The organism is Pseudoalteromonas sp. Isolate3 (assembly GCF_022398505.1).
GTDB classification, from domain to species: Bacteria; Pseudomonadota; Gammaproteobacteria; order Enterobacterales; family Alteromonadaceae; genus Pseudoalteromonas; species Pseudoalteromonas apostichopi.
The window spans coordinates 1-55,093 of record NZ_JAKEVN010000014.1; the positions used below are offsets into that span (position 1 = coordinate 1).

Consider the following 55,093-nt stretch of genomic DNA (forward strand, 5'->3'; position numbering starts at 1 on the left):
TAATTGTTATTATTTATTGTGCAAAAACAAATATACCAGATTCATTTTTATATTTATAAATTTTTTATGAAGATTAATGAATTTTCTGAATAAACACATATGATTTCAAAATTAGCCTCGATAGGCGGTTGACTTTACATACAAGTGTTTTTACATTAACTCAATGAAACAAATTATCTCTCGCACTTACTTTTCGTTTTTTAGCTTCTTTAAATAGAGGAGGCTTAACTGTTTGCGAGATAAATTCACCGAATAGCTAAAGCCTCCCACTTGGGAGGCTTTTTTGTTTGCGCACTGTTTTGGAATGAGGAAACCAACATGAGCATTGATACATTAAATGCGTTACGACACGATATTAATGAAATAGATTCCGACTTACTTGTCTTACTGGCAAAAAGACGTCGTATCAGCCACAGCGTGGTTGAGTACAAGATAGCCAATAACAAACCAATTCGCGATGAGGCTCGCGAACAAGCATTACTCGAAAAGCTCATTAGTTATGGAAAATCATTAGGCCTTGATGCGTACTACATTAATAACGTGTTCCAAACCATTCTTGAAGATTCTGTTCTAAACCAACAAGCGATGTTGCAAAAAAACCTTAACCCAGAAGCCATGAGCGAAAGTCATCGTGTTGCTTATTTGGGTGGTCAAGGTTCATACAGTCAATTAGCCTGTCATAAATATTTCAGCCGCCGCCCGGGTAAAGTAATTGAAATGGGTTGCTCTAGCTTTGACCAAATCACAGGTAAAGTAGAAAGTGGCCAAGCTGATTTTGGTTTATTACCTATTGAAAACACCAGTTCTGGTAGTATCAATGAAGTATTCGATTTATTACAGCACGCTCAAGTATCAATTGTTGGTGAAGTGACGCACAGCGTTGAACACTGTTTATTAGCGATGCCTGGTACTGAGTTATCTCATATCAATAAAATATTTGCTCACCCACAGCCTTTTGCTCAATGTAGCCGTTTCATTCAGGGCTTAGGTGACATTCAACATGAAACCTGTGATTCAACTTTCCATGCATTGCAATCAGCAGTTGAAACCGCAAACAGTGCCGCTATCGGCTCTGCACAAGCAGGGAAAAACGTCGGTTTAGAAGTGGTTAAATCAGGCTTGGCCAATCAAAGTGAAAACCATAGCCGCTTCATTGTAGTAGCCCGTAAACCTCTTCAAGTGTCGAAACAAATCCCAACCAAAACGAGTTTAATTATGGCCACCAAGCAACAAGCGGGTTCGTTAGCTGACGCCTTAATGATTTTTAAACATCACAAAATTAACCTTGTAAAACTAGAGTCACGTCCAGTACCTGGAAACCCTTGGGAAGAAGTGTTTTATGTAGATCTCGAAGCAAACCTTGATGACTTACATGTTAAACAGGCACTAGAAGAGCTAAAAGAACATACTCAGTACACCCGTGTACTTGGTTGTTATCAAAGTGAGTCTTTGCAAGCTGTAAGTGTTTAACTGACGATCATTACTGATTAATGAAAGGAGCCGCTTGGCTCCTTTTTCGTATAATTTCATCTTAGATACTTGCACCCACAGCCCCGTCTAAGCATAATCTTGAAAACAATTTCAAATTGGATCATTCATGAATTGGTTAGCAGAATTAGCAACTAAAAGAACACCTTGGTTATTATTAGCATTTATTTCACTAGCGTTTGAAGTCACTGCGTTGTTTTTTCAATACAGCATGGGACTTGAACCATGTATTATGTGTATTTATCAACGTACCGCTGTTTTAGGCTTACTTGCAGCAGGTGTGATTGGAGCGATTAACCCGCAAAATATGGTTGTTCGCCTTGTTGCATTTGCTACTTGGGGTATCTCTGCAATCTGGGGTTACTTTATTGCTAAAGAACACATTGCAATGCAAAACAATACCGACCCTTTTGCATTTAGCTGCGCATTTGAGCCTAATTTCCCAAGCTTTATGCCACTGCATGAATGGATCCCTAGCTTTTTTGCAGCCACTGGCGATTGCGGCAATATTGATTGGCAATTTGCATCAATGAGTATGCCTGCATGGATGGAGATTATTTTCGCTGCGTTTTCAATAGTCTTTGTAGCCGTTTTATTTAGCCGTTTAGTAACTAAAAAGTCGTTATAATGATTTATTTTTTTACTAGTCAAATCCCTGCTTTAAAAACTTTTAAAGTAAGGCAGCGCCAGCAAATAATTGCACTTGCTCTGGCTCATTTAAGCCCAAGTAAAAAGGTTATTTTATCGGTGTGTAAGCTTGCCTTTCTTGCGCCATTATTTTTAGGTTTAGCCTACTTTGAAGGCTGGATGCTGTTACCTTGGTTATTATTAGCAGGCTTAAGTTACCCACTTATCACAACACCTATCGAAAATTTGTTCGCACTAGCGCATTTAGACAAAGCTATCAATGAATTTAAACAGGGCGAATAACGCCCTGTTTAGGGCGTGTTGACCTTTGTGGATTAAAGTTTGTTCGCTCTAGGGGCAATTTAATCGCGGCGCGAGATTTGTAACCTAGTGGACTAAGTAAAAATCGAGCAAAGCTACCGCGTTCTGCCCACGCCCTTTAGCTTCATCTATTTAAGTAATAAAAAGATAATCGCCCCTAGGAAGAACCCAAAAGGCAGCGCGTGTTTGGTATGGATGCTGCGTTATCGCCTATTTATGTTGAACAACCACACGACATAGGCTCTGCCTTGCTTAAATACCAAACATACTGCTGCAAAATCAATCACAATAGGTCAACACGCCCTAGTCTTTTAAAGCGTAATTTTCCCCTCAAGTTTAGCAAATACCTTATCGCCTATTCCTTTTACTTCTTTTAATTGCTCTACCGACTTAAACGGACCTTGCTTATTGCGATGCTCAACAATCGCTTTAGCTTTAGACTCACCAATACCCGGTAATTGAGTAAGTTGATCGATGCTAGCTTTGTTAATACTGAGCTTTTGCATTTTAACTTGTGTTGCTTCGGTTGGTTTTACGGCGAATGCCGGTGTTGTAAGCAGTAACGCAATACTCGTGGCAAGTAAAAGACTTGATAGTAATTTCATAATTTCCTCCGTGATGTCCATCTTGGACAGGTAGTTAGCTATTACCCAACACTCACTCCATCGCTTGTGTTTAACTTTGGGTAACAATATAAATAAAGCTAATGCCCCTATTATTGTCAAATTTGTTCCATAAAAAATTTCTTTAGATACTTGCAAAGTAAGGCCCGAAGCATTACTGTATATAAAAACAGTAATCAAAGTGGCGATTTTACGCTGCAAATGCCACGCTTAAATGCAGGAGAAATCATGGCTGTTGTTGTTAAATATGTTGTAGAAAGAAACGGAGTCGAGCGCATGACGTTTACTACTAAGAAAGAAGCTGATGCGTATGACAAAATGCTCGACATTGCTGAGTCATTAGAATTAATGCTTGAAAAAGTTGATGTACCATTAAGCGAGCAACAAATTGAATCACTAGCGCTTGAAATGGCAAAAGAAAAAGACCAATTTATGGCTGTACTTAAAGGTGCAAAAGAGGTTCCTGCGAAGCCTAAAAAAGCAAAATCAGACGATAACGTTGCAGATATAAAAGAAAAAGCTGCAAGCTAAGCATTGGTTATAAAATTAAAAAAGGGCAACAAATGTTGCCCTTTTTTGTGCTTACTCAAAACTAAAGTGATGACTCAACTTCATCAAATAAATCTGTAATTTCTTTTTTCGGCTCAGTCGTCATTAGGCTCACAACAATAATGGCAATCGTTGATAAAATAAAGCCAGGGACAATCTCATAAATAATTGCACTTAGCGATTGGCCATCGATCTTAATTGGCGCGTAAATCCAAAACAGTACTGTTGCAGCACCGACAACCATACCACTGATAGCGCCTTGTAAGTTCATGCGCTTCCAGTAAAGGCTAAGTAGTACTAATGGACCAAATGCAGCACCGAAACCAGCCCATGCATTACTTACTAAATCCAAAATAGAGCTATCGCGGTCATACGCTAGGTAAATAGCAAACAGAGCAACCAAGATAACACTAATACGACCGACTAATACTAGCTCTTTTTGAGAAGCACTTCGGTTTAAATAAATCTTATAGAAGTCTTCTGTTAGAGAGCTTGAACACACTAGTAATTGCGATGAGATGGTACTCATAATCGCAGCTAAAATAGCAGCCAATAAGAAACCTGCAATTAGAGGATGGAAGATAAGTTCAGACAGTACCAAGAAAATAGTTTCTTTATCATCAATTGGCATTTGGTTTTCAAGCATATAAGCAGCACCAAATAAACCTGTTAACACAGCACCAATTGCTGAAAGTGTCATCCACGACATCCCCACACGTCGCATAGTTGGCATATCTTTAACTGAACGCACAGACATAAAACGAACAATAATATGCGGCTGTCCAAAATAACCAAGACCCCATGCCATTGCAGAGATAATAGCAATCGTCGAACCACCAGCAAACCAGTCCATCATATTAAGTGCATGAATTTCAGTTTCTTTTGGTGAGCTTAACAATAAATCATAGCGTGCATTGGCGAGTGTATCCATGAATGGTTGATCAAGCATAGTATATGTCGCAATTGGTACTGCAAGCAGCGAGATAAACATGATACAGCCTTGAACAAAGTCTGTAAGGCTTACTGCTAAGAAGCCACCAAACAAGGTATATAACACTACAACGCCAGTTGTGATATACAGACCCATTTCATAGCTCATATTAAATGAGTTTTCGAATAACTTACCACCCGCGACAACACCTGATGAAGTATACAAGGTGAAGAAAACAATGATTACTATCGCAGAAATAACACGCAGTATATTTTTATTATCATCAAAGCGGTTTGCGAAATAATCTGGAATGGTGATTGAGTCATTCGCTTTCTCAGTATAAACACGTAAACGAGGCGCTACCAAGAAATAGTTAGCCCAAGCACCGAGTACTAGACCTATAGCAATCCAAACTTTGCTTAAGCCGAACAGATACATTGCACCTGGTAAGCCCATTAGCAGCCAACCACTCATATCTGATGCACCTGCTGAAAGCGCAGCAACACTTGGTGATAAATTACGACCACCTAGCATATAACCTGATACATCGTCTGTGGATTGCTTATAAGCGTATAGCCCAATCCCCAACATTACGATGAAGTACAATGCTAACGAAATTATCATTCCTGTTTCCAAATTAGCCTCCAATAATTGTTTAATGTTGGCTTTTAATCCGAATAATGACTCGCAAGTTACTTAATTTTAAGACATTATTGGGGTAAAAACCGATATCACTCATGACTATAACATGCTTCTACCCTACAACTCCAATCAAGCCGTTCAGTGGCAGGTTTACAATTACAACCTTTTCATAACAAAAATGTGATATTTAATCGCTAGTTATAGAATTTCATTACAATTTATCCTAGTCTTAGGATCACAGAAAATCAGTATTTATCCTCAAAAATGAATATTTAATTAATGCTATTTTAGGCACGATGACTTATATTGCTCATGGATAAATGAATTAACCGAAGTGGACTTGCTAGGACTATGTATTTTTACGCTGCACGCCAACCTATTTTAGATAAGGAAAAGAAACTTGTCGGCTACGAACTCTTGTTTAGGGATGGCGTAGATAACGTTTTTCCTGATATTGACGGTGATGAAGCGACATCTCGACTCATTGAAGGTAGTCAGTTCAATTTTGGTTTAGAAGATTTAACGGATAACAAACCAGCCTACATTAATTTCACTTTAGAGACACTCCAAAAAGGCTACCCACTTTTACTGGGTAAAGAGCAAGTAGTTGTCGAAATTCTTGAAACGATTCAACCGGGTAAACGTTTACTAGCAATGGTTCAAGATTTAAAAGAGCGCGGATATACGCTTGCCCTTGATGATTACATACACCAACCTGTTTGGCGCCATTTTTATCCGTATATCGATATTATCAAAATTGACTTTTTAACCTGTGATAAAGAGTCTATTGAATCCGTCGTTGAGGCAATCAAACCTCACCCGCACATCAAGTTACTCGCCGAGAAAGTTGAAACATACGAAAAATACCAACTTGCTTTGGACATGGGGTTTAGCTATTTTCAAGGCTTTTTCTTTTCAAAGCCTGAAATGGTGCAAAGTAAAACTTTACCACCTTCTGAGATGGCTCTTGCCGAGCTTTTATACGAAACCTCAAGTATTGATTTAAATCTCAGAAAAATCACCGAGGTATTTGAACGAGACGTTAACTTATCTTACAAGTTGTTACGCTATTCAAACTCAGCAGCTTTCAAACGCAGAGCTGAAATTAGCACGATAAAACAAGCGCTGATTGTTTTAGGCAGTGAAGAAATCAAACGTTTCTTATCACTTTTATTTGCTGCACAAGTTGCGGCAGATAAACCTGCAGAGCTGATACGTTTATCACTAACCCGCGCCCGTTTTGCTGAGTTATTAGCAATAAGCCATGGCAAGTTACGTGATACGGGTATGGCATTTTTAACCGGTATGATGTCGTTAATGGACGCTATCCTCGATGAAGATATGCCAAGCGTAATGGGTAAACTTCCTCTTACAAATGAAATCAAAGGTGCTTTGCTTCATGGTGAAGGATTACTAGCGACTTATTTACGCTTAGTAAAATTTTATGAACAAGCTGAGTGGGATAAAGCAAAGGATATTCAAGAAGAACTCGGTCTTAAACCCGAAGAAGTACCTGATGCTTACCACGATGCATTAAGCTGGTCTAATGAACAAATGGGTGTATTTGGAGATTAACTTCCCCCATATAAACATAAAAATGCCAGCAATTGCTGGCATTTTTATTGGTTTGATTTTTTAGGTTAGAGATTTTCTAGGAAATCTTCATCAAAATCATCGGGTTCTTTTTCTACTGGTGGATTACCATCATGTAGCTCATATAATTGACGCTGGAAGTAGATATCCTTCATAAAAATGTAAGGGTCTAACGACTCATTTAATAAGCTCTCTTGCGGCATCAACGAGGCACGTGCTTCAACGGCTTTTAGCGCAAATACCAGAATAGTTTGTGGTGTGGTTAGGGTAATTTCAGGTAGAACGAAGTTATCTACCACATCACCAGTTAGATTTCGTGCTGTACTTGGCCCCATACCTGGGATCATTAAATAAGCACCATCACCGACCCCCCATACACCTAGGGTTTGACCAAAATCTTCATCGACAATTTCTAAACCAAGCGATGAGGCTACATCAAATAAGCCAAGTAGACCTACCGTAGAGTTCACTAGAAAGCGCGCTAAACTAATACCCATATTACCTGGTTTACCCTGCAGACCAGCATTGACCATATCTGTCGGCGCTGTAATGTTATCAGTAAAATTAACAATACTGCGTCTAACAGGGGTTGGTGTCACTGTGACATAACCGACGGCTGCTGGACGAAGAATATAGGCATCAAGCACGTCCATATTAAAATCATACATAGGACGGTTAAACGACTGTAATGGGTCTCGCTCATCCACTTTTTCTTCAGGTATCTGTGCGCATCCTGCAAGTACTAAAAAAAAGATAAAAAATATACTGTGCCTAAACATCGGCTATCCTTACGGTATTAACTCATTAATTAGCAGTGAATATTCTTTAACGTTTGCACGCTCTAAGACATCCGACTTGCCTTCCAACTCGCCGCTTGAAGTTACCACAGTTGCATCTTTTGATAAACGCGCAGTTAAAATAATTTTATCGACACTAGATAGATTCAGACCTTCAACCATCGCATTAGTATCACTTAACATCACTGTTAACGGAAAACTATACTCTGTCATTTTAACTACAGCCAATGGCATTTGCGGGCCACTTGCCGCTTTAGCAAAAATAAACAATGTACCGTTTTGCGGCTGTGAATCGGCAAGTGCAGGGTCTAAATCAACTGTGATGCTAATTTCACTGCTTGTAGCCTCTGCTAATTCAGTCTTTTTGACTTGCTGATCATTACTTAAATGGGCATCGATTTCGGCAATACGCTCTGCAATCATGCTATAACGCGGGTCGCTTTGCTGCATACTTGCAAGCAATACTTCAAATGCTGTTTTAGCTTGAAGCCAATCTTTACGCTCATAAGCAATCAATGCTAATAATGAGATTGCATCAATATTAGTTGGCTCTGCTTTTAGCACTCTTGATAACATAGTCGCTGCTCGAGACATATTCGCATCACTGCCTTCCATTAGCAAAACTTGCGAGTAGCTGATCAGCACTTGTTTGTTATCAGGATTCATTTTAAGCACTTTATCAAATGACTGCATTGCCATATCAAATTCATTTAATGACATAGCAACACGGCCTAGTAGCATCCACGCCACTTCATCGTCACCACTTTGATCAAGCTTAGTACGCAGTGCTAAAGCAAAAGCTTGTAGCTCATTCGGTGTTAAAGGCTCACCTTCTTGCATAACGGCACGCTCACCGTATGACTTAAGATTAGCCATCGCGTCATGCCAGCCTTTAATTTGCTGCTGACTACCGGTATAACCATAAAAGATAGCTGTTAAAACAATCAAAAAGCCTGCGCCAGTAAGGGCAAAAATACGGTTATTACCTTTACTGTTCAACGCTTTTTCAGGCGACAACTCATTGAGTAAACGACGTTTTTGTTCGATAACTGACTCATCGTGCATTTGTGCATCAATACGTTGGTTATCGAGTTCAGTTTTAAGTTCATCTAAACGTTGATGATAAATTCGGATTAACTCCGAGTTTGCATTGTGATCAAGACGTTGAATACGCTCACGTTTAAAAAACGGTACGACAACAAATAGCAATGCAATCAGTGTGAGTAAAACAAAAGAAGCCCACATTAATGCCATCTAGCTTTGCTCCTGACGTTGATTTTGTTCAATTAATTTTGCAAGTAATGCTTCGTCTTGCTCTGTCCATGTTTGTTTCACTGATGCCTTGCGTTGGCGTAAAACAATAAAGCCAAAGCCAAGAACCACAATCAATACAGGCAATACCCACAATACCAAGGTTGCTGGTGTGACTGGTGGTTCGTAGTGTACGAAGTAACCATAACGGTCAATCATGTAATCAATGACTTCATCTTTGCTTTTGCCATCTTTTACCAGCGCTAACACCTTATCGCGTAAGTCTTTGGCTACAACCGCGTCTGAGTCAGCTATATTTTGGTTTTGACATTTTGGACAGCGCAGCTCTTTGGTTAGCTCACTAAAGCGAACGGCTTGTTCTTTATCATCAAATTGATACTTGTCTTGCTCTGCAAATGCTGTAAACGTGATAAACAAACTTACTAAAAAGATCACGAGTCTCATTACTGTAACTCCTGCATTAACGGTGCGAATTTAGCACGCCATACACGCGGATTAATATCACCTGTATGGTGCAGCAAAATAGTGCCTTGCTTATCGACTAAGAAGGTTTCTGGCGCACCAGAAACCCCTAAATCAAGAGCTAAAGTGCGCTTTAAATCTAAGATATTAAATTGATACGGGTCGCCGGCACGATTAAGCATGCTAGTTACGTCTTCACGTAGTGCGTTAATATCAAACTGACCATCGAAATCAGGGTCATAGCCTTGTTCATAGTATAAACCAACTATCTTAACGCCCTGCTCTCTAAGCTCAGTCAAGTAACCTAACTCAGCTAAACAAGTCGGACACCAAGTACCCCATACATTAAGTAGGTAAACTTCACCTTTTAAATCGGCGTCAGTCCAACGCTTTGACTCATCCATCAAATCTGGCAAGTTAAAAGTAGGCATAGCCTGCCCAATACGCCCTGTTTGTAACTCACGAGGATTAGCAAACAAACCTTGATATAAAAACACACACAGTAAAACGAACACCAATAAAGGCGCTAGTGAGATGAGTTTACGATTCATACTAAAGCCTCCTGCTTAGTCGACTTCTGGCGATAGCGTTTATCACCAAGCACTAAAAAGCCTGCCAGTGAAATCAAGATACCACCGAGCCACATCCAACGAACATAAGGTTTATGATAAATACGTAACGACCAAGCACCTTGGCTTAATTGCTCACCCAGTGCTAGGTATAAGTCTCGTGTAAAACCGGCATCAACAGCCGCTTCTGTCATAAATTGCATACCAATGTCGTAACGACGCTTTTCAGCATGTAAAACGGTCACTTTTTTATCGTTTTTCAGTACAGTGACGACACCTGCATGACCACTATAGTTTGCGCCACGAATTGTTTTAACACCGTCAAATCGGTACTGGTATTCATTTAAAGTCACGGTTTCGCCAGGCTTCATTGATACATCACGCTCAACTGAGTAAGCAGAAGTTAACGTTACACCTGCAATCACGAATGCTAAACCAATGTGACCTAAAACCATCGCCCAGTAACTTAGCCCTAGTCGTTTAAAGCCTTCGCCTAGAGAGCTATGAATAGTCACTTTTGCAGCTAAATCAACAAGAGTGGTAACAAAAATCCATACCGCCAATGCTGTTGCAATAAAAGTAATTGGCGCAATCACGTCGTAGCTTGAATACAACCATGCCGCCGTTGCAACTAAACTTACTGCTGCCGACAGAACAAGTTTATTCTGCAGCATTGACCATTTGTTTTGTTTCCAACGTAACAGTGGACCCATACCCATTAAAATGGCAAATGGCACTAGTAGAATAGCAAACATCTTGTTGAAGAAAGGCTCACCAATCGAAATACTGCCTAAGCCAAGCTCTTTGTGGATCATTGGCAGTAAAGTACCTAGAAGTACAATCAGCGTTGCCACAACTAAAAATATATTGTTTAACCAAAGGGCAACTTCACGTGAGGCAAACTTATAACGGCCCTCACTTTTCACCTGTGAAACACGCAGTGCATACAGCGATAAACCGCCACCCACAACAATGGCTAAGAAAGCTAAAATGAACATACCGCGATTAGGATCTGACGCAAAGGCATGCACAGATACAATAATGCCCGATCGAACAATAAAAGTACCCAGTAAGCTTAGAGAGAATGCCGCAATAGCCAGTAACACTGTCCATGACTTAAATACACCACGTTTTTCTGTGGTTGAGAGTGAGTGTAATAGCGCTGTTGCCACAAGCCATGGCATTAAAGAAGCGTTTTCAACGGGATCCCAGAACCACCAGCCGCCCCAGCCTAGTTCTGAGTATGCCCACCAACTACCGATGGTAATACCTAAAGTTAAAAACCCCCATGCAGCCATAGTCCAAGGACGAGACCACTTGGCCCAAGTATTATCGAGTTTACCAGTAAGTAGCGCAGCGATTGCGAATGAGAAAGACACTGATAGACCTACGTAACCCATATAAAGCAATGGCGGGTGAATAATCATACCTGGGTCTTGCAGTAATGGATTTAAATCGCGACCTTCAACTGGGAAATACGGCAATAGACGTTCAAATGGGCTCGACATTAACAAGGTATACAGCATAAAGCCGACACCTAAAAAGCCTAACACACCAAGCACTCGGGCACGTAAAACCCAAGGCAATGATTGCGAGCGCATAGCAACAACGGCTGTCCAACCTGCTTGCATCACTAACCAAAGTAAAATTGCTCCTTCATGACCACCCCATGTCGAAGTGATTTTGTAGTACCAAGGTAAGGTGCTACTTGAGTGATAAGCAACGTACGATACGGTAAAGTCGTCGGTTAAACTGGCATAAATAAGTGCTGCAAATGATAAAAGTACAAATACGAACTGCCCAATTGCTAATGATGGAGCTGCGCGCATTAAACGTAAATTGCCGGTATGCGCCCCCCACAAAGGAAAAATACACAGTAAAACACTGAGCACCATAGCCAGTGTTAAAGAAAAATAACCGAGTTCTGGGATCATATTAATTACCGTTCTCTAAGTTATACGTCGGTTTTTCGTGTTTAATACCTTTCACTGCTTCTGCAACTTCTGCTGGCATATACTCTTCATCATGCTTTGCAAGAACTTCAAAGGCATCAATTTCATTCGCTTTTACTAACACGCCCTGCGCCACAATCCCTTGGCCTTCACGAAATAAGTCTGGCAAAATCCCTTGATAATTAATGGTCACCATAGGGCCTTTATCTATTAACTTAAAGCTTACCTTTAAGCTTGATTCATCTCGAACAACGGAGCCTGGCACAACCATGCCACCTATACGTAGCTTCTGACCGATGTGCGGTTTTTCTTTATTTGGTCCTTTACCCTCAACAAGTTCACTTGGGGTATAGAATAGATTGATGTTTTCTTGCAGTGCATAAAGCACTAAACCAATGGTTGCACCCACACCAAAAATAATGGCTACAACAGCTAATAAACGTTTTTTACGTCTTGGATTCATTGCCCTGCCTCTTGCTTCGCTTTCTTAATGCGCTCTTCACGTTGTGCTTGCTGCCTAACTGAAGAGAAAATACGCTTTGTATCGTTTAACGAACTAAATAAAATACCGAGTAAAATCAATGCACAGCTGCCAAAAGACAACCACACATAAAAGCCATAGCCACCCATGGCAATAAAATCTGAAAAAGAATCAAACTGCATGATTAACCTCGCTTAAGCATATCACGCACCCAAGGGCGGTGCTTTTCACGTTGTAAAATTTCGTTTTTAAGGCGGATTAAAGTCACAACCCCAACAAAACCTGCAAACGCAACTATGTTCACCATTAATGGCCAAAACATGCTTGGATCAATGGCTTTAGTATCAAACTTTGTAATGGTTGCACCTTGGTGCAAGGTATTCCACCACTCTACCGAGAAGTGAATAATCGGTAAGTTGATAACTCCAACAATCGCTAAAATACAGGCGGCACGACCCGCTGCTTTTTTATCTTCAAAAGCATGATAAAGCGATAACACACCCAAGTATAAAAATAACAGAATGAGCTCAGAGGTAAGACGCGCATCCCACACCCACCATGCGCCCCACATAGGCTTACCCCATGCTGCGCCGGTAATTAGTGCTATCGCTGTCACACATGCCCCAACTGGTGCAATTGCAATTACAGCAAGTTCAGCATTACGTAATTGCCATACTAGTGCGATCACTGCTGCAATCGCCATAGAAGAATAAGCGCCCATTGATAAAATTGCTGAAGGCACATGGATAAAAATAATTCGGTAGCTATCTTTTTGTTGGTAATCGGCTGGAGCATAAGCAAGCCCCCAGACCCATCCAACAATCATACAGACCACCGTAACGACGGCGAAATAAGGCAGTAAGGTGTTACACAATTGGTAAGCACGATCTGCTTTTGCGTAGGGATGTAACCACTTCCACATATTAACTTACACTCACTTTCAATGCTGACGATATGGCAATTGGCGCCGCTATAATCGCTACGATTAGCATGGCACCAAGAATTGCAAGCTGTCCGCTATAGGCAAGCTCCATAGAGCTGGTATCAATAGCAGAGGTTGCAAAGATTAGTACAGGGATATACAAAGGCAAAACAAGCAAACTCATTAGAATGCCGCCTTTTTGCAGTCCCACAGTAAGTCCAGCGCCAATTGCGCCAATGAAGCTAAGCAATGGTGTCCCCAACAATAACGTGAGAACAGTTGCTAAAAGCGCTGAACTTTCTAAATTCAATAACAAAGCAAATACCGGTGTCATTAACACTAAAGGCAGCCCCGTAATAACCCAATGAGCCGCAACTTTTGCAAGCACTGTCAACGGTAATGGATACGAAGAGGCAATTAATTGCTCTAATGTTCCGTCGTGATAATCATCACGAAATAGTTTATCTAGGCCTAACATTGTCGATAGTAACGCAGCAACCCAAATAATACCCGGAGCCATGCGAGCTAGCAGTCCAGGCTCAGGGCCAATTGCTAACGGAAAAAGTGTAATAACAATAAGAAAAAACAAGATGGGGTTAACGATTTCAGCACGCTGACGAAACGCTAATTTCAGATCTTTAGAAAAAACCGCAGAGAATAATTGCCAATACGAATGCTGCTTTACCATCAGTGGCGATACTCCAAAGTCACTGTTTTTAGGTCACTAAATTGTGTCGTTAAATCTTGGTGGGTGGTTAAAAGAATTGCGCCGCCAGCATTTAAATGCTCAACAAAGCGTTCTTGCAAAAATGCTACACCGCTTTTATCAAGAGCCGTAAATGGCTCATCAAGGATCCATAGCTTGGCACTATTTAACCACAACCTTACTAAGGCTACACGGCGCTGCTGTCCTGCTGACAACATGCGAACAGGCACATCTTCAAGGCCAACTAAACCTATTTTTGCTAGGATCGGATATAAGTCTTGCTTGCAATCATAACCATTAATTTTTAGCCAAAATGCAACATTCTCAAGGGCAGTGAGTTGCGTATTTACACCGGTTTTATGGCCGATGAACATTAGCTCTTGTGCATATTCATCATAGTATTTTGTAATCGAACGCTCTTGGTAAAAAACATCGCCTTCATCTGGCATAGCGAAACCCGCGATAATGCGCAATAATGATGTTTTACCAGCCCCATTCGGACCAGCTAACTGCATAATTTGCCCCGATTTCAAGCTGAAATTAAGATCCGCAAACAAACAACGATCTTGCTTGATGCAGGTGACGGCCTTAATGTGTAACAAGATGACGATTCTCTATACCCAAAATTAGGCGTTAGTCTACCATAATGATAGGGTAATACGAATATTGCTTTAAAACGATTAACTTATATTTGATCTAAAATAATGAATAAACAAAGCCAGTTGACTCTCAGCACTCAGCTTAATCTAGACCCAAAAGCAATAAGCAGTGCATCAGAACACTCACCAAATGATGCCTTAAAAATGCTGGCTGAGCAGAGCCTAACTGCCCGTAATATTGTGATTGGTAAGCACAGCGTGCAAATGGACGTGCTAATCAATAACTCATGGCAAACTTTACGCTTATCAACAGAGCAAGAGAATCTCAAAACTGAGCGCTTTTTAGCGGCCAACATTCAATTAAGTAGTGATGGTAAACAGCTGACTATCACACCATCACCGCTGACGATTACACTTGGCAAAAGCCAGCAGTTACAAGCACTACTGAACTTGCTAACGCAAGGGAGTGCAAATACAAATCTGCCACACCCAGCTCAAATTGCGCCAAGCAAACCTTTACTACAACTACCAACATTAAAAACAGAGTTTACTCTTAACAATAGCCTCGTTGCTCTTTTAAAAGCTGAAGCACCACTTAAAGCCATTTTGCTGCCTGCTACCAATCAACAAAACAGCTTTAACTTAAATATTATTAATCGCTTTGGCGATTCATTGCATCAACAAAGTGTTAACCAACAAAAAGTAGCCGAGTTGGTGGCTAAGCTAACCCCTGAAATGAACTTAAAACTAGCTGGGCAGCAAGTGCAACTGAGTGTTGCTAACAAACAACAAAACGAATTAATTCTACCTCTTTCAAGAATGTCGCCAAAGCAAGCCAAACAGATTCAAGCCCAGTGGCAATTTCACCCGCATGCATTAAAACTAATCCCCCAGCAAGTTAAAAATACTGTTGAACTGATAAATAAAGCACCTGTGCAACAAATACTGTTAAAGAATTCGCTGTCTGAAACATTTAACCAAGCATTAAAAAGCCAAGCTGTTGAACCTAAGAATACGTTGTTAGCACCATCGAGCAGCTCAAATTCACCAATTAGCTCTTGGCTAAAAGACAGTTTTGCTGATTTAAAAACGCGTATTAGTGATGCAGTGCGCTATTTTGAAAAACTGCCTGCTACCACAAAAGCTGCTGTTAACCAGTCAACGCATCAGCTGATTGAAAGCAAAAACATGATTAGCCAGCTAGGCTTTAATGCTAATAAAATCAATATAATAAAGTTTGCCGCTGTTCAACAAACCGCGCCACAACACGCTGCGTTCCAAGTAGCGCAAAAAGCCAGTGGGCCAGTTACAGCTAATACGCCATTACCTACGTCTAAACAGACAGAATCATTAACCGAAAGTCAGTCTGCAAAGCAAGTTAGTTTACCCGTAAGCTATAACAAGGCGGCACCTTTAATACAACTATTGCAGCGAATAAAAGTCAGTTTAGAGCCGCTTGTTAATGCACAAACTCAGGCGAGTCAATCATCAACAAACAGTAGCAAAACACAACCTTCTTTGCTGAGCACAGATAATACTTTGCAAACAGCGCCTACAGACAACAAAGCTGTTAATACACTGAGTTCTGGTAAGCCTGTACCTGAACAGCTTGCTCAAGTTAAAAGTAATCTTGCAAATTCAGTAGTTAAAAATAGCAGTGAGCAGGTTATACAAACTAAACAAGCGACATTAAACTCAGCGACTCGAGCACTTAGTGAGCAAACCGCAGGGTTACAAAAAGTTGCTCAGCAGCAAACTCAATTACACGCCCCTTTTTTAGCTTTGAAAGAACCGAACTTGAGTCAGCCATTATTGCCGATAAGACCGATTGAAGCGGCACTGATTTCGAAACTATTACCGCTTCCTGAAAGCAAGCCTATAGCAAGCATACCTCTACCGGTGCAATTAACAGAAAAACTTGTAGCACTGAGTGAACAAAATACATCATCTTCAGTAGATTTAAATCGACTCGTTAATCAAGCATTTAATCGCATGATCTCGAGTCAAAACATGCACCCTACAACGATTGAACGAGAACTTTTAAGTATCCTCAGGCCAACAGCGCTGCCTAGCCAAACTCAGCAAGCAAGCTTTAGCCAAGGGTTAGAACAATTAGCAGTGGCTACACTTGCCGCACCAATTATTAACCAAGCACCAACCAACCTTAGTTTTAATAATCAGACAGGTCTTGATGCCTTACTGCAAGTGTTAGTGCCCAACTTTAAAGCCGTTAACGGCAGTAAGTTACTAGAACAGCTACAGCAGCCTGCGATGCAAGCTATGGCAGCTGAAGCTTCACAACTAAAAAACACTTTGGCTCAGGTGCAAACAACGCCCATCAATCAGCAACAAGATAACAGTGCTTTGGCGCAGTTTTTCTTGCCGATGAAGTTACCTCCTGATACTGGGCAAACAGAAATCAGCTTAGGGCAGTATAAAAAGCCAAGTAAAAATAAACTCGAAGCTAAGAATGTCTGGTTTGTGCGGTTGAACTTTGATTATGCCCAGCTTGGCAAGTTACAAATTACCGCAGAGGTGATGGATAAAGCAGTTGATTGTCAGTTACTCGCTTCTTCACAAGAAGTAACCGCACTTGCTCATCCGCACTTAGAAACACTGCGTCATAAATTAGCTGGCCATGGCTTAAATGTAGGCGAGCTAAACTTGCAGCAAGGTACATCAAGCCACCAAGCTTTTTATAAATCGCATGCGATTATTAATATTAAGGTGTAATATTTATGAGTGAACAATCGGTGCATAAATCAGCAATTGGCCTACTATATGAAGCAGGCAGCTCACCACGAGTAACCAGTAAAGGCTTTGGTGAATTGGCTGAAGAAATCGTTAAACTTGCTGAGCAAAAAGGTATTTTGATACACCAAGATGCTGACTTAGCACAAACCTTATCGCATCTTGAGTTAGGTGAAGAAATTCCAAAAGAGCTTTACTACGTGATTGCAGAGTTAATTGCTTTTTCATATGTATTACGTGGTAAATTTCCACCGGGTTGGCAAGATTTTCAGGGTAAGCTCAACATTCAAGCTTAGGGTTCAAAAACTCAAATAAAAAAGCGCCTCATTGGGCGCCTTTTTGTTTATGAAGTGACATGAGCAGCTCTGCTTCGGCTCTGGGTAATTCACATTCACGAATTATTTCTTCTAAATCAGCACCTAGCTCAACCATTTTTACCGCTCGCGAATAAATTTTCGCATTCGGATCATCATATTTTTGTGCATCTTGCAGCTGCTCAAGCTCTTTACTTTTCTCTTCAACAGCGACAACTCGTTTGCCAATACTAAGCATTCCGGCACGCATTTCAGCCACTTCGCTACGCAAAATACTCAACTGTTGCTGAGCTTCTTGTAGCTGCTTTTGCTTGGCTTGAATCGCCACCGCTTGCTTATTGTTATTGACAAAAATAAGCCCCAAACACACTAATACAAGCAAGATTGAGGCACCAAACAAAGAGTATAACAGCATATAATTTCCAAACGCTTATAGTGCGCTTAGCTCGTCCCACTCATCGTCATTTAATAATTTATTAAGATCAACCAAGATCAATAACTCACCATCACGGTTTGATACGCCTTGGATAAACTTAGCACTCTCTTCAGTGCCAATATTTGGCGCACTATCAATTTCAGAGCTACGCAGGTAAACCACTTCAGCAACACTGTCGACTAAAATACCGATCACTTGCTTTTCTGCTTCGATGATGACGATACGTGAATTATCAGTTACCTCTGCGCCCATCAGACCAAAACGCGCACGAGTATCAATAACAGTAACAACATTACCGCGTAAGTTGATGATACCTAACACATAAGAAGGCGCACCTGGCACAGGAGCAATTTCTGTATAGCGAAGTACTTCTTGTACTTGCATTACATTAATGCCGTACGTTTCTTCTTCAAGTTTAAAGGTTACCCACTGTAACACTTCATCGTTGCTATCAGCGTTTTTATTTGCTGACAGTAGTCTTTCTTCACTCATGCTATTACTCCGTAAAAATAGTTACTGCTCACGGCTGTCTAAGCCCTGCTCTAGCAATTGATTTAAATTTTCAACGTCAATCAAGGCGCACATTTTCTCTTTGATGACACCTGCAAGCCAAGGCCGCTTACCTGATTTCGCTCGCCATTTTACATCTTCTTTACGAAGCGTAATATTATTTACGAGCTTTTCAGCCAATAATCCCCATTGACTGTCGCCTAAGGTGATTAAATACTGATAATTTAGTGATTGTTCTAATTTTTCATCATATTTTTCTGGCATTACCCAGCGTGCTGTGTCAACAACATTAAGCTTTTCTTCTCGGTTAAGCATTACACCTTTAAACCATTTAGGCTTGCCAAATAATTGATTAACCTCTCCCAGCTGATGAATTCCCCCTAATGCTTTTAAAGGTACAGCAAGAGTTAAACCCGCCACTTCAAAGAACAACGCCTGAAACTCACCATCAAAATAGTCTTCTTGACGATCAGACGAAGTTTTTGCAACCAGTTCAGCTTTAGGTTCTGCAACTATATCTTTGATATTAGCTTGGTTCTCGGTTTTCTCAAGCTCTTTAGTCGGTTCAGGGGTCGGTAAAGCATATTTTGGGGTAGGCTGAACCTCTGTCAGCTTTTCTTCTGTCTTAGTTTCAGGCTCTTTAACCTGCTCTAGTAACTTTGCAACCGGCTCTAGATTTTCTTCAGTAGGCTCATCTTCACACAACAAAGCGCCCAAATATTGGGTCATCACTTTTTCATTGGCAAATAAATGCTTACTCATCTTTAACCCTGTGCAATTAAGTAATCAAGCAGTGCGCGATATGCAAACACGCCACGTGAGCGTGGGCAAAATTGAATCGGCACCTGTTGTGCTAAACTAGCATCTCGAAATTTTGTATCGACGGGCACCACGCCTGACCATACTTTATCTTTGTAATTATCCTGCAGAGTCTTATAAGCTTCAAGTGATGCTTTAGTACGTTTGTCGTACATTGTTGGAATAATCGTATATTGGTACTGTTTTGCTTGCGATGTTTGCATCAGCTCCATCGTACGCATCATACGGTCAAGACCTTTCAAGGCCAAAAACTCTGTTTGTACTGGTACTAATATCCGTTCGCTCGCGGCAAGTGCATTCACCATTAAAACACCTAAAACAGGTGGGCAATCAATAATTGCATAATCGTAATGGTCACTAATTTTAGCTAGTGCTTTTTTAAGTATCAGACCCATACCATTTTTATTGCCCATGCTTCTATCTAGCGTAGCAATTGCCATTGTCGCCGGTAAAATGTCAAGATTCTCTAGCGTAGATGGGCACAGAGCCTGTAAAACTTCTTCACTGGCCATACTATTGCCGCGTGCAAAGATATCATACACGCTGACTTCAAGCTCTTCAGAGTCAATGCCAAAATAATAAGTTAATGATGCGTGCGGATCAGTGTCAATAAGTAACACTCGTTTTCCTTGTAAAGCAAAAATGCCAGCAAGGCTAACAGCTGTTGTTGTTTTCCCTACCCCACCTTTTTGATTCGCTACGGTCCAAACTTTCACATCACACCTTATTATTGTTCATTGCGCGTGGTAATCCTAATGCCACCGTGCGGTAATTGAATCACTTTAATGCTGTTATCATCACTTGGCAACTCAATTTCTGTCGTCTTTTCCGGTTGATTTTGTGATTCTTGTTCAGTACTTTGCGGCTCTTCGGGGGGTAAACCATACTTCGATAACGCTACGACCACTTTACGGTTCTCCGCGCGACCTTGCTCAGTGTCATTACTAGCGAAAGGTGAATATTCACCATAACCTTCAATTGCCATTCGAGCAGGATTAATACCTAAACTCTCAAGTTCAACAAGTATTGATGTTGCACGGGCTACCGATAACTCCCAGTTAGAGCGAAACATTTCATTACGAATACCTTCGTTATCAGTATAACCACGCACGCGGATATAGTTATCAACAGGCGCTATAATATCTCTAACTAAACCTACAACTTCCTTTGCACGTTGCTGTGCAACAGCACTGCCCGAAGAAAACAACATACCTGAGCTTAGTTCAATAATAAGCCAGTCTTGATGAAGCTCTAAACTTGCTTCACCATCACGAATTTCATCAATGAGTGCAGATTGTAGTTTAGTTAGCAAACTATCAAGGGGCTTGCCTAGATGCTTTTTATCAATATTACTCGTTTCACTTTGCCCATCAAGTAATTCAGGCCCTTGCTCATCCTTTCGGATACTTTCACCGTAAAGGATGTCTTTTTCTGGACTGACTCTGTCTGTTAAAATTCCGGTGCCGTTCACTCCGGTTCCAACTTGCTGTTGCTCACGAGCTGATTTCTCGAAAACCTGCTCAAGCGAATCGGAGAGAATTTGAAAGTCTTCATTTTTATTAATTGCTATGGCATACATGACCACAAAAAAAGCAAACATGATAGTCATGTAATCGGCATAAGAAACAAGCCAACGCTCGGTATGTTGGTTTTTTGACGTGTTATGACGCAGACGACGGCGCATCATAATAAATTACTCTTCAACTAAGCTTGGACGCTCAACACGGTACGCCTCAAGTTTTAGTTCTATATTCAGTGGGCTTTCACCTTGCGAGATAGCAATAATGCCTTCAGCAAGTAATTCATGATACAGCATCTTTTGTTCAATTTGCTGCTTTAACTTATTGGCCATAGGTAAGAATAATAAATTAGCTAAACCTACACCGTAGATGGTAGCGATAAAAGCGGTGGCGACACCCGCACCCAATTTTTCAGGATCTGTTATAAATTGCATTGCCTGAATCAAACCAAGTACCGCACCTAAAATACCAATTGTTGGACTATAACCCCCCATCGCTTCATAAACTCGGCTAACCTCTAACAAGCGCTCTCGTTCAAGCATTAAGTCAATTTCAAGGGTATCTCTAAGCTTTTGCTCATCGATACCATCAACGAGTAGACTCAACCCTTTTGCCGCGTATGGGTCTGTATGAGTAAGTGCCTCAGATTCAAGCGCTAAGTAACCTTCTTGGCGTGCTTTGTGCGACCAGCGCTTTACTTGTTCGATAGCTGCATCAATATCATGATATGGCGGAAAGAACACCCAATGACTAATTTTGAGTGTTTTTGCAAAAACACTACCAGGGGTCTGGAGCATAACAGCCCCAAGCGTACCGCCAAGAACAATAATCAGCGCAGGTCCATTGAACAAAGCTGTGACAACGCCGCCTTCTAATGCATAACCAAATGCAATAGCACTAATTGCGATAATTAAGCCGAGAAAAGACAGCTTATCCACAGCCAGTCTCACGCGTTAGGCGGGCTGCAACATCTGTGAGCGCTAAGCTTTCACTAGCCAAACCAGCATTCGCAACGGCTTGTGGCATACCATACACTACACTGGTTTTTTCATCTTGCGCCCAAATGGTTGCACCGACTTGCTTAAGCATACGCGCTCCATCACGACCATCAGCACCCATACCCGTTAACACCACGGCTAGAACATCACCGCCATAGGTTTTTGCTGCACTCGCAAAGGTGACATCAACACTTGGCTTATAAGTAATACGTGGGCTATCATCTTCAAACACACGTAATGTACGAGAGCCGCTGCGCCCTTCAATCAACATTTGTTGACCACCTGGCGCTAAATAGGCTGTACCTGGCATTAAGCGGTCACCATTTTGCGCTTCTTTCACATTGATTCTGCATAAACCATTGAGGCGTGCTGCAAAAGCAGGAGTAAACGCAGCTGGCATATGTTGAATAAGCAAAATAGGATGCGGAAAGTTAGCAGGCAGCTGAGTTAAAATGGTCTGTAGCGCAACCGGCCCACCAGTTGATGTACCAATAGCAACCAACTGATATTGCTTGCCCGAAGCTCGAATTTTACTTGTACTCGATGACGATTCCGCAGGCGAACTAGCAGGAGCTGAACGGCTAAAGCTGCGATCAGGCTGAACAATACCGCTGCTAGTACTTGTAGCGCTACTGCCCCTTGGTGCAGGAGCCGGAGTTGGTCTCGAAATAGGTGCTGGGCGCGAAAAACGAGAGAGGCGACGACGACCAATTTCTTTTACTTTATTTTGTAAAAGCGCGATTGCATCTTCATTATTACGTGCAATGTCTTCGAATTTTTTCGGTAAAAAATCTAAAGCACCAGCATCAAGTGCATCGAGGGTTGCTGTTGCACCATCACGGGTGAGTGATGAGAACATTAAAATAGGAGTCGGTGTTGCTGCCATTATTTCTTTCACAGCACTAATGCCATCAAGAACTGGCATCTCAACATCCATAGTAATTACATCAGGTCTTAATTCACGGGTTTTATCTACCGCCTCACGACCATTAACGGCAAAACCAATTACCTGAATATTGCTGTCTTGCTCTAAAATTTCGCTCACTCTGCGGCGAAAAAAGCTTGAATCATCAACAACTAATACTTTGACTGCCATTGGCACTCTCTTGTTTTATATCATTTAAAGTGCAGCTAAACACTGCACTTTATTATTTATTATTAGCCAACGTAATGTTTAAGCATACTAGGTACATCGAGGATCAATGCAATCCCACCATCAGAAGTAATTGTCGCACCTGCCATTCCTGGCGTGCCTTGTAATAAGGCATCTAAAGGTTTGATAACCACCTCTTCTTGACCAATTAATGAGTCAACAACAAAGCCCACTTGTTTAGTACCTATTTGTACAATCACCACGTGACCTTCTGCTTTACGCTCTTGGCGGTTGGCACCTTTTACTAACCAATGTTGTAAATAGAAAAGCGGAATCGCTTTTTGACGAACTATTATTGTCAGTTGGCCATCAACTACGTTAGTTTTAGTTAAATCAAGGTGGAAAATTTCGCTTACGCCAGCAAGCGGTAGAGCAAAGGTTTGCTCACCTACAACAACCATTAGAGTTGGTAAAATAGCAAGCGTTAATGGCACCTTAATTTCTAGTGCAGTACCTACGCCCAATTCCGACTGGATGTTAACCGAACCATTTAACTGGGTTATTTTAGTTTTAACCACATCCATGCCGACACCGCGCCCTGAAATATCAGAGATCTCTTCTTTCGTTGAGAAACCAGGAGCAAATATTAGGTTGTATGCTTCTGTATCCGACAAACGGCTTGCTTGATCATGATCAATTACACCCTTGCTGATTGCGATTTTTTTCAGCTTATCAGCATCCATACCAGCACCATCATCACGAATGGTAAGCAGAATATGATCACCTTCTTGTGATGCTGAGAGCGTGACTGTACCTGTACGCGGTTTACCTGCAGCTTCACGCACATCTGGCATTTCAATACCATGGTCTACAGAGTTACGCACTAAGTGCACCAATGGATCAGCAAGTGCTTCAACAAGGTTTTTATCTAAATCGGTTTCTTCACCTACTAGCTGCAGATTAATATCTTTTTTCAAGCTACGAGCTAAGTCACGAACTACGCGTGGGAAACGACCAAATACTTTCTTAATTGGCTGCATCCGGGTTTTCATTACCGCACCTTGTAAGTCTGCGGTTACCACGTCTAGGTTCGAGATGGCTTTACCCATTGACTCACTGTTGCTGTTATTCGCAAGACTTACCAAGCGGTTACGAACCAATACAAGCTCACCAACCATGTTCATGATTTCGTCAAGACGTTTGGTATCAACACGAACCGTTGTTTCTGCCTGTGGAGGCGGAGCCTTTTTCGGTGCCGCTGAAGCTGCTGGCGCTTTTGCAGGAGCTGGAGCAGGTTTACTAGCTGCAGCTGCAGGTTTCGGTGCAGGTGCAGGTGCCGGTTTAGAAGCTGCAGGCTGAGCAGGTTTTGCTGGTTCAGCTTTTGGTGGCTCAGGTGCTTTTTCCGCGGTTGAACTTTCCAATGATTGAGGAGCTGTGCCTTTGCCATGTAACTCGTCAAGAAGTGCCTCAAACTCATCATCACTAATTTCATCGTCTGAATCGCTGCTTGCTGCCTCCTCAGTTGGGGTGGCAGAGGCTGGCTCAATAGAACTTGTAGCTTCAGGCTTGGCAGTATTATCTTGTTTTACTTCCCCAAAATTACCAACACCGTGCAATTCATCTAATAAACTATCAAATTCATCATCGGTAATATCATCACTGTCACTGCTATTTGACTCAGGAGCAGATGCTGCTGGTCCTTGGCCTTTTCCATGCAGCTCATCTAACAGGCTTTCGAATTCATCTTCAGTGATTTCGTCAATATTTTGAGACTCAGCGCTGCTATCAGCAAGACCGCCGCCATCAAATAACATATCGAACGCAAATGGGTCATCTTCATCGATGTTGTCTGTTGCTGTATCTGCTGTGACTTCAGGCGTATCAACAACAACCTCTTCAACTGCTGGTTCTTCAGGTGCAACTGCAACGTCCTCTGCTACAGATAAATCTTCACCTGCAAGCTCTTCTGCAGTAGGCGGCTGACTTAATTTATGAAGGACTTCTAATAGGGCTGGATCTGCAGGCTCTGGTTGTTCGCGATTTTGAATCGTGGCGAACATTTCATTAATAGTATCAAGGGCTTGTAATATTACGTCCATTAGCTCAGGCGTAACAGTGCGTACACCTTGGCGTAATAAATCGAAAACATTCTCTGCGCCATGACAAGCATCAACAAGTTCAGTCATACTTAAGAAACCTGCACCACCTTTAACAGTGTGGAAGCCCCTAAAAATGGCGTTTAATAGATCTTTGTCTTCTGGGTTGTTTTCAAGCTCAACTAATTGCTCCGACAATAGCTCTAAGATTTCTCCTGCTTCAACAAGGAAATCCTGTAATATATCTTCATCGACTTCAAAGCTCATGCAGCTACTCTCCTCTTAGAAGCCCAGACTTGATAATAGATCATCGACTTCATCTTGTCCTGAAACAACATCATCGCGAGACTCTTTATCAATAATCGGCCCTTCAGGACCTGCTAGTGTGTCACTTGGTGCAGGTGCTTTTTCTATGGCCTGTTTTTCTTGTTGTTGATGACCATCTTCTTGACTGCCAAACACAGTTAAGAGATTAATTAAACTGTCTTCTACTTCTCGCACTAGTTCAATGACACGACGAATAACTTGTCCAGTTAAATCTTGATAATCCTGCGCCATCAGCACATTGGTCATCAAGCCTTGAAGCTCATCGGTTTTTGTGTGCGAGTTATTCATGAACTTATCTAGGCTATGACATAACGATTTAAATTCACCGAGTTCAATTTCTCGGTTCATTAAACGATCCCAAGTAGGCTTAATTGCAGCAATTTCATCAGCAAGTTGTTGCGCTATCGGTAAACTTGCTTCAACTGCATCCATAGTTTTATTGGCGGCACTTTCTGTCATTTCCATAACATAATTTAAGCGCTGCTTAGCATCTGGGATAGCGTCGGTAGTTAAATCAGCGAGACGAGTATCTAGGTCAAAGTTTTTTAACGCTTCATGAAGTTGACGCGTCAATTTACCGACTTCAGCAAACAACTCTGATTGCTCTTTTGACGCAGCATCAAGAATTAGCTTATCAGCTTTTTCTTGTTCACCATTTTCAAGATACTCAACAAGTTGACGAGCTTGCTCTAAACTTATTTGAGGCGCAGCAAGTGCTGACATAAGCCTCTCCCCTTAGATTAACCTAAACGTTCAAACACTTTTTCCAATTTGGTTTTAAGTGTCGCAGCAGTGAATGGTTTAACGATATAGCCATTAACACCTGCTTGAGCAGCAGCAACAATTTGTTCTTTTTTCGCTTCAGCTGTCACCATTAACACAGGAATATGCTTAAGGCTATCATCAGCACGAATTGCGCGTAACAAATCAATACCTTGCATACCAGGCATGTTCCAATCTGTTACAACAAAATCAAATTCTTGATTTTGTAGCATTGGCAATGCTGTTGAACCGTCGTCAGCTTCCTGCACATTGGTAAAACCTAAATCCCTTAATAGATTTTTAATGATACGTCTCATTGTAGAAAAATCATCAACAACAAGAATTTTCATGTTTTTATCCAAAACATCCTCCGGTGAGGTTTGAACCTTTATTTACTTACTACTAATTAATCCAGTCATTGATTTTTGCTTTGAGCTTAATCATCGCCTGACCATGTATTTGACTCACACGCGACTCGCTAACATCGAGTATGTGTCCTATTTCTTTTAAGTTCATTTCGTCGTTGTAGTACAAAGACAAAACGAGAGCATCTCTTTCTGGTAACGATTGGATAGCCGTTAATAGAGACTGGTTAAACCGCTCATTTTTAACGTTATTAAACGGTTTGTCTAGTCCTAAATCCTGACCTACTGGTGTGATGACATCTTCATCCACGCCTAAGTCTTCAATACCTAATACTTTACTAGAATTTACATCATGTAGAATATGATGGTACTCATCCAGTGTAATATCAAGTTTTTCAGCTACTTCAGTGTCTTTTGGTTCACGATTTAACGTGCTCTCTAATTCGGCAATGGTTTCTGCCACTAGGCGGGCATTTCGGTGAACTGAACGTGGAGCCCAGTCACCTCGGCGAATTTCATCCAGCATAGCACCACGAATACGAATACCTGCGAAGGTTTCAAAACTAGCACCTTTGCTAGCATCAAAGTTTTTTGACGCTTCAATCAGGCCTATCATGCCTGATTGAATTAAATCATCGAGTTGCACACTGGCAGGTAAACGAGCAATTAGATGGCACGCCACTTTTTTCACTAAAGAGGCATGTTTTTCAACAATCGCATTTAAATTTTGTGCTGATTGATATCCCATCGCTTTATTCACCGATGTTGTCATAGTTAGCCGTTTACTAGTTTTTCAATAAAAAATTCTAAATGGCCAGACGGTTGATTAGGGATCGGCCATTTAACTGCTTTTGTTGCTAATGTTTTAAACGCCACCGCTGCTGGTGAATTCGGGAATAATTCAACGATTACTTTTTGACGGCGCGTAGACTTACGCATGTTCTCGTCATAAGGAATGGTTGCTACTAACTCCATCGAAACATCTAAAAAACGATCCGTTACTTTTGAAAGTTTAGCAAATAATTCTTGCCCTTCACGCAAACTGCGCACCATATTGGCAACAATTTTAAATTTATATACGCCATGCTCACGGCTAAGTACTTTTATAAGTGCGTAAGCATCAGTAATTGAGGTGGGTTCATCACATACAACTACAACAACGTCTTGGGCTGCACGAGAAAAGCTTAATACCATGTCTGAAATACCTGCGGCGGTATCAACAATTAAAATATCAAACTCAGTGTTTAACTCGCTAAATGCACGTATAAGACCTGCATGCTCAGATGGCGATAATTCAACCATACTTTGAGAACCAGACGTTGCTGGTACAATTTTGATTCCTGCAGGGCCTTCGACGAGAATTTCATCAAGCTCACACTCGCCCGACAAAACATGAGATAAGTTACGTTCAACACGAAGGCCAAGCATCACGTCACAGTTTGCCAAACCTAAATCGGCATCTAATACTAATACACGATTTCCTTGCTGGCCTAATGCGATTGCGGTGTTGAGTGAGACGTTGGTTTTACCCACTCCACCTTTACCGCCAGTAACAGCGATAACTTTAACGCCACTATTATTATTTTGATTCATTTTGCGCAGGCCGCTTGCTTGATCTAATACTGTGTTAATCATACATCCCTACTGTGTTCGACGCTACTGCTTGACGTCTTGAATGTTGTGCTTTTGCTCGTTTTAAATACAATTGTTCAGCTTTTTTCACTAGTTTTTCAGCATTCGCTACGCGAATATCCTCAGGAACGCGCTGACCGTTAGTAAGATACCCTATTGGCAGACGATTTTGAATCGCTATGCTAATAATCTCACCTAAACTTAAAGATTCATCCAATTTAGTGAAGATACAGCCACTTAGGTGAACCTTTTTAAAGTGTCTTACGGTTTCTTGCAACACATTTATCTGCGCTGTAGCACTTAATACTAAATAACTACGAATATCAACACGCTGATTACGCATTAAGGTGTTTAATTGTTCAGTTAAGCGTAAATCTCGTTGGCTCATACCCGCAGTGTCTATTAATACTAGACGCTTATTACGTAAATGGTATAACACTTCAGCTAATTCATTCGCATCTTTTACTTGCTTTACGCCACAACCAATAATACGACCATAAGTAGCCAATTGTTCGTAGGCACCAATTCTGTATGTATCAGTGGTGATCAGTGCAACTTTATCAGCACCATATTTTTGTGCTCCAAGTGCTGCTAATTTCGCAACTGTGGTTGTTTTACCAACGCCCGTTGGACCAACTAGTGCAAAAACTCCACCTTGGCGTAGGATTTCGTTGTTAGTTGTATGCATTTGGTTTTCAACCATTTGCAGCAGCGCTTGCCATGCTTGTTGGCGAGATACATCATCAGGAATAAAACACGCCATTTGCTCAGCAACATCACGCTCAATCCCCATACCAGCTAAACGATCAATCATACAAGCGCGTGTTGGATCACGGCGCGCCATATCTTGTTGCATTAATCCAGATACTTGGTGTTCAAGTAATTGACGAATCGCATTCATTTCTTCGCGCATAGTCGTCATTTCTGATTGATTAGCTGGGGCTGAGTTTTTATGCTCAGCGGGTGAGTCTAAATCATCAAAACCTGCGTCTAAATCGTCATCAAACCCTAGGCTATGAGCTTGAGTTTGTACACGAGGTGCTGCTTGCTGCTGATAACGAGGAGCTTGCTTATATTCAGGCTGTTGCTGCTCAAAGCTTGGTTCTTTTGGTTGATAATGTTCACTCGTATCAATACCAGATTGACTAAACATTGACGCCAGCTCTGGCGAACGAGGGCGTGGGGCTTGACGCTCAAGTAACGCTTGTAGGCTATCAGCAACTTTCGCTTGCGGCTCAGGTTTAGCACGCATTGGCTCAGGCTTAACAAAATTATGCTGTGGTGCAGGTGCTGATTGTGCCACTGCAGGTTTAGCTTCGGCTTTCGGGGCTGCTTTGTCGTAATCAACAGCTGCAACGATTTCAACGCCGTTAGCAAGCTTTTTGTTCGACATAATAACCGCATCAACACCTAACTCATCTTTCACTTCTTTCAGTGCAGTGCGCATATCTTTAGCAAAAAAACGTTTAATTTTCATGGTTCAACCCCTTTACTATCCTATTGTTGGCCTACTGAGCTGACAATCTTAATCTGTCTTTCGTCTGGTACCTCTTGATAAGACATCACCCTTAAACCTGGGATTGTGTACTTAACAAAGCGAGATAACACAGTACGTAACATTCCTGACGTTAACAGTATCGAAGGTTCACCGGCCATTTCTTGGTTTTGATGCGCTTCATTCAATGATTGTTGAAGTCGCTCTGCAAGGCTTGGCTCTATTCCGGCACCTTCGTCACCTGCATTCTGAAGTGACTGATGCAACATCTGTTCCAACTCAGGCGCCAAGGTAATGACAGGGATCTCAGAAGACATACCAACAGCGTCTTGAACGATAAGTCTGCGAAGTGAAATTCGCACTGCAGCCGTTAGTACATCAGGGTCTTGGCTACGTGGACCATACTCAACAAGGGTTTGAACAATCGAGCGCATATCGCGAATTGCCACCCCTTCATTGAGTAAGTTTTGTAGCACTTTTACGATAGTAGTAAGTGGTAATACGTCAGGAACCAGTCCTTCAACAAGACGTGGATGACTCTTCGCTAACATATCTAATAAGTTTTGTACTTCTTCATGACCAAGTAGTAAAGCAGCACTGTTCGTGAGTAACTGACTAATATGAGTTGCAACTACCGTTGCTGAATCAACGACGGTATAGCCAAGTGATTGTGCTTCATCTTTTTGGTCAGGTTTGATCCAAACCGCATCTAATCCAAATGCAGGGTCTTTTGTGGCAACCCCTTTGATTGGACCAAATACTTGGCCTGGATTAATCGCTAGCTCATCACCATGTTTAAGCTCACCCTCACCGCTTGAAACACCCATCATAGTGATTCTGTATGCATTAGGGTCGAGTTCTAAGTTATCACGAATATGTACAGGAGGTACTAAGAAACCAAGCTCCTGAGAAAGTTTCTTACGTACACCTTTAATACGATTTAGCAGTTCACCACCTTGAGATTGGTCAACAAGTGGAATTAAGCGATAACCCACTTCTAAGCCAATAACATCAACTTGCTGTACGTCATCCCAGCCAAGCTCTTTTTGTTCTTGTTTATTGGCAACACCAGTACCAGGCGCACCACCATTTGCTTCTTGCTCTGCTTTTTCAGCTTCTGCTTTGGCTTTTTGTTGTTGTGTGAAATAAGCAAGGTAACCAAGTAAAGCACCTAAGCTTAAAAACGCGATGTGCGGCATACCTGGTACTAGACCCATGATGATCAGAATACCTGATGCAATATAAAGTGACTTTTCGTTACCTAGCTGTGTCTTAACTTGGTCACCCATATTGTGCGACTCATTCTGACGAGTAACAACGATTGCAGTACCGATAGAAAGTAACAGTGAAGGCAGCTGTGCAACAAGACCATCACCAATAGTCAACAAGGTGTAGACTTCCATCGCACGGCTGAAAGATAAGTCATGTTGGATCATACCGACGAATAAACCACCAACGATATTGATCACTAGAATGACGATACCTGCTATTGCATCGCCTTTTACGAACTTACTAGCACCATCCATTGAACCATAGAAGTCGGCTTCACGGGTGACTTCTTCACGGCGTTCACGGGCTTGCTCTGCACTGATAAAACCTGCGTTTAAGTCAGCATCAATCGCCATTTGTTTACCAGGCATTGCGTCAAGAGTAAAGCGAGCTGATACTTCAGAAATACGGCCAGCACCTTTGGTGATAACCACAAAGTTAATAATGATTAAAATAAGGAAGACCACTAAACCAACAGCATAGTTACCGCCGATAACAACCGAGCCAAAGGCCTCGATAACTTTACCAGCTGCATCTCCACCATTATGACCTTCTAGCAATACCACACGGGTACTGGCAACATTCAGCGCTAAACGCATGATAGTTGCAATCAGTAGAACCGCCGGGAACATACCAAATTCAAGGGGCTTCATGGTATAAACCGTAACCAGTAACACCACGAGTGCTAAAGCAATATTAAACGAAAAAAGAATATCTAAAAGAAACGGAGGCAGAGGTAATATCACCATACCCAGCGCAGCAAGTACCATTAACGGCGTACCGATACCCTTAGCATATTCTTTTTTATCTCTGTTAAGTTGTTGTAATACCGCTTTAAATTCCATAATTCAACAATTTCAAAAAATTGACACTACACGGAATTTGCAATAACTATTCCAAGTTACAAATTTATACCAATTCGCTTAATTAAGTGATCTATTTTGAGGCAATAAAACCTCGTTGATAGCAAGGCAAAAATTTCGTTATTTAGTTGTTCTAAATCAGAAATTTTTAACGCAGATAGCGACAGGTTTAATCCCTCAAAATGATTAAAGTATTATTGCGGATTGGTATTATTAATATTTGTAAGCATCTGGTATTGGTAGCTTCTTATTGAGCGGAACAGGACGTTTTCCGCGCCCTTTTTGGAAGCGTTTTAACTGGAAAACATAAGCTAGCACTTGCGCTACTGCGGTAAATAGTTGATCAGGTATTTGCTGACCAACATCGGTAGTGTGATACAACGCACGAGTAAGCATTGGCGATTCGACAATTGGCACGTCATTACCCTTTCCCACTTTACGAATTTGCATAGCAAGCTCGTCCACGCCTTTGGCAAGAACAATAGGCGCACCAGCTTTAGCTGTGTCGTATTTTAGTGCAACAGAATAGTGAGTCGGGTTGGTTACAATAACGTCTGCATCAGGAACATCTTGCATCATCCGCCTTTGCGACATTTCCCGCTGGGTTCGACGAATACGCGCTTTAATTTGCGGGTCACCCTCAGAGTTTTTGTATTCGTCTTTCACTTCTTGCAGGGTCATTTTTAGCTCTTTATGGTGTTTATGACTTTGGTAAGGAGCGTCAATGGCGGCAATAATAATTAATGTACAAGTTAGCCCAAGGAACATCCAAGATAAAATTTCAAGCGCATGAATAAAATTACTAGGGGCGCTTTCTTGGCTTAAATGTAGTATTTCATCAAAGAAGGTATTGATTAAAAACACCGCAAAACCGGCAACGACAGCAAACTTTAAAATAGACTTGACCAGCTCTACCCCAGCTTGAGGGCCAAGCATACGTTTTATGCCTTTAGCTGGTGACATTTTACTCGCTTTTGGTGCCGCCGCTTGCCAACTAAAGTTAAATCCTCCTAATAGTGTATTGCCTATAAAAGCTGCAATTACAATAATAAAAACAAACATTGCCATAGGGAATAGTAAAGCATCCGCAACTATTCCCCACACAGAGAACATTTTAGTGGTGTCGTAGGTTTCATTTCGATTAAGACTTAATAAGCGCCCCATGACATTATAAAGTCCCTTACCAATTTCAGGACCATACAATAATAAAGAAATTGCCGAGAAGATAAGCACAAACATAGTGCCTAACTCTTTTGAGCGAGCAACCTGGCCTTTTTTCTTGGCGTCTTCTATTTTTTTTCCTGTGGGTTCTTCGGTTTTTTCTTGACCTGAATCTTCAGCCATGGCGCGCTCCTAAGGTGTACAACCAACTAGGCTGCACATTAACTCAACCATTTTTAACCACTGAAACTCAAATTGAGTCATAAAGTTACCTAGAGTAGCCCAAATAATCACAAGACCAGCCACCAAGGTAAACGGAAAACCTATCGAAAAAATATTTAATTGCGGTGCCGCACGGGTCATTACACCAAATGACATATTAATAACAAGCATCGCCGTCAGTGGCGCTAAAGCAAGCACCAAGGCAGTAGTAAACATCCAACCGCCCCATGTGACGATATCCCAGTAATGATCAACGGACCACCAAGTTCCATCGATTGGTAGTACCTCAAAGCTATGAATGACCATTTGAATCATCATTAAATGACCGTTAAATACGAAGAATAGCAAGGTAGCCAAAATTAAATAGAACTGACCAACCGCGGGGACATTCATGCCGTTAGATGGATCAACAACTGACGCAAAACCAAGACCTGTTTGCATTGCAAGTATTTGCCCAGCTAGTACAAAAGTGTTTAGTAATAGTACTGAAGCAAAGCCTATCGCCACACCAATAAGCATTTGCTGAATAACGACAAGGATCATTTCAAAGGAGAATAGGTTATTGAAGGTCGCTTGTGGCAGCATAGGCACAGCAACAAAGGTAACGACTACCGCTAAACCAAGTTTAATTCGAGTGGGTACATTCTTCGCACCAAGGCCTGCCATAATCATGATCATGGAGCTAATACGCACCAATGGTAGCAAAAAATCGCTGAGCCATTGAATAATGACAGCAAATGGAAATTCCATTTAGCCTGCAATCTCCGGTATCGACATCACTAAACGAGTAAAATAGTCCATAAGCTCTTGAGTGAACCAGTGACCGCCTAAAATTAATGCACTAATTGTAATTAACAAACGGGGTAAAAAGCTTAATGTTTGCTCATTGATGGATGTTGCCGCTTGAAAAACTGCCACCACAAGACCGACTAACAAGCCTGGCACCACAATTGCCGATACCAATTTAATGACTAAAAATAGTGCATCACTCAGAATATCGACAAAAATTTCCGGTTCCATTTTGTCTCTCCTAACTAATTATGTGCCTTGAAGTGCATTGTTACACCCCGAGCCCGAAACTCTTAGCAAGTGTGCCCATAACAAGACCCCAGCCATCAACTAACACGAATAGCATGATCTTAAATGGTAAAGATACAATCATCGGCGAAAGCATCATCATACCCATGGCCATTAATACGGAGGCCACAACCAAATCCACAATCAAAAAGGGAATGAAAAACATAAAACCAATGATAAAGGCCGTTTGCAGTTCACTGGTAACAAAGGCTGGGATTAAAACAATCAGTGGGGTGTCTTCTGGCGAGTCTAATTGCTCATAACCAGCTATTTTCGCAAAGGTCTCTAAATCTTTTATACGAACTTGCGAGAGCATAAAAGCTTTCATTGGCTCTTTGGCAAGCTCAAGTGCTTGTACTGAGGTAACTTGCTCATTCAAGTATGGCTCAATAGCGCGCTCATTCACCTGCTGATAAATTGGCGCCATAATAAAAATACTTAAAAACAGCGACATACCTAACAAAATCTGATTCGATGGCGTCTGTTGTAAGCCTATTGCTTGGCGTAATATTGCCAAAACCACAATAATCCGTGTAAATGAGGTCATCATAATCACTGCCGCTGGAATGAAGCTCAGCGCAGTCATGATCGCTAACACTTGTAGCGTCACAGAGTAATCTTGAGAACCATCAGGGTTAGTGGTAATAGTCAGGGCTTCTATACCCTCAGCGTTAACCGACGGCAAAAACAGCAAACTTGCTAAAATAAGTATCCACTTGATCATAGCGTTAATTCTTTTTATTTGAAGGTGATTGTGGGTTCAGTAGCTTACCAAACTTCTTGGCAAGTTCTGGGAGTTCTTTATCTTGTAAAGGTGTCTCTAGCTTATGCAAGTAATTAATACTATGCGGGGTAACACCAATTAAGTGTTGAGCGTTATCAATTTCAATAACCATCAAACGTTCACGGGAGCCTAAGGGCAAGCTACGCACTACTTTAAACTCATCACTGTTGGCAAGGTTTGGGTTTAATTTTTTTACCAAAAAAGCCAAGGCAATAATAACCACAAGCACTAAAAGCAAAGACATCACCATAGACAATAAATCTGCCGTTGGTGATGCCGTGGGAAATACAGTGCTCGACGCACTTGTTAAAGCAACTAAAGCATTCATCGTAACTTTTTAATACGTTCAACTTGGCTAATAACGTCAGTTAAACGAATACCGAACTTATCATTTACTACGACTACTTCACCATGCGCAATCAGGGTGCCATTAACCAATACATCAAGTGGCTCACCAGCTACTCGATCTAGTTCGACCACTGAACCTTGGTTGAGCTGTAATAGATTACGAATGTTGATTTTTGAACGACCCACTTCCATCGAAATAGTAACAGGAATGTCCAAGATAGTATCAAGTTTACGTTTTTCGTCGCCAGACAGCTCATGTCTTTCATCTTTTAGTTCATCAAGTTCAGCTACAGCCGCATCACCTGAACCACCTTCGGCTTCTTCAGCTTCGGCTAGTGCCGCAGCCCATTCGTCCATTGTATCTTGATCATCACTCATTATGTTTAACCTTATAAATCGACTACCAGTCTAAATCCACACCTTCTGATAGATGTAGATCTTCTTCTAGTTCTGCTAATTCTGCATCTGAATCCAGTTTTTTGCCACCTTTTGTGAACACATGTAGTTCTGACTTAACTGATTCAGGGCGTTTAATTTTTTCGCTAATTTGTAGTGCAACATTGTCACGAGAACGACCCATTTTTGCTCTAAAGGTCGGCAATTCTTCTACAAAGACGGTGATATGTTCTGGCATTTCCACAGGGATAATATCGCCAGCTTTAAGCTCCATGATTTGTTGTAGTGTTAAATCGACCTCAAGTAATTGAGTCGACAAATCCACTTCAACATCCATGATCTCATCACGCAATGCTTTACTCCAACGTAGGTCAGTGTCTTCGGTGTCTGATTGCACACCGGCATCGAGTAATTCACGAATAGGCTCAAGCATAGAGTACGGCAGTGCAATATGGAAATCACCACCACCACCATCTAGCTCAATATGGAAAGAGCTAATAACAACGACTTCAGTTGGACTTACGATGTTAGCCATCGCAGGGTTAACTTCTGAGTCAAGGTACTCAAAAGATACATCCATTACCGGTGCCCATGCTTCTTTATAATCTTCAAAGATAATTTTAAGCAGCATTTGAACGATACGACGCTCTGTAGGGGTAAATTCTCGGCCTTCAATTTTTGCATGATAGCGACCATCTCCACCAAAAAAGTTATCCACTAAAATGAATACTAATCGGGCTTCCATGGTAATTAGGCCTGTGCCCTTCAAAGGACGAAAACGTACCATGTTCAAACTGGTTGGCACGAATAAGGTGTGAATATATTCGCCAAATTTAATCATTTGCACGCCGTTAATCGACACCTCTGCGGTGCGGCGCATCATGTTAAATAAGCTAATTCGCATATGACGGGCAAAACGTTCATTCACGATCTCCAGGGTCGGCATACGACCACGGACAATACGATCTTGTGATGAGAAGTCATACTGTAAGGTATTACTGTCTAAGTCATCACCTTCGTGAATATCTTCCTCTTCGACTTCGTCGACGCCATGTAAGAGCGCATCAATTTCGTCTTGAGATAATAAATCGCTCACGCTGACCCCTTATTGCATCACAAAGCCGGTAAATAATACCCGCTCTATCACTTTGCTACCTTCAACATCACTTAATGCTGATTGTACTTTTTCAAGTGCAGCGACACGCACTGACTCTTTACCTTCGCTAGTACCTAATTCATCTGCGGTCGTTGTTGAAAGAACGCCAAGTAAGGTACTTTCGATAAGTGGAATGTGTTTTTTGGCAGTTTCTTCGTTTACTTCACCGCGCACTAGTAGCTGAACTTTTATCTGTACGATACGGTCTCGACTAGCACCGGGTACATTAAATACAAATGGACGTGGCATTGCGACATATAAAGCCGAACCAATTTGTGCGGAGCTCGATGGTGCAGCGGACTCAGTCACTGTGGTTTCATCTGCTAGGCTTTCTTCAGGGGCATCATCGCCCATAAATAAAAAGTACCCTGCAGCTGCACCAACTATCAACACTACAGCAGCAATGATGATTATTAGTTTCTTTTTGCCTTTACCCGTATCTTCTATTTCTAAATTTGCTTCTTCGGCCATTGTCACTTCCCTCAAAGTTACAGCAATCTGTTCATCAGGCTGTAACTATTTTATTTCTTATAATAGCAGGACTTATGCATAGTAATCTATTGATGATGAAGATTGTTGTCGAGAAGTTTCTGAGCTTTGCGCTGTTACTTCTTGTTGCTGCTCTTGTGTTTGTTGTTTTCCAGCGAACTGCCCTTGCCCTGACTGCTCTTGTTGTTGCTCAGGGTTACCCTGCTGAATACTACTCTCACCAAGTTCAATACCTTGCTGCGCTAGCATCTCTCGTAAACGTGGCATTGACTGCTCTAAAGCTTCTTTTGCTTGCTGATTTTGTACAACAAAATTAATTTGAGCTTGCTCTGCATCGCTACGTATACGAATTTGCATACTGCCCATTTCTGGCGGGTCTAAGCGAATTTCAGCTTCTTTATTATTGATATTTAATAATGCACTAACACGCTCTTGAAGCATTTTTGCTGCATCACTTTTTATAATGTTAATCGCTTGCATTACTCCAGGGTCAAGGGCCACTGATTTAGATTGAGCCTGGGTTTGTGCTGTTGTTTGCGTATGCATTGTTTGTACTTCAAGCGCTTGCTCGTATTGTTGATGAGCCATTTCATAAGCACCTGGTTGTACTGTTGCATTTGCTTGAGCCGTAATCTGAGTAAATAACTGAGCTACGCGCGGGGTAACAGCTTCTTGTGTGCGTTCGGTATTAATGTTTGTATCAAGCTCTGTTGCGACGTCATCACCAATCATTGCTTTGCTTGCATCAGCTGTAACTTGCGCTGAGCTATTTTGTTTCGCCTTGCTATGTTCAGCTGTGACTGTTGCTGCGGGAACAGGCATTGCTGTGGCTGTATTTACTTTAGCTGGAGCATTAATAGCCTCTGTGAGCAAGGTTTGTGCCGCAGAGAGCTTTTCGTACTGAGCAGTGCCCGGCGTTAACGTTTGCAGTTGAGTATTCACTTTATTTAAAAGCGCTTGCTGTTCATCCTTAGTCAACGCCGTGATTTGCTTTTCGACGCCTGTAGGTAACTTGTTATCTAGAGCCTTATTGTCAGCTAATTTAGTATCTTGTTTTGCCTGATTTTCATTAGCAATGTCTTGTTCTACAGAAAATTGTGATACAGGGCTTTGTGCTGCTGACTTGCTATTGCTTAATTCAGACAATAGCGACTTGATTGTTGCCACCTCATCAGCGCTGAGTTTATTATCAGCTTTCAGTTGATTTATTTGTTGCTCAAGTTGCTTTTGCTGTTCAGAGGTTAGCGACAAACCTTTAGCGAACTCACTCACAGCCTCTCCATCACCACTTTGTACCTTAGCGAATAGGCCAACAATTGAGTTATCTGTCACTTTCTTGTCGATGATGCTTGCTGCAGATTTATCAACGTGGCTTTGAGTTTGTTTTGAACTAACTTCGCTCGTTTTACCTTCTAAATCCGCAGTCTGCTGTTTTTGAGTAGATTTCAACAGAGCATCTAATTCAACATCAGCCTTTTTACCGCCTGTTTGTTCAGTTGCATTATTAAGATTACTTACCTGAGGTTTTGTATCAGGGGTATTAACAGCAGAAACACCCTGCTTTCCTTTATCGGTTAATGGGCTGTCAATAACTGGGGTTATGCTATCTTTTGGTGGTAAATCACCCATCGCTTTTAATTGATTATCAACAGCTGTCGCAACTTTAGACTTATGTAATAAGCTTGCTATTGAATTATCGCCTTCCGCGTCGGCTTTTGAATCATCGGTTTGTGCAACGTCTGTCATCGGTGAAGGTATAACAGGTGTAATGGTATCGATTGGGGTTGGTTTTTTATCAACAACTACAGGGCTAACATCATTATTTTCAATCAATTTATTAACACGCGTACTCATAGCTTGAGCCGCATTAATTTGCGCAAGCAGTGAGTTTTCCTCATCTTCTACAAGAGCAAGTTCATTGCTTTGTTCTTTAGTTACAGCTTCATTACGAACATCTGGACTTGTTTTAGATTGCTGTTCTGAAGAGGTGGTAGCAGTTGCAGCTTTAGCATCAGCAGCTGTGCTTTCATCACCAGGTTTAGCATCTGATTTAGGCTCTTCAGAAGTACTGATAGCTTTAGTTTCATCAACTGAGTCAGCACCTGCATCACTTTTTGCTTGCGCGTTTGCCGCTTCACTTGCTTGTGTTAGTGAAGTTAAAAAACTTAAGCCCGATGCTTTGTCGCTAGACTCTGATTCTTTGCCTGAAAAACCAGTACCTTGCTCAGTTTTAACCTGCAAATTGATATCACTGATCGCCATAATTCACCTAAAACTAAAGAGGCAATTTGCCGCCGCAAGTGCCAAAATTAATGCTACTGGTTAGGTAAATGCAATTAACATGCCTAAAAAAGGTCGTATTTTAGAGAAGTGCGTTTTTAAGTTGACGTTGATAAAACTGATTTGAAGCGAACTCATCCAGCATTTTTTGCTCCGCTTTAGCCACTTGCATCGCTTGTTTTTCAGCTTGCTTTTCGATTAACTTCGCAACTGCTTTAGCTTTCACTTGCTGTTTTAACCACAGTGCTTTTCGCTGCGTAACAACTTGCTTTGCGGTATTCACAGTGCTTGCTTGCTGACGTATCGCTTCTTCAATTTTTGCGATAAAGGCATGATATTGACTAAACCCGGCACTAGACAAACCAGAGCGACCTTTCAAATGTAACTGCTGAGAATACTCCATGCGAAAGTTATTCAGCCCTTGCAGTTTTTGTTGGTTACTTTGTAAGTGCTGCTGCGCTTTTAAGTAATCCATGCGTAGAGACTCTTCTTTATCGCTCTCAAGCTTTAACAATAAATCAAGTTTACTTTTAGCCATTAACCTTGTCCTAATAACTGCGCAAGACCTTGTAGACCATCATCATAACTGATCACATCTTTCATGCCTTGCTGAAGGAATTGATTCACACGTGGCATCATATTAATTGCTTGGTCAAGCATAGGATCTGTGCCTTTTTGGTACGCACCGAGTGTGATCATATCTTTATTCTGTTGATACATTGAATACACTTGTTTTAGCACGCGAGCTTGTTGCATATGCGCTTCGGATACAACCTGCGGCATAACACGAGAAATCGATTTTTCAATATCAATAGCAGGATAATGACCACTGTCGGCTAAATCTCGAGATAAAACAATGTGGCCATCTAAAATAGCTCGGGCAGAGTCAGCAATTGGGTCTTGCATATCATCCCCTTCACTAAGCACTGTGAAAAAAGCTGTAATCGCACCTTGCCCTTCACCACCATTACCAGCACGCTCCACCAGCGCAGGCAATTTAGCAAATACTGAAGGCGGATAACCCTTAGTCGCAGGAGGCTCACCAACCGCTAAGGCGATTTCACGTTGCGCCATGGCATAGCGCGTAACAGAGTCTAGTAATAACAACACGTTAAGACCTTGATCACGAAAATATTCAGCAATGGTCACTGCACTTTCACAGCCTTTTAAACGCATTAATGGCGAGGCATCCGCAGGAGCTGCAACCACCACTGAGCGCTTACGCCCTTCAACACCTAAAATTTCTTCTATGAACTCTTTTACCTCACGACCACGCTCACCCACAAGGCCAACAACGATTACATCTGCTTCAGAGCCGCGAGTCATCATACCTAGTAGCACTGATTTACCGACACCTGAGCCTGCAAACAGACCCATACGCTGGCCTTGACCTACAGTAATAACGGAGTTGATGGCTCGAACACCTACATCCATAGGCTGACTGATTGGTCGTCTTGCCAGCGGGTTTATTGGACTTTGTGCAAACTTTAGATGATGCTCAGCATTAATGGCACCTAAGCCATCAAGCGGCCGACCGAGACCATCCACCACTCGGCCAAGTAAGCTCATTCCTACAGGCAACCCTGTTTCGTTTACTTTTGGAATAACTCGCGCACCTGGCAGTACACCAGAGATATGATCATTCGGCATCAAGTAAAGTGTTTGGTCATTAAAACCAACCACTTCAGCATCAACAAAGCCGTTAATGGTTTCAATTTTACATTGACTGCCAACAGGTGCTCTAAGCCCTTTTGCTTCAAGTGTTAAACCAACGACACGCGTCAGAATACCAGCAACAGCAGGTTTTGGAGCCTTGATATGTTTTTCATAGCGCTGTAAGCGTTCGCTTAGAGTCATAGATTGAGCACTCATAATGAGCCTAAAAAGTGTTAGATACCACTGCTATGCAAAAAGTTTTCCAACGTTTCTTTGACGCGGGTCTTAATTGTCATATCTAAGGATGATTGTGGGGTTTTAATTTCACAGCCACCACGATCTAATGTGGGTTCTGCGATTAACTGCCAATGATTATCTGCGATGGTTTGCTCGCCATAACTTTGGGTAATTAAATCGATATCATCAGGGTGTAAGTGAATACGTACTTTCGCTTGTTCTTCACCCAAAGCGTCAATAGCCTGCTTTAAAGCATGCAAAATGACTTCTGGTGAAGTTTTAATTTCTTGATAAACTAATACTTCAGTTAACATGACCGCTAGCTGCACTAACTGCTTTTCTGCACTTTCATCTACTTTAGATAAAGGCTGAGAAAGGCTATCGAGCAAGCTTCTCAAGTTAGTGAGCTGCTCTTCTAAAATAGGCTTAATTTCTTCTTGGCCTTGCTCCTTACCAAGCTCAACACCTTCTTTAAACCCCGCTTCTTTACCTTCATGAGCGCCTTTTTCAAAACCGTCTATGTAACCTTGCTCATGGCCTTGCTTTAGCCCCTCTTCAAAGGCATCTTGACGGATTTTTTCAAGTTCAGCCATAGTCAATGACGGGATTTCAGGCTCTTCTGGTTGTTCGTCAGCTTGTTGTTTTTGCTGTTCCTTACGATATAAATCAGCTAGAGGCGTGCCGTATGCAGTTGAGCGCCCAGCAAGTTTTTTTGTATCTTGCGTAACTTCAGGGATTGGCCAGTTTTCAAGTAATTCATCAGCAGCTTCGCTGGCATGCACTGGACGTCCGGTATGAAAAGAAGACTTACTCATGGCTTACAGGAACTCCTCACCACCACCGCCACCAAGCATAATCTCGCCTGAGTCAGCCAAACGACGTGCCGTAGAAAGAATTTCTTTCTGTGCAGCTTCAACTTCACTAATACGAACAGGGCCCATCGCCTCAAGATCATCAGCGAGTAATTCAGCGGCACGTTTTGACATGTTACTTAAAATTTTCTCTTTCAATGCTTCATCTGTGCCTTTAATTGCTTTCATTAATACATCTTGCTGTACTTCACGAAGAATCGCTTGAATACCACGGTCTTCAACATCCATTAAGTTCTCAAAGACAAACATAAGGTCTTGGATTTGCTGCGACATCTCTTCATCGTGTTCACGGATTGAATCCATTAACTGACCTTCAACATTGGTATCTAGGTAGTTCATGATATCAGCAGCAGCTTTCAAGCCGCCCATTTTCGCAGCTTGCGCACCAGCTTGACCGGCGAATTGTTTCTCCATGATTTCATTCAACTCTTGTAATGCTGCCGGTTGAACTTCTTCAAGATTAGCAATACGCATAGTTAAATCTAAACGCACTTTCTCTGGGAATTGCGACAAAATTTCTGCTGATTGCTCTGGTTCTAAATAAGATAAAACAATGGTTTGAATCTGAGGGTGCTCATTGCGAATAATATTCGCCACTTGTTTTGAGTCCATCCACTTCAGTGAATCAAGACCTTTCGCACCTGACCCCATGACAATTTGGTCAATAAGGCTGGCGGCTTTATCTTCACCAAGCGCTGCGGTAAGCGCTTTTTTGATAAAGTCTTCAGACTGGAAGCCAATGGTACTGAAGCTTTGAATTTGCTCAATAAACAAATTATGGACTGCACTAATTTTCGCTTGCGATAAATCATCAAGCGCAGCCATTGCCATCCCCACTTTTTGCACTTGCTTAGGCTCTAAGTGTTTAAGGATTTGCGCAGCATCTTCTTCTGATAAGCTCAGCAATAAGATTGCCGCCTTATCAACGCCGTCTAATTTATCAACATCAAACGCCGGTGGTAATTGTTTTTGTTCTTGATCAGTCATCTTCTGTTAACCACGCTTTCACTACTTGAGAAGACAGTTCTGGTTCATTTGCAACCAATGCACGAACTGCTTTGAGTAAATCTTCATCGCCATGTAAGTCTGGCAGCTGTAGTGTACCATCACTTGAGAATCCTACAGCAGCAGAGTCAAAGTCTTTATTTAGCATATCTAGCGTGCTATCACCAATATCTACACCAGCACTTAATGCATCTTCATCATATTCCTCTAGTGTATCGTCTGGGTAAATTAGACGTTTCAACATAGGTCTTACTACAAAGACAATCAATACAATGATAACCAGAGCACCTAATGCTAAGCGTAGCATCTTCATGAACCAATCTTGCTCCCAAAGCGGAACTTCAATTGCTTCCCCAACATCTTCACGAACAAATGGTACTGTTACAACTTCAAGTGCATCACCACGTTGCATATCAAAACCAACACCACCTTGTAGTAAGCGACGAATATTTGACAATGCTTCTACAGAGCGAGGAACCATGGTTGTTTCACCGTTTTCACCCACTTGCGGCACATAATCAACGGCAACTGAAACACTTATGCGACGGATAACACCGGTTTGCTGACGCTTATGCGAAATAGTTGTATCAAGCTCGTAGTTGCGTGTTGCTTCTTTATGCGAACGACTAGGATTCGTTGCTGAACCCGCACTACCTTGGCCAGCAATTTCAGGAATATTAGAGTTTACTGGCGGCTGATTAGTTAGCGCACCAGGAATGCCGACAGCGAGGCCACCTATGTTATTTTCTTCGAAAGTTGTTTCACTGCGCACTGCCGGTAAATCTGGGTTATAACGTTTTTGTGTTTCTTCAACTGCGCTGAAATCCATGTTTAAATCGACTTGTGCAGTATAGTTACCTAGGCCCACTACAGGAATTAGAATGCTATCGATTTTATTTAAGTACTCTTCTTCACGCTTACGCTCAATTTCATACTCTTTACGAGAGCGTGCCGCGAGTGAGTTTTGTGAACCAGAATTAAGTAAGCGACCATTTTGATCAGTCACGGTAACACGCTCTGGCGATAAACCTTGTACCGCTGAGGCAACAATATCAACCACTGAGTCAACTTCTTCACCATCAAGCGAACGGCCACGTTTTAAGGTTAGCACTACTGTAGCTGAGGGCTGTTTTTCGCGACGAGCGAATACGTTTTCTTTTGGAATAGCTAAAAGTACTTTGGCGCGAGTAACATTTTTTAGCTCTTCGATGGTACGCGCAAGCTGTTGCTCACGACCATGTTTTAAACGTTCACGTTCAAGGCGTTGGCTTACACCAAATCCCATGTCTTGCATGATGATATCAGTACCTGAGCTTGGCGCTTGCTCTAGGCCTTCACGAGCCATCAATAGCTTTATGTTTTGGTATTCACCTTCTTCAACAGAGATGACGTTACCATCGAGTTCGTAATCAATCTTTTGAGCGTCTAAAAAGTCCAACGTTTGAATAAGCTCTTCCGTTGGCATTTTACCAAGCGGACGCATATCTGGCTGACGAGCCCAAATAATAATGAAAATTGCGATAGCCAAACAGATTGCCAAAGCAATCACTAAGGTAACCTGACGTAAAACGTCTACTCCGTTTAAGGCACTTAGGTAGCCTGACTTTTGCTCTTGTTGATCATCGGTATCGGTTGAATCGATACCACCGCCTGCTAAGGCTAGATCAGTTGATTGATTAGATTGCGCCACAATAATTCTCCACTACCTAGTTACACAGGCATGTTCATGATTTCTTTATAAGCTTCAACAAGTTTGTTTCGAACCTGAACCGTTGCTTCAAATGCCACTGATGACTTTTGCGAAGCAATCATCACATCAGCTAAAGAAACACTGCGGTCACCCATTTCCATTGCCGTTACTTTTTGCTTAGCGTCTTGTTGTAAGCCATTCACTGTATCAAGTGCATTAGTAAGTAAATCACCAAACTGTGCCGACGATGTTGGCTGAGTTTGTGTTGGTAAATTATTAATTGAGTTGCTACGGCCTGCTTCTAAGGCCATAGATTGCATTTCTTGAAATAATGCGCTGTTTTGAACTTTCATAATACTCTCTGACAATGCAGTTTACTTATGAACTGATAAAGCATAAACCGTGCCACAAAATAAAAACTGCAATTTCAACAGCTTAAGCAGCAATCTTAGTTTGTCAGAGTTTTGACAGCAAACAAGCTCACAAAAATGTGAGCTTGTTTGCTTAACTTTTTGGAAGGAATCTATGCAGGTAAGGCTATACCTAAGTCTCGCATTTGCGCCAGTTTATAACGTAAAGTGCGTGGACTAATGCCTAAGGTTTCTGCAACCTCTTTACGCTTACCATTACAGCGCGCTAAGGTTTCTAAAATAATACGATGCTCTTTATCTTTCAGCTCGTCTTTGTAATTACCTTGCTCGCTTACTTGTGGCACGGTATCTAAATTAACCTCTACAGGCTGCTCTTGATAAGCCGGTGCATTGTGTGATGGCGTAGCGACTGGCTTGATATCCGCAGATAACAACTCTTCAATAAAAACATCGTCTTGATGAATACTATTACCATCACATAATATCAACGCCCGTTGAATAACGTTATCAAGCTCTCGTACGTTACCTGGCCAAGCATGCGATAGCAGCTTTTGTTTCGCACTCTCACTTAGTTGAGCGATAGGTTCTTTACTTTTAAGGCAATGACGCTCTATCAAATGCTCAGCCAATACAATAATATCGCCAGGACGCTCAGCTAGTGGTTTCCACATTAGCGGGAACACATTTAAGCGATAATATAAATCTTCTCTAAATAGATTTTCGCTCACCGCTTCTTTTAAATCTCGGTTACTTGTGGCGAGTACGCGAACATCAAGTTCAATAGTTTTACGTCCGCCTAAGCGCTCTACTTCGCGCTCTTGAAGTACACGCAGTAATTTAGCTTGTAAGCCTAAATCCATCTCAGTAATTTCATCAAGTAAGATGGTACCACCTTGAGCTTGCTCAAATTTACCAGGACAGGCTTGAATAGCGCCGGTAAACGCCCCTTTTTCGTAACCAAATAAGGTTGCTTCAAGCATATTTTCCGGAATAGCCGCGCAGTTAATAGCAACAAAAGGGGCATCGCTACGATTTGATTTGTCGTGGATAAAACGAGCCAACACTTCTTTACCCGAGCCACTTGGGCCGAGTACCATAACACTGGCATCGGAGCGCGCAACTTTACTCGCAAGTTCTAATAGCTTAATGCTCGATGGATCGGCAACAATTGGGCCATCAGTTTCTTTTTCCTTTTCAGGCAAATAACGGCTCACCATGTTAAGAAGCACTTCTGGGGCAAACGGTTTTGCCATGTAATCAATCGCGCCTAGACGCATTGCTTCTACAGCATCATCAATGGTGGCATAGGCCGTCATCATTAATACCGGCAGCTCAGGATAATTAAGTTTAATGCTACGTAGTAGGTCAAGGCCGCTCATAGCGCCCATTTGCACGTCGCTAACAACCAATGAATAGCTATTTTGCTTAAGCAAGATCATCGCTTGTTCAGCGCTATCTGCAGCAACGCAATCAATACCCGACATTTCAAGGGTATCGATTAGCGCTTCTCGTAAGCCTGCGTCGTCTTCAACGACTAAAATAGAGTTAGTATTCATTTTGCCTCCGCTGACATTGGTTCTGCACTAATTGGCAAGATCAAACTAAAACATGCTCCCCCATGAGCATTATTAGTCACTTCAACCCGTCCTTGGTGCGCATTGGCGACTGAACTTACAACTGCAAGTCCAAGCCCCGTGCCTTGGCTTTTGGTAGTGTAAAAAGGTTCGAATAATTTGTTGGCATGGCGTAAATCAACACCCGGGCCATTATCACTGACACTGATGCGAACACAGTTTTCGCTAGTTTCGTCACGCTCAGCACTCAGTGTTACCACAGCCTCAGAGCCAATGATTTGAATACTGTTATGGATCAGGTTTTGAATAGCGCTCGCCAGAGCGCTTTTATTACCCACAATTTCAATATCTGGCTCTGGTAAGTTCACGCTAAGTTCACTGTTATTTTGAGCAACCATAGCATCAGCACCCGCTTTTACTTCATTAAGTAACTGCTGCATCGACACACTTTCGACCACTTGTTGCTCGCCACTTTTGGCAAATAACAGCATGTCATTCACTTGGGTTTCTAAATCTTTTAAACGCGACATTAGCTTTGTATGAAAATTACCACGAGAACTTTCTGGGAGACGCTTTGAGCCTAAATTTGCGGCATATAACATGGCAGCAGATAGCGGCGTCCTGACTTGATGAGCAAGCGAAGCAACCATTTTGCCAAGCGCACTTAAGCGCTGCATATGTGCCATCCGCTTTTGTAAACGTCTGGTTTCAGTTAAATCTGTCATTAAAATTAACTGTCCTGGCTCTGGGGCAAGCGCAGTAATATCAAGCTTAATTAAACGACCATCTTTGAGTGATACTTCATGCCCATCATCTTGTTGTGGTCGAAATGAACGTTGAATAACGCTAAACCACTTTTCACCTTCAAGGGGCTCACCTAGCATATCAATGGCAATTTGATTTGCTTTCGCGATCATACCTCGGCCATCTAAAACAACTACACCTGCGGGCATAGTATCCACCAAATGACCCAACCAGCTGGCTTGTTGGCGCAACTCGCTCAACTCACCCACATACTCTTCTTGTAGTAAGCATGGGTTATATTGTTTGGCTGTGATAAATTGTGGTTTTAGGACATTTGCTAAGGCCATAATCAATACTCAAAAAATCGTGTCTACCTAGCTAAATGCACAATTCGTACCAAATTTATTTTCGTTTTATTTCAATAAATTAAAGACAAAAACAACACTGACAAAAAAATGACAATCGCGAGGGAATAATGCAAAAAGAACACCATTGTCGTTGCCCATGGCTAGATACCAGCAAAGAAGATTATGTGGCCTATCATGACCAAGAATGGGGGGTGCCATTATATGATGATCACCGTTTATTTGAGTTTATAACCTTAGAGTCAGCACAAGCGGGACTGAGTTGGTATACCATACTTAAAAAGCGTGATGGCTATCGCAGTGCCTTCAAAAACTTTGTAGTTGAAGAGGTTGCCCAAATGACCGAAGACGACGTCGAACGGTTAATGCAGTTTGAAGGCATTATTCGTAATCGCGCCAAAATAGCTGCGACTATCAATAACGCACAACGTTTTATTGAAATTCAAAAAGAGTTTGGCAGCTTCTCAAACTACCAATGGCAGTTTGTCGATGGCAAGCCTTTGGTAAACAACCTTGATAAATTAGAAGACTATCCGGCTATTACTGAAGCCTCAACAGCATTTGCCAAAGATTTAAAAAAGCGCGGCTTTAAGTTTTTAGGTCCAACCACTGTGTATGCGCATATGCAAGCCTGCGGCATGGTAAATGATCATAGCAATGATTGCTTTAGAAAGGCTGAGATAATCAGTGAGTACGAATAGATAAAATCGAGGAAGTCACCTAACGCGGCTTAGTCGCGCGTTAGGTTATATTTCTTCATTTTTTCGACCAGTGTGGTGCGGCGAACACCTAAAATTTCTGCTGCACGTGCAACAACATAATCGTAGCGCTCTAATGCTTGGCTGATTAAGCTGATTTCTAGCTCAGCAAGATACTCTTTCAGCTCAATGCCTTCATCAGGGAGTAAACCTGAGTCAACCGTTGTTGCTGGTACATCAGGTTCATCATCATCATAATCACTAAAGCCAGTGCTGAAAATATCGTTGAACGCATCTCGCTCCATCAACTCTTCAGGGTACTCAGGCTCATAAGCCTCAACTTCGATATAACGATATTTAGCTGGAAGGTCTGGCACATCAACCACTTTATCAGGAAACATGATCACCATACGCTCAACTAAATTAGCAAGCTCACGAATATTCCCCGGCCACGCATGCTCTTTTAAGCTTTGAATCGCACGCTCAGTAAATTTGGCCGTTGTGCCACTTTGCTCGTTAACACGACGCATTAACTCTTTTAAAAGTAGAGGAATATCGTCAGCACGCTCACTTAGCGAAGGGTTTTCAATTGGAAACACGTTTAAGCGATAAAAAAGGTCTTCACGGAAGTCGCCCTTTTCAATCATTTCTTCAAGGTTACGGTGAGTTGCAGCAATAATTCGTACGTCAGCTTGAATAGGCTTAGTACCCCCTACTCGCTCATAGCTACGCTCTTGCAACACACGTAGTAGTTTAACCTGCATTTGCAAAGGCATATCACCAATTTCATCTAAAAACAGCGTGCCGCCTTGCGCTAATTCAAAGCGCCCTTTTCGTGCAGAAATAGCTCCTGTAAAAGCACCCTTTTCATGGCCAAATAGCTCACTTTCTAGAAGCTCGCCAGGGATAGCACCACAGTTTACCGGCACGAATGGCCCTGTATTGCGTTTAGAGAGTAAATGAACGTTACGTGCAACAACTTCTTTACCTGTGCCTGACTCACCTAAGATCAACACATTTGCATCGGTTTTTGCTACTTGCTCAATTAAAAAGCGCACATCTTTTACAGCTTCGGTTTCACCGACTAAACCATCAAATGATTTGTTAGATTTAGCTTGTTTATGGTCACCCGGAAGCATGCGTTGATATTGCTGACAATCATGCAATAGCTGAGTAGTTACGTCATGGTTAAACGGCTCACAAATTAAACCAACGACATTAGCAATGCTTAGTAACGGTTTGAGTGTTTCACCAATTAATAAAAACGGAATGGCAGGAAACTGTTTGATCACAGCCTCGTGATTTAGCTGCTGTAAAGCACCAAGAATGACCATGCATTCTTGCTGTTGATGTTTTTCACAAAAAGACTGTAACGAAGTCTCATCAACTAATTGTGCAGTTTCACCGATGAAGGTAAGTGCTGCATGTAAACCTATCGCACGATTATTATTATTGTCTAAAATTAAGATCATTATTGGCGAACCACAGTTACCACGAGGTTAGTTAATTTCTAAATTGTAAGCGAGTTTAGGAGGGATGCAAGCGCTAAGCGGCAATTTATTGACATCAACGCCAAAAAATAGTCACTTAGCCCCTGAATTTAATACTAAAGAATTAAAGTAAACCTAAAATGGATTCAGCTGAACGATTTGCTTGACCACGCAAAGCAACAGATGCTTGTGACAAAATATCATTAGCTACTTGATCAGACACTGATTTTGCATAGTCAGTATCTTCTATTCGGCTTTGGCTCGCAGCAATATTCTCTCGCTGGTTACCTAAACCTTTTATCGTACTCGCTAAGGTGTTTTGAAAAGCGCCTAACTCAGCTCTTTGAGCGTTAATTTCCTCTGCTGCTTGGTCGCTAATATCTATGGCAGCTTGTGCCCCTGCTTGCGTTGAAATATCGATTCCCGCAATAACTGAAGCAATACTACCATCCGATGGCGTCACTGATTGTGTGGTATTAGCATCTGGGCCAACCTGAAAAGACACTTGTTCACCATCAAATAAAGGTTTACCACCGAATGAGGCATTTTCGAATGTTTCTGAAACTTGTGTTTGCAATTGCGACACTTCTTCTTGAAGTGCAGCCCTGTCACTGTCTGTAAGCGCACCATTACCCGCCTGAATGGACAGCTCTCGTATACGCGAGACGGCATCATTTACACCTGATAGGTTTGACTCCGTTACTTGCGAGTAAGAGATGCCATCGTACGCATTGTTAATTGCTTGACTGTAGCCATCTTGCTGTGATGTTAATCTATCAATAATTTGTAGTGCAGCAGCATCATCTGCCGCTGAGTTTACTTTTTTACCTGACGCTAATTGCTCAGCAAGCTTATTGCCCGTTTGCTGAGTTTGGTTTAAAAACCCGGTATTGGGTGATTGAATTTTCATGGCGGCCTCCGACAAACCGATTGTTTAAATTATAGCTTAATTTGCCAAAAATTGTACTTTGTACCATGGTTTAGATAAATTAACTTGGCATCTGACTTGCTAGTGTATTAGTTAATAGTTAAATTACTGAGAATTGAGTCAAAATTCTCACTTTGCGTACTTCACTTTTATAAACAACTACGCCAATGATAAATAACTTAGGTAACGCTATGTTCGACAATAAAACGATTTTAATCACCGGTGGTACTGGTTCATTTGGTAAAAAATACGTCAAAACACTGCTCGAACGCTATAAACCTAAGAAGATCATTATCTTCTCACGAGACGAACTAAAACAGTTTGAAATGCAACAAGAGTTTGACCAGCCTTGTATGCGCTATTTCATCGGTGATGTACGCGATAAAGACAGACTTCGCCGTGCTATGCGTGGCGTGAACTATGTGATTCACGCAGCAGCATTAAAACAAGTTCCCGCAGCTGAATACAACCCAATGGAATGTATCAAAACCAATATTAATGGTGCTGAAAACGTCATTGATGCCGCCCTTGATAATAACGTAGAAAAAGTCATTGCTCTGTCGACTGATAAAGCAGCGAACCCAATCAACTTATATGGTGCAACTAAACTTGCATCTGATAAATTATTTGTTGCTGCTAATAATATTGCTGGCGGCCATAAAACAACCTTTTCAGTGGTAAGATACGGTAACGTAGTGTGTTCGCGTGGCTCTGTAGTGCCTATTTTTCAAAAGTTTATCGACCAAGGCCGCGACCATATTCCGATTACCCATGAAGAGATGACCCGCTTTTGGATTAGCCTGCAACAAGGTGTTGATTTTGTCCTAACTAACTTTGAGCGTATGCTAGGTGGTGAGATTTTCGTTCCAAAGATTCCTTCAATTCGTATTACAGATCTTGCCAAAGCAATGGCCCCTGACTTACCAATTAAGGTTATCGGTATTCGCCCAGGTGAAAAGTTACACGAAGTCATGTGCCCGGCCGACTTATGCTTTGAAACTTATGAATATAACGATCATTTTGTTATAGCACCTGGAATAAAATTTAGTAGTCGTAGCAACGATTTTACAGTTAATGCTATTGGTGAGAAGGGTAAAAAAGTAGCGCAAGGATTCGAGTATAACTCACTTGATAACCCTGATTATATGAGCATTGAAGAGATTAAAAACTTCAATGTTCAGGCTTTACTTTAATAATCACTATGACAAACAAGCTAATTCCCTACGGTAAGCAAAGTATTTCGCAAGATGACATTAATGCCGTAATTGATGTTTTAAAATCTGACTGGTTAACACAAGGTCCTAAAGTACCCGCATTTGAAAGTGCCATTGCAGAGTACTGCGGTGCTAACCATGCCTGTGCCACTAACAGTGCGACTTCAGCGTTACATATTGCTTGCCTTGCTTTAGGTGTAAGTATTGGTGACAACGTATGGACATCACCAATCTCATTCGTCGCATCAAGTAACTGCGCACTGTATTGTGGCGCAAGTGTCGACTTTGTTGATATCGACCTTGAGACAGGCAATATGTCTGTTATTGCCCTCAAAGAAAAACTAGCCATTGCTAAACAAAACAAGCGCCTCCCTAAAGTTGTGATCCCTGTTCATTTAGCAGGTCAGTCATGCGATATGGCAGCAATCAATGAACTTGCCGAAGAATATGATTTTAAGATTATTGAAGATGCCTCGCATGCAATAGGCGCCAAGTATAAAGACAAGCCTGTTGGCAGTTGTGATTATTCAGATATTACTGTGTTTAGCTTTCATCCAGTAAAGATAATCACATCTGCTGAAGGGGGGATGGCGGTTACCAACTGCGCTGAGCTCAACAAAAAAATGAGCCGTTTGCGAAGCCATGGTATTACTAATATTCCTGAAGAAATGACCGAGCCAAGTCACGGCCCTTGGTATTATCAACAAATTGAACTTGGTTTTAATTATAGAATGACGGATATGCAAGCCGCTTTAGGACTGAGTCAATTAAAGCAGCTAGACAACTTTATATCAGTGCGAAACGACATTGCAACAACATATAACCATGCGTTTGCAAATTCAACGGTAGCTCATTTGACACAATCGGATGATTGTTACTCTAGCTATCATTTATATATTGTTCGTTTAACACAGTGTGATGTTGAAAAACACAAGTCAATCATTACAGACATGCGCGAGCAAGGAATTATTGCTCACTTGCATTATATACCGATCCATTTACAGCCTTATTATCAAGCTTTAGGCTTTTCGGACGGTGATTTTCCAAATGCAGAAACCTACTACAAACAGGCTGTTACTATTCCTCTGCACCCGATTATGACAGCAGACGAGCAGCAGTTCGTTATCAAAACATTGAATGGTTTAGTATGAAGCTCCCTTTAGGCACAGTGCAATTTGGCTTGAATTACGGTGTTAGTAATAAGTTGATGCTGCAGTAATACAGAACTAAAGCAGTTTTAGAAGCTTATCAAACCAACATAAAAGTTTCTCATTAAATGCTCAAAGCAATGACTGTTAATGAATCTGTGCTCAACACGCCTGTAAATTGGCAACTATAAATTAATATAGAAAAATGATTGATTGCCGATAAATGGCTATGATCAAAATAGGCAGATATATATGAATGACAACAATAAACAATTAAAACTTGCTTTTATTGGCGGTGGCAATAACTCAGCTGTAGGCTATGTTCACTTCGCCGCAAGTCAACTAGATAACAAGTTTGCAGTTGTTGCAGGTGCCTTTTCAAGAAATCCCGATGAAAATAGTGCAACAGCGCAGAGATGGGGGGTTTCAGAAAAGCATTTATACAACGATTGGGAAGAGCTTGTAGAGCAAGAGAAAAACCATGTTGATGCATTTGTTATACTAACACCAACACCCCATCATATTGAGGTAATAACCACGCTTCTGAAGGCGAACTTACCCATTATTTGCGAAAAAGCGCTAGTTACCGGCCCTGCAGAAGTCGCTGAAATTGAAGCCTGCTACGATAAAAATAAACACTTTCTAGCTGTTACATACAACTACAGTGGCTACGCGATGGTCAGAGAGTTGAAACACCTAGTAAAGCAAGGTGCACTTGGCACTATCCAAAAAATTCATCTCGAAATGCCACAAGAGGGATTCAGAAGGCCGCCAGATATTGCAGGTAAACCATCGATGCCACAAGCATGGCGTTTAAAAGATTTTGAAGTGCCAACCATTTGCTTGGATCTAGGCGTGCATTTACACCACTTATCAACATACTTACTTGAAATGGAGCCAACGGAAACAATCGCACAATTTACTAATCATTCTCAATACCCAAATTTAATTGATGATGTAAATATGTTGCTGAACTACCCAAATAACATAAAGGGTAGTATGTGGATGTCAAAAACGGCTATAGGCCACCGCAATGGGCTTCAAATTAGAATATACGGTGATAAAGGAAGCGCGCGTTGGTTCCAACTAAACCCTGACGAATTAGAGTTAAATTACAATGACGGTCGCAAAGAAATCTTAGATAGAGCCGGACAGTGTGAATATGCTAACCAATTTAGATATAACAGAATGAAGCCAGGTCACCCAACAGGATTTGTTGAAGCCTTTTCTAATTTATATACTGATATTTATGAAGAACTTTGCTGTTACTTAGCTGGTACAGACAAGAAAAATGACTATGTATTTGGCTTAGAACAAGCAAAAGACGGCTTAAACTTATTTAAAGCTGCGCAAGAATCAGTTGAATCAGCGCAGTGGATAAAGCTTTAAAATAATATATAATGG

General features: G+C 41.6%; 56 protein-coding genes. 11 read left to right on the forward strand and 45 right to left on the reverse strand.

Going from position 1 to position 55,093, the window contains the following annotated elements; translation table 11 throughout:
- Positions 1-318: 318 nt before the first annotated feature.
- The 3 genes from L1D46_RS04945 to L1D46_RS04955 all read left to right on the forward strand — a co-directional run bounded on the left by L1D46_RS04945 (position 319) and on the right by L1D46_RS04955 (position 2,418).
- Entirely contained in the window at positions 319-1,470 is a 1,152-nt protein-coding gene (locus L1D46_RS04945) for a chorismate mutase (protein ID WP_130052036.1), read from the forward strand.
- A 127-nt stretch (positions 1,471-1,597) separates the two neighbouring features.
- Positions 1,598-2,116, forward strand: a complete 519-nt coding sequence (gene dsbB, locus L1D46_RS04950; protein WP_130052037.1) for a disulfide bond formation protein DsbB — start codon at positions 1,598-1,600, stop codon at positions 2,114-2,116.
- On the forward strand, positions 2,116-2,418 hold the full coding sequence (locus L1D46_RS04955) for a DUF6170 family protein (RefSeq protein ID WP_239976950.1): 303 nt from the start codon (positions 2,116-2,118) through the stop codon (positions 2,416-2,418). Before dsbB ends, L1D46_RS04955 begins: the two co-directional genes overlap by 1 nt.
- 329 nt (positions 2,419-2,747) lie before the next feature.
- On the opposite strand, the gene L1D46_RS04960 is transcribed toward L1D46_RS04955, so the two are convergent.
- The gene (locus tag L1D46_RS04960; protein ID WP_239976951.1) at positions 2,748-3,041 is read right to left on the reverse strand and encodes a helix-hairpin-helix domain-containing protein; all 294 of its coding nucleotides are present in this window, start codon (positions 3,039-3,041) and stop codon (positions 2,748-2,750) included.
- 246 nt (positions 3,042-3,287) lie between these two features.
- Here L1D46_RS04960 and L1D46_RS04965 point away from each other — a divergent pair, with 246 nt between their 5' ends.
- The gene (locus L1D46_RS04965) at positions 3,288-3,590 is read left to right on the forward strand and encodes a YebG family protein (RefSeq protein ID WP_130052040.1); all 303 of its coding nucleotides are present in this window, start codon (positions 3,288-3,290) and stop codon (positions 3,588-3,590) included.
- 61 nt (positions 3,591-3,651) lie between these two features.
- On the opposite strand, the gene putP is transcribed toward L1D46_RS04965, so the two are convergent.
- On the reverse strand, positions 3,652-5,163 hold the full coding sequence (gene putP / locus L1D46_RS04970; protein ID WP_130052041.1) for a sodium/proline symporter PutP: 1,512 nt from the start codon (positions 5,161-5,163) through the stop codon (positions 3,652-3,654).
- Positions 5,164-5,532: 369 nt separating this feature from the next.
- On the opposite strand from putP, the gene L1D46_RS04975 reads away from it, so the two are divergent.
- Complete coding sequence (locus L1D46_RS04975; protein WP_130052042.1) at positions 5,533-6,756, forward strand: HDOD domain-containing protein; 1,224 nt, start codon at positions 5,533-5,535, stop codon at positions 6,754-6,756.
- A 65-nt stretch (positions 6,757-6,821) separates the two neighbouring features.
- Here the strand turns inward: L1D46_RS04975 and L1D46_RS04980 are convergent, their stop codons facing one another.
- The 10 genes from L1D46_RS04980 to ccmA are packed head-to-tail and all read right to left on the reverse strand — an operon-like array spanning position 6,822 to position 14,537.
- The gene (locus L1D46_RS04980) at positions 6,822-7,553 is read right to left on the reverse strand and encodes a VacJ family lipoprotein (RefSeq protein WP_130052043.1); all 732 of its coding nucleotides are present in this window, start codon (positions 7,551-7,553) and stop codon (positions 6,822-6,824) included.
- A 9-nt stretch (positions 7,554-7,562) separates the two neighbouring features.
- Positions 7,563-8,825 (reverse strand): c-type cytochrome biogenesis protein CcmI, encoded by a 1,263-nt coding sequence (ccmI, locus tag L1D46_RS04985; protein ID WP_130052044.1) that lies wholly within the window; start codon positions 8,823-8,825, stop codon positions 7,563-7,565.
- Positions 8,826-9,287: a cytochrome c-type biogenesis protein gene (locus L1D46_RS04990; RefSeq protein WP_239976952.1), complete on the reverse strand. Its 462-nt coding sequence runs from the start codon at positions 9,285-9,287 to the stop codon at positions 8,826-8,828.
- The gene (locus tag L1D46_RS04995; RefSeq protein ID WP_239976953.1) at positions 9,287-9,856 is read right to left on the reverse strand and encodes a DsbE family thiol:disulfide interchange protein; all 570 of its coding nucleotides are present in this window, start codon (positions 9,854-9,856) and stop codon (positions 9,287-9,289) included. Before L1D46_RS04995 ends, L1D46_RS04990 begins: the two co-directional genes overlap by 1 nt.
- Positions 9,853-11,808: a heme lyase CcmF/NrfE family subunit gene (locus tag L1D46_RS05000; protein WP_130052047.1), complete on the reverse strand. Its 1,956-nt coding sequence runs from the start codon at positions 11,806-11,808 to the stop codon at positions 9,853-9,855. Before L1D46_RS05000 ends, L1D46_RS04995 begins: the two co-directional genes overlap by 4 nt.
- A gap of 1 nt (position 11,809) precedes the next feature.
- On the reverse strand, positions 11,810-12,289 hold the full coding sequence (gene ccmE / locus L1D46_RS05005; RefSeq protein WP_130052048.1) for a cytochrome c maturation protein CcmE: 480 nt from the start codon (positions 12,287-12,289) through the stop codon (positions 11,810-11,812).
- A complete protein-coding gene (ccmD, locus tag L1D46_RS05010; RefSeq protein ID WP_167657948.1) occupies positions 12,286-12,489 on the reverse strand; it encodes a heme exporter protein CcmD in 204 nt (67 codons plus the stop codon). The genes ccmE and ccmD overlap by 4 nt, the downstream gene beginning before the upstream one ends.
- A 2-nt stretch (positions 12,490-12,491) precedes the next feature.
- On the reverse strand, positions 12,492-13,229 hold the full coding sequence (locus L1D46_RS05015) for a heme ABC transporter permease (RefSeq protein ID WP_130052050.1): 738 nt from the start codon (positions 13,227-13,229) through the stop codon (positions 12,492-12,494).
- Position 13,230: 1 nt separating this feature from the next.
- Entirely contained in the window at positions 13,231-13,917 is a 687-nt protein-coding gene (gene ccmB, locus L1D46_RS05020) for a heme exporter protein CcmB (protein ID WP_054553246.1), read from the reverse strand.
- A complete protein-coding gene (ccmA, locus tag L1D46_RS05025) occupies positions 13,917-14,537 on the reverse strand; it encodes a cytochrome c biogenesis heme-transporting ATPase CcmA (protein WP_130052051.1) in 621 nt (206 codons plus the stop codon). Before ccmA ends, ccmB begins: the two co-directional genes overlap by 1 nt.
- 102 nt (positions 14,538-14,639) lie before the next feature.
- Here ccmA and L1D46_RS05030 point away from each other — a divergent pair, with 102 nt between their 5' ends.
- Entirely contained in the window at positions 14,640-17,267 is a 2,628-nt protein-coding gene (locus L1D46_RS05030; RefSeq protein WP_239976954.1) for a flagellar hook-length control protein FliK, read from the forward strand.
- 5 nt (positions 17,268-17,272) lie between these two features.
- Complete coding sequence (locus L1D46_RS05035; RefSeq protein WP_130052052.1) at positions 17,273-17,581, forward strand: EscU/YscU/HrcU family type III secretion system export apparatus switch protein; 309 nt, start codon at positions 17,273-17,275, stop codon at positions 17,579-17,581.
- 28 nt (positions 17,582-17,609) lie between these two features.
- On the opposite strand, the gene L1D46_RS05040 is transcribed toward L1D46_RS05035, so the two are convergent.
- From L1D46_RS05040 to L1D46_RS05190, 31 genes are all read right to left on the reverse strand, one after another.
- Complete coding sequence (locus tag L1D46_RS05040) at positions 17,610-18,014, reverse strand: DUF2802 domain-containing protein (protein WP_130052053.1); 405 nt, start codon at positions 18,012-18,014, stop codon at positions 17,610-17,612.
- Positions 18,015-18,029: 15 nt separating this feature from the next.
- Positions 18,030-18,527, reverse strand: coding sequence for a chemotaxis protein CheW (locus tag L1D46_RS05045; RefSeq protein WP_054553251.1), 498 nt, complete (start codon positions 18,525-18,527; stop codon positions 18,030-18,032).
- A gap of 21 nt (positions 18,528-18,548) precedes the next feature.
- Positions 18,549-19,307: a chemotaxis protein CheW gene (locus L1D46_RS05050; protein ID WP_239976955.1), complete on the reverse strand. Its 759-nt coding sequence runs from the start codon at positions 19,305-19,307 to the stop codon at positions 18,549-18,551.
- A 2-nt stretch (positions 19,308-19,309) separates the two neighbouring features.
- Positions 19,310-20,080, reverse strand: coding sequence for a ParA family protein (locus L1D46_RS05055; protein WP_239976957.1), 771 nt, complete (start codon positions 20,078-20,080; stop codon positions 19,310-19,312).
- Positions 20,081-20,091: 11 nt separating this feature from the next.
- On the reverse strand, positions 20,092-21,051 hold the full coding sequence (locus tag L1D46_RS05060; protein ID WP_130052056.1) for a flagellar motor protein MotB: 960 nt from the start codon (positions 21,049-21,051) through the stop codon (positions 20,092-20,094).
- Between the two features lie 6 nt (positions 21,052-21,057).
- Positions 21,058-21,822, reverse strand: a complete 765-nt coding sequence (locus L1D46_RS05065; protein WP_167657946.1) for a flagellar motor protein — start codon at positions 21,820-21,822, stop codon at positions 21,058-21,060.
- Positions 21,815-22,978 (reverse strand): chemotaxis response regulator protein-glutamate methylesterase, encoded by a 1,164-nt coding sequence (locus tag L1D46_RS05070; protein ID WP_178926721.1) that lies wholly within the window; start codon positions 22,976-22,978, stop codon positions 21,815-21,817. Before L1D46_RS05070 ends, L1D46_RS05065 begins: the two co-directional genes overlap by 8 nt.
- 62 nt (positions 22,979-23,040) lie before the next feature.
- Entirely contained in the window at positions 23,041-25,338 is a 2,298-nt protein-coding gene (locus L1D46_RS05075) for a chemotaxis protein CheA (RefSeq protein ID WP_239976959.1), read from the reverse strand.
- A gap of 15 nt (positions 25,339-25,353) precedes the next feature.
- The gene (locus tag L1D46_RS05080; RefSeq protein ID WP_130052060.1) at positions 25,354-26,121 is read right to left on the reverse strand and encodes a protein phosphatase CheZ; all 768 of its coding nucleotides are present in this window, start codon (positions 26,119-26,121) and stop codon (positions 25,354-25,356) included.
- A gap of 17 nt (positions 26,122-26,138) precedes the next feature.
- Positions 26,139-26,522 (reverse strand): chemotaxis response regulator CheY, encoded by a 384-nt coding sequence (gene cheY, locus L1D46_RS05085; RefSeq protein ID WP_016708035.1) that lies wholly within the window; start codon positions 26,520-26,522, stop codon positions 26,139-26,141.
- A 40-nt stretch (positions 26,523-26,562) separates the two neighbouring features.
- Positions 26,563-27,273 (reverse strand): RNA polymerase sigma factor FliA, encoded by a 711-nt coding sequence (locus tag L1D46_RS05090; RefSeq protein ID WP_054553325.1) that lies wholly within the window; start codon positions 27,271-27,273, stop codon positions 26,563-26,565.
- Positions 27,274-27,299: 26 nt separating this feature from the next.
- Positions 27,300-28,160: a MinD/ParA family protein gene (locus L1D46_RS05095; protein ID WP_130052061.1), complete on the reverse strand. Its 861-nt coding sequence runs from the start codon at positions 28,158-28,160 to the stop codon at positions 27,300-27,302.
- Complete coding sequence (flhF, locus tag L1D46_RS05100; RefSeq protein ID WP_178926719.1) at positions 28,153-29,634, reverse strand: flagellar biosynthesis protein FlhF; 1,482 nt, start codon at positions 29,632-29,634, stop codon at positions 28,153-28,155. Before flhF ends, L1D46_RS05095 begins: the two co-directional genes overlap by 8 nt.
- Positions 29,635-29,654: 20 nt before the next feature.
- The gene (gene flhA / locus L1D46_RS05105; RefSeq protein ID WP_130052063.1) at positions 29,655-31,766 is read right to left on the reverse strand and encodes a flagellar biosynthesis protein FlhA; all 2,112 of its coding nucleotides are present in this window, start codon (positions 31,764-31,766) and stop codon (positions 29,655-29,657) included.
- A gap of 231 nt (positions 31,767-31,997) precedes the next feature.
- Entirely contained in the window at positions 31,998-33,128 is a 1,131-nt protein-coding gene (gene flhB, locus L1D46_RS05110) for a flagellar biosynthesis protein FlhB (protein WP_130052064.1), read from the reverse strand.
- Between the two features lie 9 nt (positions 33,129-33,137).
- Positions 33,138-33,917 carry a flagellar biosynthetic protein FliR gene (gene fliR, locus L1D46_RS05115; protein ID WP_130052065.1) on the reverse strand — a complete coding sequence of 260 codons (780 nt, stop codon included), beginning with the start codon at positions 33,915-33,917 and terminating at the stop codon, positions 33,138-33,140.
- A complete protein-coding gene (fliQ, locus tag L1D46_RS05120; protein ID WP_036970111.1) occupies positions 33,918-34,187 on the reverse strand; it encodes a flagellar biosynthesis protein FliQ in 270 nt (89 codons plus the stop codon).
- Between the two features lie 40 nt (positions 34,188-34,227).
- On the reverse strand, positions 34,228-34,968 hold the full coding sequence (gene fliP / locus L1D46_RS05125) for a flagellar type III secretion system pore protein FliP (RefSeq protein WP_130052066.1): 741 nt from the start codon (positions 34,966-34,968) through the stop codon (positions 34,228-34,230).
- A gap of 4 nt (positions 34,969-34,972) precedes the next feature.
- Positions 34,973-35,356 carry a flagellar biosynthetic protein FliO gene (gene fliO, locus L1D46_RS05130; protein ID WP_239976960.1) on the reverse strand — a complete coding sequence of 128 codons (384 nt, stop codon included), beginning with the start codon at positions 35,354-35,356 and terminating at the stop codon, positions 34,973-34,975.
- Positions 35,353-35,754, reverse strand: coding sequence for a flagellar motor switch protein FliN (gene fliN / locus L1D46_RS05135; protein WP_054553267.1), 402 nt, complete (start codon positions 35,752-35,754; stop codon positions 35,353-35,355). Before fliN ends, fliO begins: the two co-directional genes overlap by 4 nt.
- A 22-nt stretch (positions 35,755-35,776) precedes the next feature.
- Complete coding sequence (gene fliM, locus L1D46_RS05140; protein ID WP_054553268.1) at positions 35,777-36,868, reverse strand: flagellar motor switch protein FliM; 1,092 nt, start codon at positions 36,866-36,868, stop codon at positions 35,777-35,779.
- Positions 36,869-36,877: 9 nt separating this feature from the next.
- Complete coding sequence (fliL, locus tag L1D46_RS05145; protein WP_130052068.1) at positions 36,878-37,399, reverse strand: flagellar basal body-associated protein FliL; 522 nt, start codon at positions 37,397-37,399, stop codon at positions 36,878-36,880.
- 72 nt (positions 37,400-37,471) lie between these two features.
- Positions 37,472-39,679 carry a flagellar hook-length control protein FliK gene (locus tag L1D46_RS05150; protein WP_239976961.1) on the reverse strand — a complete coding sequence of 736 codons (2,208 nt, stop codon included), beginning with the start codon at positions 39,677-39,679 and terminating at the stop codon, positions 37,472-37,474.
- 100 nt (positions 39,680-39,779) lie between these two features.
- Positions 39,780-40,235 carry a flagellar export protein FliJ gene (fliJ, locus tag L1D46_RS05155; protein ID WP_130052070.1) on the reverse strand — a complete coding sequence of 152 codons (456 nt, stop codon included), beginning with the start codon at positions 40,233-40,235 and terminating at the stop codon, positions 39,780-39,782.
- Positions 40,235-41,569: a flagellar protein export ATPase FliI gene (fliI, locus tag L1D46_RS05160; RefSeq protein WP_167657941.1), complete on the reverse strand. Its 1,335-nt coding sequence runs from the start codon at positions 41,567-41,569 to the stop codon at positions 40,235-40,237. The genes fliJ and fliI overlap by 1 nt, the downstream gene beginning before the upstream one ends.
- A gap of 17 nt (positions 41,570-41,586) precedes the next feature.
- A complete protein-coding gene (fliH, locus tag L1D46_RS05165; protein ID WP_130052072.1) occupies positions 41,587-42,405 on the reverse strand; it encodes a flagellar assembly protein FliH in 819 nt (272 codons plus the stop codon).
- 3 nt (positions 42,406-42,408) lie between these two features.
- A complete protein-coding gene (gene fliG / locus L1D46_RS05170) occupies positions 42,409-43,449 on the reverse strand; it encodes a flagellar motor switch protein FliG (RefSeq protein ID WP_130052073.1) in 1,041 nt (346 codons plus the stop codon).
- Positions 43,442-45,157 (reverse strand): flagellar basal-body MS-ring/collar protein FliF, encoded by a 1,716-nt coding sequence (gene fliF, locus L1D46_RS05175; protein WP_130052074.1) that lies wholly within the window; start codon positions 45,155-45,157, stop codon positions 43,442-43,444. Before fliF ends, fliG begins: the two co-directional genes overlap by 8 nt.
- A 20-nt stretch (positions 45,158-45,177) precedes the next feature.
- Positions 45,178-45,510 carry a flagellar hook-basal body complex protein FliE gene (gene fliE / locus L1D46_RS05180; protein WP_130052075.1) on the reverse strand — a complete coding sequence of 111 codons (333 nt, stop codon included), beginning with the start codon at positions 45,508-45,510 and terminating at the stop codon, positions 45,178-45,180.
- Between the two features lie 170 nt (positions 45,511-45,680).
- The gene (locus L1D46_RS05185) at positions 45,681-47,084 is read right to left on the reverse strand and encodes a sigma-54 dependent transcriptional regulator (protein WP_130052076.1); all 1,404 of its coding nucleotides are present in this window, start codon (positions 47,082-47,084) and stop codon (positions 45,681-45,683) included.
- The gene (locus L1D46_RS05190; RefSeq protein ID WP_167657939.1) at positions 47,081-48,193 is read right to left on the reverse strand and encodes an ATP-binding protein; all 1,113 of its coding nucleotides are present in this window, start codon (positions 48,191-48,193) and stop codon (positions 47,081-47,083) included. Before L1D46_RS05190 ends, L1D46_RS05185 begins: the two co-directional genes overlap by 4 nt.
- Before the next feature lie 128 nt (positions 48,194-48,321).
- On the opposite strand from L1D46_RS05190, the gene L1D46_RS05195 reads away from it, so the two are divergent.
- Positions 48,322-48,912 (forward strand): DNA-3-methyladenine glycosylase I, encoded by a 591-nt coding sequence (locus L1D46_RS05195; RefSeq protein ID WP_130052078.1) that lies wholly within the window; start codon positions 48,322-48,324, stop codon positions 48,910-48,912.
- Positions 48,913-48,941: 29 nt separating this feature from the next.
- Here L1D46_RS05195 and L1D46_RS05200 read toward each other — a convergent pair whose 3' ends face one another.
- Both L1D46_RS05200 and L1D46_RS05205 read right to left on the reverse strand, forming a co-directional pair.
- The gene (locus tag L1D46_RS05200; protein ID WP_239976962.1) at positions 48,942-50,381 is read right to left on the reverse strand and encodes a sigma-54 dependent transcriptional regulator; all 1,440 of its coding nucleotides are present in this window, start codon (positions 50,379-50,381) and stop codon (positions 48,942-48,944) included.
- Between the two features lie 142 nt (positions 50,382-50,523).
- Entirely contained in the window at positions 50,524-51,309 is a 786-nt protein-coding gene (locus L1D46_RS05205) for a flagellin (protein WP_239976963.1), read from the reverse strand.
- Between the two features lie 209 nt (positions 51,310-51,518).
- Between L1D46_RS05205 and pseB the strand changes: the two genes are divergently transcribed.
- The 3 genes from pseB (at position 51,519) to L1D46_RS05220 (ending at position 55,078) form a co-directional block, all read left to right on the forward strand.
- Positions 51,519-52,520 (forward strand): UDP-N-acetylglucosamine 4,6-dehydratase (inverting), encoded by a 1,002-nt coding sequence (gene pseB, locus L1D46_RS05210; RefSeq protein ID WP_135923852.1) that lies wholly within the window; start codon positions 51,519-51,521, stop codon positions 52,518-52,520.
- 8 nt (positions 52,521-52,528) lie between these two features.
- A complete protein-coding gene (pseC, locus tag L1D46_RS05215) occupies positions 52,529-53,692 on the forward strand; it encodes a UDP-4-amino-4,6-dideoxy-N-acetyl-beta-L-altrosamine transaminase (RefSeq protein WP_239976964.1) in 1,164 nt (387 codons plus the stop codon).
- Between the two features lie 249 nt (positions 53,693-53,941).
- Positions 53,942-55,078 (forward strand): Gfo/Idh/MocA family oxidoreductase, encoded by a 1,137-nt coding sequence (locus L1D46_RS05220; RefSeq protein WP_239976965.1) that lies wholly within the window; start codon positions 53,942-53,944, stop codon positions 55,076-55,078.
- Positions 55,079-55,093 lie beyond the last annotated feature (15 nt).

What these genes read in the sequence shown, in the direction of transcription:
- fliG (WP_130052073.1), bottom strand. Translation starts at nt 43,449, where the DNA reads ATGACTGATCAAGAACAAAAACAATTACCACCGGCGTTTGATGTTGAT.
- putP (WP_130052041.1), bottom strand. Translation starts at nt 5,163, where the DNA reads ATGATAATTTCGTTAGCATTGTACTTCATCGTAATGTTGGGGATTGGG.
- L1D46_RS05080 (WP_130052060.1), bottom strand. Translation starts at nt 26,121, where the DNA reads ATGTCAGCACTTGCTGCGCCTCAAATAAGTTTAGAGCAAGCTCGTCAA.
- dsbB (WP_130052037.1), top strand. Translation starts at nt 1,598, where the DNA reads ATGAATTGGTTAGCAGAATTAGCAACTAAAAGAACACCTTGGTTATTA.
- L1D46_RS05090 (WP_054553325.1), bottom strand. Translation starts at nt 27,273, where the DNA reads ATGGGATATCAATCAGCACAAAATTTAAATGCGATTGTTGAAAAACAT.
- ccmB (WP_054553246.1), bottom strand. Translation starts at nt 13,917, where the DNA reads ATGGTAAAGCAGCATTCGTATTGGCAATTATTCTCTGCGGTTTTTTCT.
- L1D46_RS05035 (WP_130052052.1), top strand. Translation starts at nt 17,273, where the DNA reads ATGAGTGAACAATCGGTGCATAAATCAGCAATTGGCCTACTATATGAA.
- flhB (WP_130052064.1), bottom strand. Translation starts at nt 33,128, where the DNA reads ATGGCTGAAGATTCAGGTCAAGAAAAAACCGAAGAACCCACAGGAAAA.
- L1D46_RS04965 (WP_130052040.1), top strand. Translation starts at nt 3,288, where the DNA reads ATGGCTGTTGTTGTTAAATATGTTGTAGAAAGAAACGGAGTCGAGCGC.
- L1D46_RS04960 (WP_239976951.1), bottom strand. Translation starts at nt 3,041, where the DNA reads ATGAAATTACTATCAAGTCTTTTACTTGCCACGAGTATTGCGTTACTG.
- L1D46_RS05030 (WP_239976954.1), top strand. Translation starts at nt 14,640, where the DNA reads ATGAATAAACAAAGCCAGTTGACTCTCAGCACTCAGCTTAATCTAGAC.
- fliO (WP_239976960.1), bottom strand. Translation starts at nt 35,356, where the DNA reads ATGAATGCTTTAGTTGCTTTAACAAGTGCGTCGAGCACTGTATTTCCC.
- pseB (WP_135923852.1), top strand. Translation starts at nt 51,519, where the DNA reads ATGTTCGACAATAAAACGATTTTAATCACCGGTGGTACTGGTTCATTT.
- fliH (WP_130052072.1), bottom strand. Translation starts at nt 42,405, where the DNA reads ATGAGTAAGTCTTCTTTTCATACCGGACGTCCAGTGCATGCCAGCGAA.
- fliE (WP_130052075.1), bottom strand. Translation starts at nt 45,510, where the DNA reads ATGAAAGTTCAAAACAGCGCATTATTTCAAGAAATGCAATCTATGGCC.
- L1D46_RS05015 (WP_130052050.1), bottom strand. Translation starts at nt 13,229, where the DNA reads ATGTGGAAGTGGTTACATCCCTACGCAAAAGCAGATCGTGCTTACCAA.
- pseC (WP_239976964.1), top strand. Translation starts at nt 52,529, where the DNA reads ATGACAAACAAGCTAATTCCCTACGGTAAGCAAAGTATTTCGCAAGAT.
- fliL (WP_130052068.1), bottom strand. Translation starts at nt 37,399, where the DNA reads ATGGCCGAAGAAGCAAATTTAGAAATAGAAGATACGGGTAAAGGCAAA.
- L1D46_RS05220 (WP_239976965.1), top strand. Translation starts at nt 53,942, where the DNA reads ATGAATGACAACAATAAACAATTAAAACTTGCTTTTATTGGCGGTGGC.
- L1D46_RS04995 (WP_239976953.1), bottom strand. Translation starts at nt 9,856, where the DNA reads ATGAATCGTAAACTCATCTCACTAGCGCCTTTATTGGTGTTCGTTTTA.
- L1D46_RS04975 (WP_130052042.1), top strand. Translation starts at nt 5,533, where the DNA reads ATGTATTTTTACGCTGCACGCCAACCTATTTTAGATAAGGAAAAGAAA.
- L1D46_RS05040 (WP_130052053.1), bottom strand. Translation starts at nt 18,014, where the DNA reads ATGCTGTTATACTCTTTGTTTGGTGCCTCAATCTTGCTTGTATTAGTG.
- L1D46_RS05070 (WP_178926721.1), bottom strand. Translation starts at nt 22,978, where the DNA reads ATGGCAGTCAAAGTATTAGTTGTTGATGATTCAAGCTTTTTTCGCCGC.
- L1D46_RS05190 (WP_167657939.1), bottom strand. Translation starts at nt 48,193, where the DNA reads ATGGCCTTAGCAAATGTCCTAAAACCACAATTTATCACAGCCAAACAA.
- L1D46_RS05195 (WP_130052078.1), top strand. Translation starts at nt 48,322, where the DNA reads ATGCAAAAAGAACACCATTGTCGTTGCCCATGGCTAGATACCAGCAAA.
- fliR (WP_130052065.1), bottom strand. Translation starts at nt 33,917, where the DNA reads ATGGAATTTCCATTTGCTGTCATTATTCAATGGCTCAGCGATTTTTTG.
- L1D46_RS04990 (WP_239976952.1), bottom strand. Translation starts at nt 9,287, where the DNA reads ATGAGACTCGTGATCTTTTTAGTAAGTTTGTTTATCACGTTTACAGCA.
- fliN (WP_054553267.1), bottom strand. Translation starts at nt 35,754, where the DNA reads ATGAGTGATGATCAAGATACAATGGACGAATGGGCTGCGGCACTAGCC.
- L1D46_RS05050 (WP_239976955.1), bottom strand. Translation starts at nt 19,307, where the DNA reads ATGAGTAAGCATTTATTTGCCAATGAAAAAGTGATGACCCAATATTTG.
- flhA (WP_130052063.1), bottom strand. Translation starts at nt 31,766, where the DNA reads ATGGAATTTAAAGCGGTATTACAACAACTTAACAGAGATAAAAAAGAA.
- L1D46_RS05200 (WP_239976962.1), bottom strand. Translation starts at nt 50,381, where the DNA reads ATGATCTTAATTTTAGACAATAATAATAATCGTGCGATAGGTTTACAT.
- ccmD (WP_167657948.1), bottom strand. Translation starts at nt 12,489, where the DNA reads ATGCAGTTTGATTCTTTTTCAGATTTTATTGCCATGGGTGGCTATGGC.
- fliQ (WP_036970111.1), bottom strand. Translation starts at nt 34,187, where the DNA reads ATGGAACCGGAAATTTTTGTCGATATTCTGAGTGATGCACTATTTTTA.
- L1D46_RS05060 (WP_130052056.1), bottom strand. Translation starts at nt 21,051, where the DNA reads ATGATGCGCCGTCGTCTGCGTCATAACACGTCAAAAAACCAACATACC.
- L1D46_RS05045 (WP_054553251.1), bottom strand. Translation starts at nt 18,527, where the DNA reads ATGAGTGAAGAAAGACTACTGTCAGCAAATAAAAACGCTGATAGCAAC.
- L1D46_RS04945 (WP_130052036.1), top strand. Translation starts at nt 319, where the DNA reads ATGAGCATTGATACATTAAATGCGTTACGACACGATATTAATGAAATA.
- fliI (WP_167657941.1), bottom strand. Translation starts at nt 41,569, where the DNA reads ATGAGTGCTCAATCTATGACTCTAAGCGAACGCTTACAGCGCTATGAA.
- L1D46_RS05150 (WP_239976961.1), bottom strand. Translation starts at nt 39,679, where the DNA reads ATGGCGATCAGTGATATCAATTTGCAGGTTAAAACTGAGCAAGGTACT.
- L1D46_RS04955 (WP_239976950.1), top strand. Translation starts at nt 2,116, where the DNA reads ATGATTTATTTTTTTACTAGTCAAATCCCTGCTTTAAAAACTTTTAAA.
- ccmE (WP_130052048.1), bottom strand. Translation starts at nt 12,289, where the DNA reads ATGAATCCAAGACGTAAAAAACGTTTATTAGCTGTTGTAGCCATTATT.
- ccmI (WP_130052044.1), bottom strand. Translation starts at nt 8,825, where the DNA reads ATGGCATTAATGTGGGCTTCTTTTGTTTTACTCACACTGATTGCATTG.
- L1D46_RS05075 (WP_239976959.1), bottom strand. Translation starts at nt 25,338, where the DNA reads ATGAGCTTTGAAGTCGATGAAGATATATTACAGGATTTCCTTGTTGAA.
- flhF (WP_178926719.1), bottom strand. Translation starts at nt 29,634, where the DNA reads ATGAAAATTAAACGTTTTTTTGCTAAAGATATGCGCACTGCACTGAAA.
- L1D46_RS05095 (WP_130052061.1), bottom strand. Translation starts at nt 28,160, where the DNA reads ATGATTAACACAGTATTAGATCAAGCAAGCGGCCTGCGCAAAATGAAT.
- L1D46_RS05205 (WP_239976963.1), bottom strand. Translation starts at nt 51,309, where the DNA reads ATGAAAATTCAATCACCCAATACCGGGTTTTTAAACCAAACTCAGCAA.
- L1D46_RS05185 (WP_130052076.1), bottom strand. Translation starts at nt 47,084, where the DNA reads ATGAATACTAACTCTATTTTAGTCGTTGAAGACGACGCAGGCTTACGA.
- fliP (WP_130052066.1), bottom strand. Translation starts at nt 34,968, where the DNA reads ATGATCAAGTGGATACTTATTTTAGCAAGTTTGCTGTTTTTGCCGTCG.
- L1D46_RS04980 (WP_130052043.1), bottom strand. Translation starts at nt 7,553, where the DNA reads ATGTTTAGGCACAGTATATTTTTTATCTTTTTTTTAGTACTTGCAGGA.
- L1D46_RS05000 (WP_130052047.1), bottom strand. Translation starts at nt 11,808, where the DNA reads ATGATCCCAGAACTCGGTTATTTTTCTTTAACACTGGCTATGGTGCTC.
- fliJ (WP_130052070.1), bottom strand. Translation starts at nt 40,235, where the DNA reads ATGGCTAAAAGTAAACTTGATTTATTGTTAAAGCTTGAGAGCGATAAA.